General features: G+C 65.9%; 60 protein-coding genes, 2 tRNA genes and 2 pseudogenes. 25 read left to right on the top strand and 39 right to left on the bottom strand.

Going from position 1 to position 54786, the window contains the following annotated elements; genetic code table 11:
- Positions 1 to 87 precede the first annotated feature (87 nt).
- The gene (locus ACIBH4_RS37520) at positions 88 to 861 is read right to left on the bottom strand and encodes a helix-turn-helix transcriptional regulator (protein WP_362770175.1); all 774 of its coding nucleotides are present in this window, start codon (positions 859 to 861) and stop codon (positions 88 to 90) included.
- Positions 862 to 948: 87 nt separating this feature from the next.
- Here ACIBH4_RS37520 and ACIBH4_RS37515 point away from each other — a divergent pair, with 87 nt between their 5' ends.
- Positions 949 to 1347 carry a nuclear transport factor 2 family protein gene (locus tag ACIBH4_RS37515; RefSeq protein WP_362770177.1) on the top strand — a complete coding sequence of 133 codons (399 nt, stop codon included), beginning with the start codon at positions 949 to 951 and terminating at the stop codon, positions 1345 to 1347.
- Between the two features lie 177 nt (positions 1348 to 1524).
- Here the strand turns inward: ACIBH4_RS37515 and ACIBH4_RS37510 are convergent, their stop codons facing one another.
- Positions 1525 to 1773 (bottom strand): cell division protein SepF, encoded by a 249-nt coding sequence (locus tag ACIBH4_RS37510; protein ID WP_362513614.1) that lies wholly within the window; start codon positions 1771 to 1773, stop codon positions 1525 to 1527.
- 86 nt (positions 1774 to 1859) lie between these two features.
- Between ACIBH4_RS37510 and ACIBH4_RS37505 the strand changes: the two genes are divergently transcribed.
- Both ACIBH4_RS37505 and ACIBH4_RS37500 read left to right on the top strand, forming a co-directional pair.
- Entirely contained in the window at positions 1860 to 2402 is a 543-nt protein-coding gene (locus ACIBH4_RS37505; RefSeq protein ID WP_362513617.1) for a flavoprotein, read from the top strand.
- A 451-nt stretch (positions 2403 to 2853) separates the two neighbouring features.
- Positions 2854 to 3627, top strand: coding sequence for a hypothetical protein (locus tag ACIBH4_RS37500; protein ID WP_362770179.1), 774 nt, complete (start codon positions 2854 to 2856; stop codon positions 3625 to 3627).
- On the opposite strand, the gene ACIBH4_RS37495 is transcribed toward ACIBH4_RS37500, so the two are convergent.
- From ACIBH4_RS37495 to ACIBH4_RS37475, 5 genes are all read right to left on the bottom strand, one after another.
- The gene (locus ACIBH4_RS37495; protein WP_362770181.1) at positions 3603 to 4502 is read right to left on the bottom strand and encodes an integrase; all 900 of its coding nucleotides are present in this window, start codon (positions 4500 to 4502) and stop codon (positions 3603 to 3605) included. The genes ACIBH4_RS37500 and ACIBH4_RS37495 overlap by 25 nt on opposite strands.
- A gap of 402 nt (positions 4503 to 4904) precedes the next feature.
- A complete protein-coding gene (locus tag ACIBH4_RS37490; protein ID WP_362770183.1) occupies positions 4905 to 5129 on the bottom strand; it encodes a hypothetical protein in 225 nt (74 codons plus the stop codon).
- Positions 5130 to 5317: 188 nt separating this feature from the next.
- Positions 5318 to 5704, bottom strand: coding sequence for a hypothetical protein (locus ACIBH4_RS37485; RefSeq protein ID WP_350942077.1), 387 nt, complete (start codon positions 5702 to 5704; stop codon positions 5318 to 5320).
- Between the two features lie 3 nt (positions 5705 to 5707).
- Positions 5708 to 6130 carry a hypothetical protein gene (locus ACIBH4_RS37480; RefSeq protein ID WP_362513631.1) on the bottom strand — a complete coding sequence of 141 codons (423 nt, stop codon included), beginning with the start codon at positions 6128 to 6130 and terminating at the stop codon, positions 5708 to 5710.
- A 57-nt stretch (positions 6131 to 6187) separates the two neighbouring features.
- Positions 6188 to 6955 (bottom strand): hypothetical protein, encoded by a 768-nt coding sequence (locus tag ACIBH4_RS37475; RefSeq protein WP_362513634.1) that lies wholly within the window; start codon positions 6953 to 6955, stop codon positions 6188 to 6190.
- 140 nt (positions 6956 to 7095) lie between these two features.
- Between ACIBH4_RS37475 and ACIBH4_RS37470 the strand changes: the two genes are divergently transcribed.
- A complete protein-coding gene (locus tag ACIBH4_RS37470; RefSeq protein WP_362513637.1) occupies positions 7096 to 7908 on the top strand; it encodes a PrsW family glutamic-type intramembrane protease in 813 nt (270 codons plus the stop codon).
- Positions 7909 to 7917: 9 nt separating this feature from the next.
- Here the strand turns inward: ACIBH4_RS37470 and ACIBH4_RS37465 are convergent, their stop codons facing one another.
- Complete coding sequence (locus ACIBH4_RS37465) at positions 7918 to 8781, bottom strand: NUDIX hydrolase (RefSeq protein WP_362770185.1); 864 nt, start codon at positions 8779 to 8781, stop codon at positions 7918 to 7920.
- Positions 8782 to 8940: 159 nt separating this feature from the next.
- Between ACIBH4_RS37465 and ACIBH4_RS37460 the strand changes: the two are divergent.
- A pseudogene (locus ACIBH4_RS37460) lies at positions 8941 to 9552 on the top strand (DUF4328 domain-containing protein); the annotation flags it as partial.
- 84 nt (positions 9553 to 9636) lie between these two features.
- Positions 9637 to 10047, top strand: coding sequence for a VOC family protein (locus tag ACIBH4_RS37455; RefSeq protein WP_362513765.1), 411 nt, complete (start codon positions 9637 to 9639; stop codon positions 10045 to 10047).
- A 211-nt stretch (positions 10048 to 10258) separates the two neighbouring features.
- Here ACIBH4_RS37455 and ACIBH4_RS37450 read toward each other — a convergent pair whose 3' ends face one another.
- Entirely contained in the window at positions 10259 to 11062 is an 804-nt protein-coding gene (locus tag ACIBH4_RS37450) for a M15 family metallopeptidase (RefSeq protein WP_362770187.1), read from the bottom strand.
- Between the two features lie 425 nt (positions 11063 to 11487).
- Between ACIBH4_RS37450 and rplK the strand changes: the two genes are divergently transcribed.
- On the top strand, positions 11488 to 11913 hold the full coding sequence (gene rplK / locus ACIBH4_RS37445; protein WP_362770189.1) for a 50S ribosomal protein L11: 426 nt from the start codon (positions 11488 to 11490) through the stop codon (positions 11911 to 11913).
- A 452-nt stretch (positions 11914 to 12365) separates the two neighbouring features.
- Complete coding sequence (locus tag ACIBH4_RS37440; protein ID WP_329088482.1) at positions 12366 to 13547, top strand: ATP-binding protein; 1182 nt, start codon at positions 12366 to 12368, stop codon at positions 13545 to 13547.
- Between the two features lie 119 nt (positions 13548 to 13666).
- On the opposite strand, the gene ACIBH4_RS37435 is transcribed toward ACIBH4_RS37440, so the two are convergent.
- On the bottom strand, positions 13667 to 14512 hold the full coding sequence (locus tag ACIBH4_RS37435) for a MauE/DoxX family redox-associated membrane protein (RefSeq protein WP_362513651.1): 846 nt from the start codon (positions 14510 to 14512) through the stop codon (positions 13667 to 13669).
- A gap of 5 nt (positions 14513 to 14517) precedes the next feature.
- The gene (locus ACIBH4_RS37430; RefSeq protein WP_362513654.1) at positions 14518 to 15468 is read right to left on the bottom strand and encodes a hypothetical protein; all 951 of its coding nucleotides are present in this window, start codon (positions 15466 to 15468) and stop codon (positions 14518 to 14520) included.
- Between the two features lie 293 nt (positions 15469 to 15761).
- On the opposite strand from ACIBH4_RS37430, the gene ACIBH4_RS37425 reads away from it, so the two are divergent.
- A complete protein-coding gene (locus tag ACIBH4_RS37425) occupies positions 15762 to 16277 on the top strand; it encodes a SigE family RNA polymerase sigma factor (protein WP_399173735.1) in 516 nt (171 codons plus the stop codon).
- Here the strand turns inward: ACIBH4_RS37425 and ACIBH4_RS37420 are convergent.
- Entirely contained in the window at positions 16237 to 16770 is a 534-nt protein-coding gene (locus ACIBH4_RS37420; RefSeq protein WP_362513658.1) for a MarR family transcriptional regulator, read from the bottom strand. The two genes, ACIBH4_RS37425 and ACIBH4_RS37420, sit on opposite strands and share 41 nt — an antisense overlap.
- A gap of 96 nt (positions 16771 to 16866) precedes the next feature.
- Here ACIBH4_RS37420 and ACIBH4_RS37415 point away from each other — a divergent pair, with 96 nt between their 5' ends.
- From ACIBH4_RS37415 to ACIBH4_RS37385, 7 genes are all read left to right on the top strand, one after another.
- Entirely contained in the window at positions 16867 to 17430 is a 564-nt protein-coding gene (locus ACIBH4_RS37415) for a YceI family protein (protein WP_362513662.1), read from the top strand.
- Between the two features lie 262 nt (positions 17431 to 17692).
- A tRNA-Ser gene (locus ACIBH4_RS37410) sits at positions 17693 to 17782 on the top strand.
- Positions 17783 to 18215: 433 nt separating this feature from the next.
- The gene (locus ACIBH4_RS37405) at positions 18216 to 18755 is read left to right on the top strand and encodes a hypothetical protein (RefSeq protein ID WP_362513665.1); all 540 of its coding nucleotides are present in this window, start codon (positions 18216 to 18218) and stop codon (positions 18753 to 18755) included.
- A gap of 314 nt (positions 18756 to 19069) precedes the next feature.
- Positions 19070 to 19819, top strand: coding sequence for an Imm10 family immunity protein (locus ACIBH4_RS37400; RefSeq protein WP_362770191.1), 750 nt, complete (start codon positions 19070 to 19072; stop codon positions 19817 to 19819).
- 231 nt (positions 19820 to 20050) lie between these two features.
- Positions 20051 to 20605, top strand: a complete 555-nt coding sequence (locus ACIBH4_RS37395) for a hypothetical protein (protein WP_362770193.1) — start codon at positions 20051 to 20053, stop codon at positions 20603 to 20605.
- Positions 20606 to 21196: 591 nt separating this feature from the next.
- A complete protein-coding gene (locus ACIBH4_RS37390; RefSeq protein ID WP_362770195.1) occupies positions 21197 to 21601 on the top strand; it encodes a DUF6461 domain-containing protein in 405 nt (134 codons plus the stop codon).
- Positions 21602 to 22279: 678 nt separating this feature from the next.
- Entirely contained in the window at positions 22280 to 23761 is a 1482-nt protein-coding gene (locus ACIBH4_RS37385) for an endo-1,4-beta-xylanase (protein ID WP_362513676.1), read from the top strand.
- A 182-nt stretch (positions 23762 to 23943) separates the two neighbouring features.
- On the opposite strand, the gene ACIBH4_RS37380 is transcribed toward ACIBH4_RS37385, so the two are convergent.
- A complete protein-coding gene (locus tag ACIBH4_RS37380; RefSeq protein ID WP_362769981.1) occupies positions 23944 to 24684 on the bottom strand; it encodes a hypothetical protein in 741 nt (246 codons plus the stop codon).
- The gene (locus ACIBH4_RS37375; RefSeq protein WP_362513682.1) at positions 24671 to 25207 is read right to left on the bottom strand and encodes a SigE family RNA polymerase sigma factor; all 537 of its coding nucleotides are present in this window, start codon (positions 25205 to 25207) and stop codon (positions 24671 to 24673) included. The genes ACIBH4_RS37380 and ACIBH4_RS37375 overlap by 14 nt, the downstream gene beginning before the upstream one ends.
- 121 nt (positions 25208 to 25328) lie before the next feature.
- On the opposite strand from ACIBH4_RS37375, the gene ACIBH4_RS37370 reads away from it, so the two are divergent.
- On the top strand, positions 25329 to 26219 hold the full coding sequence (locus ACIBH4_RS37370) for a hypothetical protein (RefSeq protein WP_362513685.1): 891 nt from the start codon (positions 25329 to 25331) through the stop codon (positions 26217 to 26219).
- A 109-nt stretch (positions 26220 to 26328) separates the two neighbouring features.
- On the opposite strand, the gene ACIBH4_RS37365 is transcribed toward ACIBH4_RS37370, so the two are convergent.
- Positions 26329 to 26739: a helix-turn-helix domain-containing protein gene (locus tag ACIBH4_RS37365; RefSeq protein ID WP_362513688.1), complete on the bottom strand. Its 411-nt coding sequence runs from the start codon at positions 26737 to 26739 to the stop codon at positions 26329 to 26331.
- Between the two features lie 63 nt (positions 26740 to 26802).
- Between ACIBH4_RS37365 and ACIBH4_RS37360 the strand changes: the two genes are divergently transcribed.
- Both ACIBH4_RS37360 and ACIBH4_RS37355 read left to right on the top strand, forming a co-directional pair.
- On the top strand, positions 26803 to 27729 hold the full coding sequence (locus ACIBH4_RS37360) for an SDR family NAD(P)-dependent oxidoreductase (RefSeq protein WP_362769979.1): 927 nt from the start codon (positions 26803 to 26805) through the stop codon (positions 27727 to 27729).
- Positions 27730 to 28512: 783 nt separating this feature from the next.
- Complete coding sequence (locus ACIBH4_RS37355) at positions 28513 to 28806, top strand: hypothetical protein (RefSeq protein ID WP_362769977.1); 294 nt, start codon at positions 28513 to 28515, stop codon at positions 28804 to 28806.
- Between the two features lie 881 nt (positions 28807 to 29687).
- Here ACIBH4_RS37355 and ACIBH4_RS37350 read toward each other — a convergent pair.
- Positions 29688 to 30119, bottom strand: a complete 432-nt coding sequence (locus tag ACIBH4_RS37350; protein ID WP_362513698.1) for a hypothetical protein — start codon at positions 30117 to 30119, stop codon at positions 29688 to 29690.
- Between the two features lie 296 nt (positions 30120 to 30415).
- Complete coding sequence (locus tag ACIBH4_RS37345) at positions 30416 to 31690, bottom strand: esterase-like activity of phytase family protein (RefSeq protein WP_362513701.1); 1275 nt, start codon at positions 31688 to 31690, stop codon at positions 30416 to 30418.
- Between the two features lie 260 nt (positions 31691 to 31950).
- Here ACIBH4_RS37345 and ACIBH4_RS37340 point away from each other — a divergent pair, with 260 nt between their 5' ends.
- Positions 31951 to 32415: a MaoC family dehydratase gene (locus ACIBH4_RS37340; protein ID WP_362513704.1), complete on the top strand. Its 465-nt coding sequence runs from the start codon at positions 31951 to 31953 to the stop codon at positions 32413 to 32415.
- A gap of 111 nt (positions 32416 to 32526) precedes the next feature.
- On the opposite strand, the gene ACIBH4_RS37335 is transcribed toward ACIBH4_RS37340, so the two are convergent.
- Together ACIBH4_RS37335 and ACIBH4_RS37330 are read right to left on the bottom strand one after the other, a co-directional pair.
- Positions 32527 to 33153 (bottom strand): response regulator transcription factor, encoded by a 627-nt coding sequence (locus ACIBH4_RS37335; protein WP_362513707.1) that lies wholly within the window; start codon positions 33151 to 33153, stop codon positions 32527 to 32529.
- Positions 33150 to 34277: a histidine kinase gene (locus tag ACIBH4_RS37330; protein ID WP_362513712.1), complete on the bottom strand. Its 1128-nt coding sequence runs from the start codon at positions 34275 to 34277 to the stop codon at positions 33150 to 33152. The genes ACIBH4_RS37335 and ACIBH4_RS37330 overlap by 4 nt, the downstream gene beginning before the upstream one ends.
- A gap of 131 nt (positions 34278 to 34408) precedes the next feature.
- On the opposite strand from ACIBH4_RS37330, the gene ACIBH4_RS37325 reads away from it, so the two are divergent.
- The 3 genes from ACIBH4_RS37325 (at position 34409) to ACIBH4_RS37315 (ending at position 36676) form a co-directional block, all read left to right on the top strand.
- Complete coding sequence (locus tag ACIBH4_RS37325; RefSeq protein ID WP_362513715.1) at positions 34409 to 34963, top strand: hypothetical protein; 555 nt, start codon at positions 34409 to 34411, stop codon at positions 34961 to 34963.
- A 292-nt stretch (positions 34964 to 35255) separates the two neighbouring features.
- Positions 35256 to 35328 (top strand) — tRNA-Arg (locus ACIBH4_RS37320).
- A gap of 253 nt (positions 35329 to 35581) precedes the next feature.
- Complete coding sequence (locus ACIBH4_RS37315; protein ID WP_362769987.1) at positions 35582 to 36676, top strand: HNH endonuclease; 1095 nt, start codon at positions 35582 to 35584, stop codon at positions 36674 to 36676.
- 58 nt (positions 36677 to 36734) lie between these two features.
- Here ACIBH4_RS37315 and ACIBH4_RS37310 read toward each other — a convergent pair whose 3' ends face one another.
- The 17 genes and pseudogenes from ACIBH4_RS37310 to ACIBH4_RS37230 all read right to left on the bottom strand — a co-directional run bounded on the left by ACIBH4_RS37310 (position 36735) and on the right by ACIBH4_RS37230 (position 48222).
- Positions 36735 to 38108, bottom strand: coding sequence for a tyrosine-type recombinase/integrase (locus tag ACIBH4_RS37310; RefSeq protein WP_362769975.1), 1374 nt, complete (start codon positions 38106 to 38108; stop codon positions 36735 to 36737).
- Positions 38108 to 38293: a helix-turn-helix domain-containing protein gene (locus ACIBH4_RS37305; RefSeq protein WP_362769973.1), complete on the bottom strand. Its 186-nt coding sequence runs from the start codon at positions 38291 to 38293 to the stop codon at positions 38108 to 38110. The genes ACIBH4_RS37310 and ACIBH4_RS37305 overlap by 1 nt, the downstream gene beginning before the upstream one ends.
- A gap of 293 nt (positions 38294 to 38586) precedes the next feature.
- Positions 38587 to 40176, bottom strand: a complete 1590-nt coding sequence (locus tag ACIBH4_RS37300; protein WP_362769971.1) for a hypothetical protein — start codon at positions 40174 to 40176, stop codon at positions 38587 to 38589.
- Entirely contained in the window at positions 40173 to 41075 is a 903-nt protein-coding gene (locus ACIBH4_RS37295; RefSeq protein ID WP_362769969.1) for a bifunctional DNA primase/polymerase, read from the bottom strand. The genes ACIBH4_RS37300 and ACIBH4_RS37295 overlap by 4 nt, the downstream gene beginning before the upstream one ends.
- A complete protein-coding gene (locus ACIBH4_RS37290; RefSeq protein WP_362769990.1) occupies positions 41072 to 41245 on the bottom strand; it encodes a hypothetical protein in 174 nt (57 codons plus the stop codon). The genes ACIBH4_RS37295 and ACIBH4_RS37290 overlap by 4 nt, the downstream gene beginning before the upstream one ends.
- Positions 41242 to 41832: a hypothetical protein gene (locus ACIBH4_RS37285; RefSeq protein ID WP_362769989.1), complete on the bottom strand. Its 591-nt coding sequence runs from the start codon at positions 41830 to 41832 to the stop codon at positions 41242 to 41244. The genes ACIBH4_RS37290 and ACIBH4_RS37285 overlap by 4 nt, the downstream gene beginning before the upstream one ends.
- A pseudogene (locus tag ACIBH4_RS37280) lies at positions 41816 to 42247 on the bottom strand (DNA cytosine methyltransferase); the annotation flags it as partial. The gene ACIBH4_RS37285 and the pseudogene ACIBH4_RS37280, both read right to left, overlap by 17 nt.
- A complete protein-coding gene (locus ACIBH4_RS37275) occupies positions 42244 to 42462 on the bottom strand; it encodes a hypothetical protein (protein WP_362769967.1) in 219 nt (72 codons plus the stop codon). The gene ACIBH4_RS37275 and the pseudogene ACIBH4_RS37280, both read right to left, overlap by 4 nt.
- A 139-nt stretch (positions 42463 to 42601) precedes the next feature.
- A complete protein-coding gene (locus tag ACIBH4_RS37270; RefSeq protein ID WP_362769965.1) occupies positions 42602 to 44851 on the bottom strand; it encodes a cell division protein FtsK in 2250 nt (749 codons plus the stop codon).
- Positions 44848 to 44979: a hypothetical protein gene (locus ACIBH4_RS37265; RefSeq protein ID WP_362769964.1), complete on the bottom strand. Its 132-nt coding sequence runs from the start codon at positions 44977 to 44979 to the stop codon at positions 44848 to 44850. Before ACIBH4_RS37265 ends, ACIBH4_RS37270 begins: the two co-directional genes overlap by 4 nt.
- A complete protein-coding gene (locus ACIBH4_RS37260; protein ID WP_362769962.1) occupies positions 44976 to 45980 on the bottom strand; it encodes a hypothetical protein in 1005 nt (334 codons plus the stop codon). Before ACIBH4_RS37260 ends, ACIBH4_RS37265 begins: the two co-directional genes overlap by 4 nt.
- A gap of 13 nt (positions 45981 to 45993) precedes the next feature.
- Positions 45994 to 46155 (bottom strand): hypothetical protein, encoded by a 162-nt coding sequence (locus ACIBH4_RS37255; protein ID WP_362769960.1) that lies wholly within the window; start codon positions 46153 to 46155, stop codon positions 45994 to 45996.
- 21 nt (positions 46156 to 46176) lie between these two features.
- Positions 46177 to 46617, bottom strand: a complete 441-nt coding sequence (locus tag ACIBH4_RS37250) for a DUF3307 domain-containing protein (RefSeq protein ID WP_362769958.1) — start codon at positions 46615 to 46617, stop codon at positions 46177 to 46179.
- The gene (locus ACIBH4_RS37245; RefSeq protein WP_362769956.1) at positions 46617 to 47348 is read right to left on the bottom strand and encodes an NUDIX domain-containing protein; all 732 of its coding nucleotides are present in this window, start codon (positions 47346 to 47348) and stop codon (positions 46617 to 46619) included. The genes ACIBH4_RS37250 and ACIBH4_RS37245 overlap by 1 nt, the downstream gene beginning before the upstream one ends.
- A gap of 16 nt (positions 47349 to 47364) precedes the next feature.
- Positions 47365 to 47535, bottom strand: coding sequence for a hypothetical protein (locus ACIBH4_RS37240; protein WP_362769954.1), 171 nt, complete (start codon positions 47533 to 47535; stop codon positions 47365 to 47367).
- Position 47536: 1 nt separating this feature from the next.
- On the bottom strand, positions 47537 to 47881 hold the full coding sequence (locus ACIBH4_RS37235) for a WhiB family transcriptional regulator (RefSeq protein ID WP_362769952.1): 345 nt from the start codon (positions 47879 to 47881) through the stop codon (positions 47537 to 47539).
- A gap of 215 nt (positions 47882 to 48096) precedes the next feature.
- On the bottom strand, positions 48097 to 48222 hold the full coding sequence (locus ACIBH4_RS37230; RefSeq protein ID WP_362769950.1) for a hypothetical protein: 126 nt from the start codon (positions 48220 to 48222) through the stop codon (positions 48097 to 48099).
- Positions 48223 to 48460: 238 nt separating this feature from the next.
- Between ACIBH4_RS37230 and ACIBH4_RS37225 the strand changes: the two genes are divergently transcribed.
- The gene (locus ACIBH4_RS37225) at positions 48461 to 49300 is read left to right on the top strand and encodes a GntR family transcriptional regulator (protein WP_362769948.1); all 840 of its coding nucleotides are present in this window, start codon (positions 48461 to 48463) and stop codon (positions 49298 to 49300) included.
- A gap of 35 nt (positions 49301 to 49335) precedes the next feature.
- Positions 49336 to 49995, top strand: coding sequence for an HAD-IA family hydrolase (locus ACIBH4_RS37220; RefSeq protein ID WP_362769985.1), 660 nt, complete (start codon positions 49336 to 49338; stop codon positions 49993 to 49995).
- A 185-nt stretch (positions 49996 to 50180) separates the two neighbouring features.
- On the opposite strand, the gene ACIBH4_RS37215 is transcribed toward ACIBH4_RS37220, so the two are convergent.
- The 3 genes from ACIBH4_RS37215 to ACIBH4_RS37205 form a co-directional block, all read right to left on the bottom strand.
- A complete protein-coding gene (locus ACIBH4_RS37215) occupies positions 50181 to 51098 on the bottom strand; it encodes a hypothetical protein (RefSeq protein WP_362769946.1) in 918 nt (305 codons plus the stop codon).
- Between the two features lie 926 nt (positions 51099 to 52024).
- A complete protein-coding gene (locus ACIBH4_RS37210; protein ID WP_362769944.1) occupies positions 52025 to 53068 on the bottom strand; it encodes an HNH endonuclease in 1044 nt (347 codons plus the stop codon).
- A gap of 124 nt (positions 53069 to 53192) precedes the next feature.
- Positions 53193 to 54578: a Fic family protein gene (locus ACIBH4_RS37205; protein WP_362769942.1), complete on the bottom strand. Its 1386-nt coding sequence runs from the start codon at positions 54576 to 54578 to the stop codon at positions 53193 to 53195.
- Positions 54579 to 54786 lie beyond the last annotated feature (208 nt).

Below are 54786 nucleotides of genomic sequence, written 5' to 3'. Positions count from 1 at the left end.
TGAGTCGTGTAGCCCAGGATCGAGCTGGACTGACATGACCGGCTGGCTCGTTCATGATCTGCGTGACGAACCGAGGAGGCGCCGAGACTACATGCCGATGTCGGGTGAGGTGAAGTAGGCGGCGCTCTCAGCGTCCGTCGGGTAGTACGACTCGATCGCGACCTCGTCCAGGGTGATGTCCATCGGAGTGCCGAACGTGGTGGTCGTCGAGAACAGTCGCAGCTCCCGCCCACCGAAGTTGAAGATCATTGGGATGGCGACCTCGGACTCGACCGGTTTGCTCGTTTCCTCAGAGTGGGGGGCGAGGAGGTCCTCGTAGAGTGCGGTGAGCTCGGGGTCGGGAGCCGTGGCGAGCTGTCGTGTGATCCGGATACGCAGTAGCGCACGCACCTGCGCCAGGTTGACGATGTGTGGAGCGAGCCCACGCGGATCCAATCCCAGCCGCACCATGTTGATCGGCGGGGCCAGCAGGTCGGGGGCGACGCCGGCGAGGAACGGGTCGATGGCGCGATTGCTCATCACGATGTTCCACCGACGATCGACGGCCAGCGCCGGATACGGCTCATGCGCGCGCAGTACCCGTTCGATCGCGCCCCAGGCCGCCGACAGCGCCTCCTGATCGAGCGGTCGCTCGGTATAGCGGGGCGCGAAGCCGGCAGTCAGCAGCAGCCGGTTGCGCTCACGCAACGGCACGTCGAGCTGCTCGGCCAGCCGCAGGATCATCTCGGCGCTCGGGTGGGACCTGCCGGTCTCCACCAGGCTGACGTGACGAGCCGACACGTCGGCGGCGATCGCGAGATCCAGCTGGCTGAGTCGCCGGCGATGTCGCCACTGCCGTAGCAGTTCACCCACCGTGTACATGAACGTCGATGCTACTCATCGAACAGCCGAACGCCATGAAATGGGATTTCATCGACAACCACCCCGGAGGTGGAAACACTGCTGCCCATGACTACGCAGAACATGGCTTACGACAACAAGAGCATCGTCCAGCAGGCGCTGACGGCACTGGTCGCGACCGGCGACGTCGACGCGCTCGCGCCGTTGCTGAGTGACGACTTCCTCCACCACCGGCCGGACGCGACCTTCCATACGAAGCCGGAATGGCTGGCCGCCGTGGGTGCCGCGCTCGTCCCGCTCGCCGGTATGCAGGTCGAGATCCAGCACGTGCTGGCGGACGGTGAACACGTCGTGATGCATTCGCGGCGTCGGCTGCCCGGTGCAGGGCCGGAGATCACGGTCGTCGACATCTGGCGGCTCAACGACGGTCTGATCGCCGAGGCGTGGGAGATCATCGAGCCGACCTCCCACGCGGCCGCCAACCTGAAGTGGTGGGAGATTCGCTGATCGCTGACCGTACGGCATACCGGTCGACTGCCCGCGCCGTGACGATCTCGCGTTCGCGCTGAGCGGGGTGGGGCGCACATCTCCGCGTCACGCCAGGGGCGATAGGGGACGACAGCGACCGCCCGGCGCTCCCGGGTGGGCGGGCCGGGGCGAGGCGCCTCCGTGAGACTGTCCGGCCTACGGTGTCCTTTCGACGGCCGGCACTCGATTGCCCGCCTCGCGAGGCATCAGCAGGAAGACCTTGGGGGACAGCCGGTCCATGTCCCCGCCTCTGCCGAACACCAGGCCGGCGGCGAAGTCGACGAACTGTTTCGCCTCGTCGTCCGTGAGCCCGTTGAGATCCATCACCACGGGCATGCCCGTACGGAAGAAGTGTCCGACGTAGATCGCCTCGTTGTAGTTCTGGGGACGTAGTGTTTTGACCACCGGACAAGTCTCCACCGTCCGTCACACCCGTCAAGGTGTCTTCTGCTTGGAACCCGCGAATATGTCGCGTACCCGGGAGTGATCGCGTGACTGAGTCCGGCAGGCTTCTCCACGTCATCGTGTGCGCGGCGGGCGCCGCCCGGGACGTCGGCCGTCTCGTCGCCCTCGCCCTGGACGAGGGCTGGGTCGTCCAGGTCGTCGCGACCCCGTCCGCGCTGGACTTCATCGACGTCCCCGTCCTAGAACGGCAGACCGGGCGTCCCGTCCGCAGCCGATATCGAAGGCCGGACGAGCCCAAGCCGCCCAGGGCCGACGCGATCATCGTCGCCCCCGCCACCTACAACACCGTCAACAAGTTCGCCCATGGCATCGCCGACACCTACGCCCTCGGCCTCCTCGCCGAGGCCCCCGGTCTCGGCATCCCCGTAGTCGTCCTCCCCTTCGTCAACGACGCTCTCGCCACGCGCGCGCCGTTCCGCCGGAGCGTCGAGAGCCTCAGGGCCGAAGGCGTCCGCGTCCTGCCCAGCCCTTCCGGACCCGACCCGACCGACACCGGAGACGAATGGGCCCTCGCTCTCCAGGAGATCTCGGGGAAACGGCCTCGCCCGATACGCGGCGGCCGCCCATAGCGCGGGGCGAAGAGTCGATGCCATGGGTCGCGTCGATCCCGGGGATTATCGGTCTGCCTTGGAAAGGCATTACGTGTCCGCGATTATCGGGTGATGCGGGATCACCCCTGGTTTTCGCGGCGCATGCCTTCTTCTGAAGTTATCCGATTTCGATCGGTCGGCTCACGTCTACTCCGACTTTCGGACCCTACAATGACCCATGGAACAGGGGGGTGAGTATCTGAAAGGACCAGGAAGACAGCGATCATTTGTGGTGGTCGATCCCAGCCTGCCCTCGGAGATCGCGGATTTGTTGCGCGCGAATCCCTCCCTGCTCGGGCGCATACGGGCCGGTTGGAGGCCACCGGAGATTCCGCGAAGGAAGTCCGTAGATCTCCCGGCTGCCGGTGGCATGTTCGCGGGGGTCGGCTTTCTGATGGTGCTTTTCCTCGGAGGAGGAGCCTGGCTCGCAGTGCTGCTGCTCATCATGCTCGCGTACTGCCTTCACCTCGCGATCAGAGCCGCCGGGGATTCCGAGGAGAGCGCCACTCCGGAGCGGGAACTGTACGCTCTCGCGGACCGCTACCGGGATTCCTATCTTCTGTCCGATGACTTCGACACCGATGCGAGCCGCCTGCTCGGCCGGGCGCGGACGGCGGTCGACTCCATCCTGCGATCGCGTGTCAACGCCGAAGGGCTGCTTGACGACGTACGGAACGCCGTCATGCTGCCGTCGCAGGAGTGGGAGGTCGCGCGCCTGTTGGCCAAGCTGTCCTCCCTGCGTGGAGAACACCGCGATCTCGTGCGTGGTGGGGTCACCCGGGAGGTGGCGGCGGCGATGGAGCCGCTGGAGCGAGTACTCGCCGGCAGTGAGAGCGCTGTCATCGCGAAGGTCGAGGCGTTGGAGCGCTACGCGGCTCATGTCGCCGACGCCGAACGCGCCTACCGGGCCCGTGGTCAGATCGAGGCGCTGGTGGAACGGTTGCCGCGCTATGAGGAGTTGTTCGTCGAGTCGGGCGCCGACGCCCTGGGCATGCCTGAGATCGGATATCTCGCGGGTGAGGCCGATGAGCTGGAGCGGGCGTTGCGCGCCAGCATCGGTTCGGCGCACGAACTCTTCCTTCACCTGGACGGTCCTTCGCCGCTCAGGGGGAGATCATCAGATGATCGCCCGTCGCGCGGGGACAGTCAGACCGCACCGGGAGGCGTTCAGCCGCATCCTCACCCTCGGCCGAACAGGCAGTAGGCGGCCGTCGCGTCGTCGTGGGTTTTCGTTCGGGGCCGGCGGGAGCCGTCGGAGTCGGCGTTCTCCGCCTCGCGGACCCTGCGGATCAGCTCGCCGGGTCCTGAATGTTCGAGGACGTCGAGGGCCTCGCGCCAGGTGGCCAGCTCGAACAGGTCGACGAGCCGGGAGGCTCCGTCGCTGAGCAGGGCGGCTGCCCGGACCCGGTCGGCGGGGAGCGTGCCGGTGAGCGACCGCTCGGCGGTGAGCGGGTCGACGGCGGCGATCCAGAAACCGCCCTCGCGGTTGCGGTGGTCCCGCATGGTCTCCACGTACTCCCGGCGCGCGGTCACGTGCTCGGCGCTTCCGTGGGCGAGGGTGTCCATGGCAGATCGATGCGCCCTGCCGATCCGGTTCACCCGGTCGTCACAGACGACTGTCGGCTCCTCCTCGCCGACCACGTCCAGGAGGAGGACGGAGTCCGACAGAACGAGGAAGTCCAGGTTGCCCGCCATACGACGGACCATGATCACTGTGGCGGACGGCGATCCGGGATGGGTGAGGTCGCAGAGGAAGTGGTGGAGGGAGGCGACGGCTTTTATGCCGTTCGCGAGTATCTCCGTGAGCGTTCCCGAGTCCTGCGTCATGCCCGCGAGGAGGGTCGAGCCCAGGGAGCGTACGTACCAGCCGACGCCGTGAATGCATCCGGTCTCCGCTCCTGCGGGGGTGCCGGCGCCGTCGAGGAGGACGAAGGTGTCCGGGGTCGCCCCGAAGAAGTCCTCGTTGTCTTCGCTGTCCGTGCTGTCCAGGGTGTCCGTGATATCTGCGGTGTCCGTAGTTTTGTCGGCGTCCGCGTTCTGCCTGCCGGGTGCCGCTTCGGTGGCGAAGGTGATGCGCATCGGGTCGGAGCTCCTCGTGCTGGACGGGCGTGCGCGTTTCCCTCACGAGTTCCCCGGTTGGAAGGGCGTACTCTCGCCCACTCCGCGCGGGATGTCTGCGGCGTACTCTTGCACGCACTCCGCGCGGGACGTCTTTCGCGGCTTACCGCCGTGGCACATCTTCAGGCCTTCGGGGCGTCCCGTACGGCGAGTCATGGATCCGGGGCGGGGCGTCACCGGTCCTTCGAGGCAGGCGCACCGGTGCGGGGACGAGCGAGGCAGATGAGCCGGGCACGGAAAAACCAGGGCACGGAGCCGCCGGGGATGGGACACCGGAACGCGGCGACCGGGATCCGGGGCGCGGGACGGACCATCGAAGAGGGGGGATCCTCGGTGGAGATGGACCCTCAAAGGGGGCGGATGTCAGTACGAGGGTTCGGAAATGGACTCGGCCCGGTAGACGTCCAGCGGTCCCTCCTCGTCCTCGTCCTCGCCCACCTTCCTCAGCAGCAGGGTCCTGCTGCCGATTTTCAGGGAACGTTCGCCGTTGATCTCCGTGGACGCGAACACCGTGACCGCGTGACCGTGCATATCGCGCACCTGGTCGTATTCCGGCCCGTCAGGAATCTCCAATTTGATGCGCCTCATCTGGAATGTCACTCTTCCAGTGTGAAAGCCGCGGCCTAGAAAATCGATCGTGCGTATGACGATATTTGGCATCATTTTTGACTGAAAAGGTATGAATGTAAGGCCCCTCCCGGGGGTCGGGTCGCACGGTCGGCGGTGGCCGCCGTACCGGCGCGCCGCTCGGCCGCTTCACCCGGCAGGGGAGCGGGTCAGGGCAGGGGATCGATCTCGATGTTCTGGTCGTACTGGACGAGCTCCGCCCCGCGATCGGTGAGGATGGGCCACTTGGTGGCGCGGGCACACCAGACGACGTGTCCGGCCGTGATGTCGCGCGATCCGTCGAGGATCTCCGCGATGTCCCCGACCTTCCCGTGGGTGAAGTCGTCGATCTTCACGCCGGGTGTCGTGACGAGCTCGAACAGCTCCACCTGGGTCGAGATCGGGGAGATGGACAGGACAGCCGCGAGACTGGTCGCCGGGACGCATATCCCGCCGCCACGGAAGAGACACATGGCCGCGACGCTGCGGGAGTATTCGGTCTTCGCTACCGCGATGTCGACCAGTGCGCTCACGTCGAGCACTCGACCGGGAAGCATGGCTCAGCGCCTCCGGAAACGACGAATGCCGATCTGGCCCCACTCCGCCTCGGAGAGCTGGTCGACCCCGAGGGAGTCGGCCGCCGTGTCGAGGTCTTCGCGATGCAGGTTCCAGCGGCGCATCAGGGTGATCACGTGGGGTTTGTTGCCGATCTCTCTCTGGAGGGCCGCGTGGATCACGTCGGCGACGCGGTTTCCGGTCAGTCGTGCCTTCCGGGAAAGCGCCTCATAATCTGCTTTATCCAGCTCTATGGTGATAGCTGTATCAGAAACCGGTGCGCTGATTTCCTTTTGCCCTTCTCTGAGCTGAAGGTGCGCCAGCCACAGCGGAACCGAGTCCGATTCTTGTCTGGCGCCATCGTGATCATTTGATGATGGTTTTTCCGATCCTGTGCCGTCTCGCCATGTCGGCATGGAGTGGGCCATGAGTTCGACAGTAGCTGCGAATTGCGGATTATGGCAGCACTTCTGCATCAAAGGTCATCACTGCTGGAACCCTGGCGGCTGAATGTCGGGATTCGTAGGAGCGGAAGGATCACCAGGGTTCGTGGGGCCGGAGGGAACGGAAGGATCGCCAGGGTTCGTGGGGACCGAGGGATCGGCGGGATTCGTAGGAACGGAAGGATCACCGGGGTTCGTAGGAGTGGTGGGAGCAGTGGGGGTGGTCGCGCCGGGGGTGGGGGTGGTCGCGCCGCAGAGTCCCAGGGCCCGCCGCTGCGCGGCTATCTGGTCGACCGGCGCCTGGTAGGTGAGACGCTCCTCGGGCGACGGCTCGTACCGCCACGCACTGCTCTCGAAGGTGAAGCCGAACTCCGTCGTCTCGCTGGGTCTGGTCGCCTCGACCCTGGCGCTGTCGCCGGTGATCGTGACGGTGGAGATGGTGAGCGGGGAGTTCGTCAGAAGCGGCGGGCAGATCTCGAACAGCCTCACATACTCCTCCCGCGCGATCAGCCCCTGCGCCTCGACGGTCCACAGGTCCCAGAAGTCGCCGTACAACCCGCTGCTGTAGGCGTCGAGTGCCGGCTGGACGGCCTGGCGGACCGAGACCTCCGAGTGCTCGCCGCTGCTCGTCGGGGATGTGCTCGGCGGTGACGAGGGCGGGTTGAGCACCGTGAGAACGGTGATGAGGGCCCCGATGGCCACCCCGATGGCCATGATGACTATCGCGGCCAGTCCTCGTCCTGTCTCGCCACGGGGCGGCTGGCCGTACTGCGGCGGGTAGCCCACGTGCGGTCTCCGGGGGACTGGCAAGAGCGGATAAAAGTGATCATAACGCTCGCAGCTCTCGGCTGACCACGTCATCGGTCCGGTGATCGCGCTGGAGTCGACATTTAGGTAAACATCGACAAATCGCCCGAATCTAGGGCAAACCTACTGGGAAATTACCTACCATGCGAGACCATTTGCGCTTCTACCGGCATCGATGGTTCAAGGCGTGGATCGCCCTGATCGTTCTGTCCTTCTCGCTCATCACCATGATGCAGGTGGCCGGTAACCAGGCCGTCCTGCCCGCGGCCTTCTTCTACGGGGCCGCGGCGGGGCCCATCGCGCTCCTGCTCGCCGTCCACGACCGTATCCACATCGCCACCAGCGTGCCGGCCATGACGCTGGCGAGCATGTTCATGTTCGGCGGGGGCGTCGCGCTCCTGCTCGGCGGCTACTTCGACGCGCTTCTCATCTCCGAGAAGAACAGCACCTCGATCCTGCGGGTCGGCTGGATCGAGGAACCCGCGAAACTCGTCCCGCCCCTCGCGGTCGCGCTCACCGGCCGTCACCTCACCAAGGCCGCGGGGGTCGCGCTCGGCCTGGCCTGCGCGACCGGATTCGCGATCATGGAGTCGATGGCCTATGCATGGAAGAGCGTCGCCAACCACGACGGTGCCATGGGCGCGGGCACGGTCCTTCTCCTGCGCGGCCTCAGCACCCCCTTCAGCCACCTCGTCTGGACGGGCCTGGTCTGCGCGGTGGCCTTCGGCGTCTGGGAGGTCCGGGGGCGCGCCGTCGTCGCCCTGCCCATCGTCGTCGCCTTCGTCACGGCGGCCATGCTCCACTCGCTCGGCGACGGCCTGCTCATCCTGGACATCCCCCGGCCGGCGAGGCTGTTCTTCATCGCCACCGCCGTGACGAGCTACTGGCTGTTCCACCGGGCCACCCGAGATCTGAAACCGGTGCCGACCCTGGAACCGGAGCCGTCCCGCGCCTGATCCACGGGGTCAGAGCTGTGCCAGTAGCCACCGAGGTCCTGTGACCTCGGCGCCCAGCTCCGTGACCCGCTCGCGCAGTTCTCGGTCGGCGGTGACGACCAGGACGTGCTCCCACGGCCGCGCATCCCGTACGGCCTGGACGACGGCGTCGTCCCCGCTCCCCGGCGCGGCGATCACACGGACGCCGGGTACGGAGGCGACGCCGCGGGCGGCTCCCTCAACGATCGCGGTCAGCCTGGGAAACCAGCGTGCCAGCGTCGGCGTACGGCCGGGTACGGTCAACCGGCCGTCGCCGGCGCTCGCGCCGACCTCGGTGAGCAGTCTGGCCGCCGCCCCCGCGCGATCCCTCCACCAGCCGTGCTCCGCGCGGGCGCCCACGATGTTGGCGACGTCGAGGACGACGAGAGAGGGGGTGAGCACGAGGCCGACGACCGGCCAGGTCGCGGCGAAGCCGGGGTGGAGCTCCCTCGCGGTGATCTCCTCGGTGAGGACCCAGCGCAGATCGTCGCTCTCGGCGCTGGCGGGGACCACGCGCAGCAGCTCGGAAGCCTCGGCGATCACGGTTTCGAAGGACCAGCCGCCGTGGTCGTCGAGGTAGACGCCCTGGACCCGCAGATCGGTACCGTCCAGCGCGGCCTCCTCGAAGGCCTCGCGCAGCGCGGTCTCGATCGTGTCCTCGTGGCTGTCGCGGGCACCGCCCGGCAGTCCCCAGGTGCCGCCGTGGTGGCTCCACGCGGAGCGCTTCTGCATCAGGACGCGGGGCCCGTCCATGGGGTCGTGGTGGACGGCGAGCAGACCGGCCGCGCCGTACACCCCCCAGTGCCGGTGCCCGAGATCGCACCGGGCCCAACCGTCCCCGTCCCTCGCCGTCATGACTTCATGATGTCCCAGGACACGGTTGAGAACTCTCCGCCCCCTGGCCGATCAGGGAGACGCCGGGGATGGAGGGGACAACCAGCAGGTAAAAATCGTTCATGCTGCTATGTCGTGATCCGGCATACTTGCCGTCTTGATCCTCGTTGAAGGACCCACATGTATCCGAGCGCGCGTTTCGCACCTGTTCGCGTCCTGCAGCCGGTCCGCGCGTTCGCGACCGTGGCCCTCACCCTGATCGCGCTGAGCTCCGTCTTCTCCGCGGGGACCTCGGTGATTCGGCTCCTCTACCGGGAGGGCTGGTCGTGGCGGACGGCCGACGAGTGGAACGCCGTGTACGTGTTGCTCCTCTCCCCGGTTCTCCTTCTTTTCCTGGCCCTCCATCTGGCGGCGGGCATCGCCTTCGTGTGCTGGTCGTTCCGTGCTCGGGCCAACGCGTACGCGATCTCTCCCGGTGTCCTCCACAGGTACGCCACGCCGTTCCTGGTGTTCGGATGGGTCGCCCCCCTCGTCAACCTGTTCGTCCCCAAAGGGCTCGTCGACGACATCCTGACCACCTCAAGGCCCGGCGGGCTGCGGCCGGGAACCGACCTCTACCGGGGACGCCGCTCGGGTCTGGTCTGGGCGTGGTGGCTGACATGGCTGGCGTGGACGGTGATGGAGGCGGCGTCCGTGCCCCTGGGGTACGTGGGCATGACCGTTGTGGAGACCGTCGTCCTCGTCGCCTGCGTCCCGCTGCCGCTCGTCGCGGGCCTGCTCGCCGCCCGGATCATCCTGACGATCACCAACCTTCAGGAGAGCGCCCGTGCCGGCCCGCCCGCGGGGGGAGGACCCCTGAAGAGGCACGGGCCACCGGTGGGGTCCTATCTCGGTCTCACCACCGTCGTCGTACGCGACTACGACGAGGCCATCGGCTTCTACCTCGACGTCCTCGGCTTCGAACTCCTGGAGGACACGCCGCTGGGCGACGGCAAACGCTGGGTGACCGTCCGCCCGCGCGGCGCCAGGGAGACGGCGCTGCTGCTCGCACGCGCCAACGGGCCGGAGCAGGAGGCCAGGGTCGGCGACCAGACCGGTGGCAGGGTCGGCCTGTTCCTCCACACCGACGACTTCACCCGCGACTACGAGCGCCTGCTGGCGGCGGGCGTCGTCTTCGAGGAGGCCCCGCGCAGCGAGCCGTACGGCCAGGTCGTCGTCTTCCGGGACCTGTACGGCAACCGCTGGGACCTGTTCCAGCCCGCCGACGTCTCACCGGCGTACGGCTAGCCCGGACCGGGCTCTTGCCGACGTGCCAGGACCGGCTCTCGTCGACGTCTCACCGGCGTACGACTGAGCCCGGCTCTCGTCGACGTCTCACCGGCGTACGGCTGAACTCGTATCGGCACCGCCGCCGGACAAGTGCTTCTCCCGGTCCCCCGACAGTGCCGGATGGGCAGGTCGCCCTGCTCCAGCCGCGGGGCGAGCACCTCCCCGTGCCTCAGCTCCCGCCCTTCGCGAAGTGCTGGTAGTCCTTGGCACCGGACCAGGAGCCGCCCCACTCCCAGCCCTTCTGCTCGAAGGCCCTGACCACGCGGTCGCCCGGGTTGATCACTCCGGGAGCCCGCAGCGGGCGCTTGGCGAACTCGCGGGCGTTCTTGTGCGCCACCGAGCCGTTGGCGTACACGTACGGGTTCTCGCGCGGGTTGATGTCGATCGCCCGGCCGTAGGCGTGCTTGGACCAGTTGTTCGTCCCCTCCACGGGGCGGCAGTTGAAGGCCGAGGTGTTATTGGCCTCGATGGAGGCGAAGTCGCTGGCCTTGTAGACGTCGACGAGCTCCATCCTGCGGATCGGCCAGCGCCAGTCGTACAGGCGACGGAAGACGGAGACGATGTCGTCGGTGACGTCCTTGTTCACGACCAGCTCGCCGGTGTGTGGTTTGTCGTCGAAGCCCCAGTAGGTCATCGTGATCAGCCGCAGGTCGCCCACCGGAACCGGGCATCCGGGGCGCCACGAGTGTTCGAGCCGCTCACGGGCGATCCGGGAGACCTTCGCGGCGAACTCCGGCGGGCCCGACGGAGTCGGCGACACCGTGGTGGACGGGCCGGCCGTCGGCGTCGTGACGGACGGCTCGGGGGTGGCCACCCCGGAGGAGGGCGAGGACGCCGAGATCGGCGCGGAGGTGGCCGGGGGCGCGGCCGGGGCGGCCTGGGAGGTGGCCGGACCACACGAGGCCGCCGCCAGGCAGCCGACGGTCGCCGCGAGCACGGCCCGCGTACGGATCATGAATCGGGAACCTGACACGTGCCGCCTCCTCAGAAAAACAGACAAAAGCGACAAAGGACCATTGTAGATGATCGGCCTGTCCGGGCTGGGAGGCGGCCGCGACCGACCGTGGGCTCCGGCGGCCCGGGGCGTGCTGCTGATCGCGGGCGGCCACCGGCTCCCGGTATCGCCCGGCGCGCTCTTCGTGATCAGGGTGTTCGCCTCGCGCCAGGCCGTCGGACCGACCTCGGCGCCGTTCTCACAGAAGCCGCCGCTCCTCTCGCGCGGGGAAGCGCGGAAATCATCGAGGATCTCGGTCGGCCCCAGTCGGGCGTCGAGCCGCTCGACGGGCGGCTCGTCCTCACCGGCGGTCCGGCGAGTCCGGCGAGCTGTCCGATCGCGTGGCTCACGGTGGTGATTATTCCGTTGAATCTCCAGTAACGGGAGATTTTAGCTTGGCGGGCATGTCGAAGAAGAAGGTCAGCCGGATCGCGAAACTCCAGCTCCCCGCCGGTGAGGCCGGTCCCGCCGCCGTGGGCAAGGACCTGGGTCCGCTGGGCCTGAACCTCATGGAGTTCTGCCGCCAGTACAACGCGGCCACCCAGGACCGCCGGGGGTTCGTCGTCCCCGTCGTCGTCACCGTGTTCGAGGACCGCTCGTTCGAGCTGACGATCAAGATGCCCACCACGGCCTCGCTGATCCGCCGGGTGATCGGCCTTGCTCAGGGCAGCCCCCGTCCCGGACACCAGGCGGCGGGTACGATCACCCGCGCGCAGCTGCGAGAGGTCGCCAGGACCAAGCTGCCCGACCTCAACACCGCCGACCTCGACCAGGCCGAGAAGATCGTCGCCGGCACCGCCCGCTCGATGGGCCTGACCGTCCGGGACTGAGCCCCGGTGTGCCGCCGCGGCGCTGTCACGATGGCCTGTGTCTCAGGACGCGTAGTCGGATGACGGCCCCGGAGAGCGGACCGGCCCCGCTGCGACGGCCGTACGTCCCGTGAGACCCGTATGTCCTGCGCGGCTCAGGCCGGCGGGGACCTGCGCGGCTTCGCCCGGATTCGTGGTCGCTTGGCGTGGGGGCCCACATTCCTTGGGGAGGCTTTTCATCGAAACGTATCGCGCCTGTGTTCGAACCCGCGCTACAGTCATGGGCACGGGATCGAACACGGGTTCGGTCTGACGTTCTCCCAGGTGAGGGGTGTGCCATGGCGATGCTCGCGGTGCCGTCGACGGCGTGCCCCCCGCTCCCTCGCCCGCCGGCGGAGGGCGGCGCGACACGCCGTAGCGCTTTCTACGGAATTCTAAGCAGGCCGCTATATCCCGTCATAAAGTCCGAGAGCGTGGACCCCGTGCGCAATCCCTACGCTCCCGGTGCCGGACAACGCCCCCCGGAGCTCGCCGGCCGCGACCGCGAGCTACAGCAGTTCGAGATCGTCCTGGAACGGGTGGCCAGAGGGCGCCCCGAGCGCAGCATGGTGGTCACCGGGCTGCGCGGCGTGGGCAAGACCGTTCTGCTCAACACCTTCAAGTCGATGGCCATGCAGCGGTTGTGGGGCACCGGCAAGATCGAGGCGAGACCCGACCAGTCGATCCGCCGCCCGGTGGCCGCCGCCCTGCACATGGCGATCAGGGAGCTCGCCCCGAGGCATCGGGCGCCCGAGCGCATCGAGGAGTTCCTCGGGGTGCTCAAGGCGTTCGCGATGCGCGACCCGTCCGCGGCCAAGGGCACCTCACACTGGTCGCCCGCGATCGACGTGCCCGCGGGGCGAGGGCGCGCCGACTCCGGAGACCTGGAGATCGACCTCACCGAGCTGTTCGTCGACGCCGCCGCGGTCGCCACCGACCTGGGGGTCGGCATCGCCCTGTTCATCGACGAGATGCAGGACGTGCAGGCCCCTGACGTCTCGGCGCTCTGCGCGGCCTGTCACGAGCTCTCCCAGAGCGGTGGCCCGCTGATCGTGGTCGGCGCCGGCCTGCCGCACCTGCCCAGCGTGCTCTCGGCGAGCAAGAGTTACTCCGAGCGCCTCTTCCGCTACGCGAGGATCGATCGCCTCGACCGGGAGGCGGCCGACCTCGCGCTCATCGCCCCGGCCGAGAGCGAGGGCGTGGAGTTCACCCAGGACGCCCTCGACGCCCTCTACGTGGCCGCCGACGGTTACCCCTACTTCGTCCAGGCGTACGGCAAGGTCGCCTGGGACCTGGCGCTGCGCAGCCCGATCACCGCCGACGACATCAGGGTCTCCGCGCCGGAGGCCGAGGAGGAGCTCGCGGTCGGGTTCTTCGGCAGCCGCTACGAGCGAGCCACCCCCGCCGAGCGCGACTACATGCACGCCATGGCCGCCATCGGCGACGAGCCCGTCGCCACCGCCGAGGTGGCCGAAGGGCTCGGCCGCAAGCCGTCGAGTCTCTCCCCGGCCCGTGACAGCCTCATCAAGAAGGGCCTCATCTACAGCGCGGAACGCGGGCTGATCGCGTTCACCGTTCCGCACTTCGGAAAATTCCTGCGGTCACAACCGGTCTGATCGAACGCTTGTTCGATATAATGTACGGGAACCCCTAGCCCTCTATATGGCTCTCTAGTGGGGAAGCTAGAGAGCCATATAGAGCTCAATCGTGCTGCCCTAGGAAAATCTAGGGCTCTCTAGCGTCCAGCCGATATCGGCAGAGATTCCGGCAGAGACTCCGTCGCCACCGGCCGCCCGTCCAGGCCGACCATGGCGACCCGCACCGCCGGGTGCCGTCCGCTCAGATAGATCGCGAAGACCACGTCGACGGGGGCGCCCGCGTGGCTGTTGCCCGGATAGACGAAGAACCGCCAGCACAGCTCCCGCCAGCTGTCGACCGGATCCTTGCTCGACAGCAGTCCCACGTGCGAACGCCAGACGGCGCTCGACCGCAGCCGTCCGAGCGCGGTGGCCGGGTCGAGGCGGCGCTGCTCACAGGGCGCCCGGTGGCGGAGTCTCGCGACCGTCTCCTCGATCTCCGGCGAGAGCGCGGCGAGCAGCAGCAGCCCCGCGAGCGCGGCCCACGCGTGGGTCCACGTCAGATCCGCCATCGACTCCCAGCCGGAAATCCCCGGGGTGAGGAGCAGTCCGAGGGACATCGCCGTCAGCACCATGGTGCGGCCCAGCGACCGCCGTCCCACCGGAAGCGCGCTGACCTCGCCGAAGCAGCCGCAGCCCGCGTCCGGACGGCGACGCCGCAGCTCCCACAGGACGTAGGTGGAGACGGCGAAGAACCCGGCGGTTGCCCACCGGAAGAACGGATGACCGGTCAGCAGCAGCCCGCTCGCCAGGAACAACTCCACGAACGCGCAGCACAGCATCGCGGGCGCGCGCCAGCGCTCGGGCACCAGCACGGCCGGTCCCAGCCTGCTCAGCATGCCCGGCTCGGTCTCGCGTACGACCGTTTCGACCTTCGCGGCCGTGCCCGCGACCAGCAGCACGAACACGACCGGCAGCTGTGCGGCGGCGATCGTCGTCAACATCCGTGTCACCCCATTCCAAGCCGGACGTTGAAGCACCCGGTGGTCAGGTCTCCGCCGAGTTCCACGAAGGAACTCGGTGACAGTTCCAGAATCCGGCCGCGCGGGGAGGTGCCGCACTCCAGGCACCGGTCACAGAATCGGCCGGCCAGGCAGCCGCAGGCCACGATCGGCAGGAGCGAGGTGCGCCCGGCGCACACGTTGCGCACGTTGAGCATCGACCCCAGCGCCAGGTACGGCAACGCCGCGCAGGACACCCCGGTGTCGTCGCACGCTGTGTCGGCCCGCTCCAGCATGGGGTAGGCCACCCCCTGCTCCCCGTCGTCGAAGGTGTCCGACCAGGTCGCCGTGCCCGAGATCCGCGACTGCACGCCGATGTAGCCGGAGGGCGGTGGCGGTACGGCCGTCCACCGGTAAGGCGGCTGCGAGGTCGCGGGCAACCGCGCCCGCGCCGTACCGTCCTCGCGGACCCCGATGGCGTCGAACAGATAGCCGGGCTCGAACCGCGGATGCCTCACCCGTAGCCGGCCGGAGGAGCGGTAGGGGATGACGATCGTGCGCCGCCCGCGGTGCGGCCCGCAGTACAGCTCCACGGTGTGGTCCTTGCCCTCGGTACCGATCGACTGGATCACCCCGGTGATCCTGGTGATGTCCGCCCAGATCCGGTCCACGACCCGGCCGGACCGCAGCGCCTTGATGATCACGTTGGCCCCCCGGGGGAGGTCGGCGGGGCTGACGGCCTCGCCGCGCCAGGCGGTCGCCCACGGGGCGATGACGAGCCGCTCCTCCTCGCCCTCCGGGGTGTCGACGACGATCAGATGCGGGCTGACGTCGAGGATGGTGCCGCTGACCGCGTGAAAGGATTCACCTTCGAAGGGGAGAGGGCCCGGCTCCTGGACGGTCCGGCCAAGCGCGGCGGCAGCCAGCGTACGGCGGCGATCGGCGCTGCGATAGGGCATCGTCGCTCCCCAATTCTGCGAGGTGTCGCAGCCAGCGTCACACGCTTCGCGGAATCCCGCTGTCCGCTCCACGAATAATCACGGCAGGTGTCCAACCAGGTACTAAAGTTCCCCTCCCTGGTGGAACGCATTGGTGCCCACCCCACAACAAACCGCTATCTAATGGTTCTTGCGTGTTCCATCGCCCATCGAAGCCGATCTTTACCTTTGATGGATGAAATATAGATTTCGGTTCAGCCGCAGTATGGGTTCGGACTGCGATTCTGGCACCTAAGCACCTGGAGCACAGGCTGGTGATCGCGGTGACCGGCGGGACCGACGACGAGTTCCGCGAGTATGTCCTTGCTCGCGGCCCTGCGCTGCTGCGTGCCGCCTACCGGCTCACCGGGCATCCGAGCGACGCCGAGGACCTGTTGCAGGCGGCGCTGGTCAAGACCTACCTCGCCTGGGACCGCATCCAGGACCGCGGAGCCCTGGACGGTTACGTACGCCGGGCGATGGTCAACATCAACATCTCCTGGTGGCGGCGGCGCAAGCTGGAGGAGTACCCGTCGGGCGAGCTCCCCGAGCCGGTCGCCGCGGGCGGCCAACACCTGCCGGAACGTGTCGAGCAGGCCCTCGACCGGCTGCCCACCCGGATGCGGACCGCCGTCGTCCTGCGCTACTACGAGGACATGACCGAGCCGGAGATCGCCAAGGCCCTGGGGATCAGCGTCGGGACGGTCAAGAGCACGGTCTCCCGGGGGATGGCCAAACTTCGCGGGGACCTCACGCCCTCCGAGCCGCGGCACCTGGATCGGACGGGATGAGCGCGCCCTCCTCCTGCCGGAAGTTCTCGGCCCCCGCGGTGGCGCACGGTCGTACGGCGTCGCGGATGGTCCTGAGGGTGGCGAGGAAGGAGTCGAGCTCCGCGGGGGGGAGAAGCCCGGTGAACCAGGTCTCGATGTCGATCAGGTGTTGCGGGAGGACGCCGCCGAGCCGGTCGGCACCGGTCTCGGTGATGGCCGCGTAGGAGGCTCGCCGGTCGGTGGAACACGCCTGTCTCATGACCAGGCCCTCGCGCTCCAGCCGGTCGACGACCCGGGTCGTCCCGCTCGTGGACAGGCTCGTCTGCGCCGCCAGATCACTCATGCGCAGCCGCCCCTGTGGCGAGCGCGCCAGCCTGATCAACGTCTCGAAGTCGATCTCCGAAAGTCCCGCTGCCGCGAAGGACTCATGCGACTTCGCCGCGATGCCGGTGTAGACCTCGGCGAGGAGGCCCATCGCCGTCAGTCGGGGGTCGTCAAAGTGGTTCACGGTCATACCCTACCCGACAGTAGTTGACGAGAGGAATATTCCTCGTGTAGAAATCTGTTGACGCAAACATCCAACCGGCAAGCATCTCTTCGGGAGCAGAAAATGACCACTCGGACCTGGGAGAACCTTCAGATCCCCGCCCCGGGCACCTACGCTCTGGACGTCGCCCACACCCAGATCGGCTTCGTCGTCAAGCACATGATGGTGAGCAAGGTTCGCGGTCACTTCAACGAGTTCGCCGGCACCGTCACCATCGCCGAGAACCCCCTCGACTCCTCCGCGCAGCTTTCGATCAAGACCGCGAGCATCACCACCGGTGCCCCCGACCGTGACGGCCACCTGCGCAGCGACGACTTCCTCTCCGCGGAGAAGTTCCCCGAGCTGACCTTCCGCAGCACCCGCGTTCTGGGTCACTCCGGCGACGAGTTCACCCTCGCCGGTGAGCTCACCATCCGCGACGTCACCAAGCCGGTCGAGCTCACCGTCGAGTACGGCGGCGCCGGCACCAACCCGTGGGGCCAGGACGTCTGGGGCTTCTCGATCACGACCGAGATCGACCGCGAGGAGTTCGGCCTGACCTGGAACCAGGCGCTGGAGACCGGCGGCGTCCTGGTCGGCAAGAAGATCAAGATCGAGATCGAGGGCGAGGCCAACCCGGCCGCCTGATCTCCGTGACCACCCGAGGCCTCACCGGACGGTCGGGGCCTCGGAAGTGTTCACATCGTGAGATGTAGCGTCTCGCAAACTGGGAATCCACAGGATTTCCGCCACACCCAGCTGTGGATTCCCCGGTTTGTCCACAGGGGCGAGGAGAGTTATCCACTGCTTGTGGATAACTCTCCCCCAACTCTTGCCCGGGACGTGATCGTCAACCACTTTGCCGCCTCGCCTGATGGCCGGTACTCTGTGCTGAGCCGAACGGCCACCAGGAGGCTTCGCCTAGTCAGGTCTATGGCGCCGCACTGCTAATGCGGTTTGGGTTTACCGCCCATCCGGGGTTCAAATCCCCGAGCCTCCGCAGTTCAGAGGCCCTCTCCCGAGACATGGGGAGAGGGCCTTTCTGATCTCCGAACACCACCGTGGTTGCAGTTCGAGTTGCAGTTGGGCGCTGACTCGTGATGCGGCGACACGGAAGATCAAGATCGACTATGCTGCCGCATCCGCCTATCGGGCCTCCCCGGAGAGCAACGCCCTCCATATATCGCTGGCCTGCCGGATCGGCCATCGATAGGTCCCGTGAACTTCCGGATTGCCTTCCAACTGGAGGGTGCGCCGGATGAAGCCCTGTCCTCCGGCCTGGCACAACTCGTACAGCGTGGCCCTGAGCTTGGCTGGTCACCGTACATGGTCGGGGGCGATCGGTGAGCCAGGGGTCGTTCTCCACCCTGGCTCACCGGTAACGTGGCTGATCACCGTTGGGAAAGGCGTCCGATGCAGCGTACGGTCGGGGCGTGCGCAACTGGATGTGCGCAGTACTTATGGGAACACTCCTGGCCTGTCTCACTGGCTGCACAGTCGCCGCCAACGGCTATGTCGGTATCAGTGTGGACGAGTCAGGTCACCTCATCGCCGTACTGGCCTGGTGTGGGCCTGCACCGGACGGAGTGAAGCTCTACCACGAGCGTGTCACTCCCCGAAGGAGCCCGACCAGCAACCCCGACGATGCGTACATCGACGACGCGGTATACCAAGCACCCACCTTGAACGGACAGAGCGCCTCTTTTCGACTCGACGCCCCCGCCGGTGACTGGGTGATCACGCCCAAGCCTCCCTCTCTGGATCCAGCGATCACCTACAACGCGTACGGCTTCACCAACGACAACACCAGTTCGTTAAGACACGTGAAGTTCGAGCTCGACGATGCCGCCAAGATCGCCCCGGGCCGGGTGCTGATACAGGAATGGGATGAGAAGAGGCAACAAGACATCGACGTCGTGCTCTCTCTGGACGCTTTCGAGCGAATGGGCCAGGATCCCCGGAACTGTCCTTGAGATCATGCTCCCGTGTAATATGCAGGAAATGATCATGGCGGCGGGAACGACTGAAAAGACGCCCGATGAACTCCTGTTCTCGTTCGCTCAACGGAAAAGGCGCGGTGAGTATGTCGTCCGACCTCACGCACGAACTCTGCCTCGAAATCGGGCGAACTGTGCGGGATTGCGCCCCGGACGGATGGCAGGAGGTCGACGTCCTTCGCTGCCAGCTCGGCACCTTCGGCATAACCGCGATCACTTATCGGATGGCGGACGGTTCCCGGCAAACTCGAGATGGCGAGGACCGCGGTGACCTTTTCCACCGGCTGAAAGTGGCCGAGTACAAGCCGGGTGAGGGGACGTGGTTCGTCTGTCGGCTTGGCTACAGCCTGCGCGGGAAGTCGTACGACTCCATGATGGAGACCTTCAGCATGGAGTCGCCTTTCTCCCAGGACTACACCGACATGATGCCGCCCGCCTTCGGGATGGAGCTGCCTTTTGCCCAAGCCGTCGATGTGCCCGCCTGGGCCTATGTGGAGGAACTGACCATGTTCCCGCGCAGGCCGGATCTCACCCCGTCGTGGATGCGCGCCGCCTGGCCCGAAGGTGTGCCCCTGCCTGAGGGCGACTCCACTCTCACCTCACCGGCCGACAGCGAACCCGGCTCGGCCTGGCCTCCGCTGGGAACCATGGTCGCGCGAACCGTCGGCCGCGACGAGGACCCGGAGACGATCGTTTTCGGGATGGCCGAACACGAGGACGGCACCGGGAACGCCTTGATCTTCATGATGTCCGCCGAGGAACCTGACGAGCAGGAGACCGGGCTCGGCATGGACACGTACTGCATCGTCCGCGAGGACCAGGCAGGAACCACCTATGGCGGCGTGACTCACTGCGGAATCGACTCCGGCCGCCTGACCTTCCACTTCACCGCAGAGGCCGCGAAGGAACTGAACGTGGAGCCCGTCGTCCGGATCGACCTCCAGATCGACGAGGGCGGCGTCGAACTGCTCAGAAGCAGCCTGCGAGAGATCCTGCTGTCCGGCCGTCACGACCAGCACCCCCAGGGCATGCATCTCTGACCGCCGGGCCATCGGCGGGCTGTCAACCAGGGTGACGAGGCGTCAACCGCGGTCACTCACGACTGGCCCGAAGCTCAAGCCGGCAGCCCTACCGGCCGTACTCGACGCACTTCCCAAGCTGACGGCGCGGGTTCGATTCCCGTCACCCGCTCCACTTCAGAAAAACGGCGTCTTCTGATCGGCCGGATAACTCACATGCTCGGGCTCATGCCCTGATGTCACACTGTCGCGGTGTCCCGAACCGACCTCAGCGATATCGAGTATCTGCGTCACATCGAGCACCTGGCACGCGAGATCGTCAACGCGGCAGACGACGCGGGATGGCTCACTCTCACCACCACTTCCGATGAGGCCACGCCACTTCGGCGAGCGGTGATCGAGACAGCCCGCCAACTCCGTCATTATCACTTCGATGGGGACGGATGTCTCGACGAGGACCTTCCGCTGATGAAACTCGCCGGGGTGGTCATCCTCCGGCCGCATGCCCTTCCCGTCGGTATGGAAGAGAGTTACACCGAGATCTGCGCTCGCCTGGACATCGAAGCCCGGCCCGGAGGGTGGGCGATCTGGAACACCTGGGCCAAAGACGGCCAGCCCATCTCGATCGTCCTGGTCGACTCCAGCGGCACCGAAGGACTGCTCACGAACTGGGCACAGGGCGTCGAGGTCCACCCGATCACCCCTCTCCCGGCCCAAGTAGTCCTGACACGGCAGGGATGGGTCACCCCCATGACCCTGTCCCCTGCCAGTACCCGGAAGCTGGGTGCGACTCGCCCTACCTGCTAAACGCCTTCCGTACACCCCGAGGTCTTCGGCGGAGGAACTCCAATTACGGGATGAGCAGGTATACGTAGGTGGATGATTTCGTCCATTAGATGGACTATGGGATTCTCTTCGGCATGACTGAGCCTACAGAGACCCCGCCTCCCTATATTCCTGGCCCCAGGCCCGACGACGATATCGTATCCGTTCGCATGCTGGGATCTATTGCGTTGGTTGGCGGCGCCGTTCTGTCCTTCGGCATTCTGCTCTTCAGCGTTAGGTTCCCGTCATGGCCATGGCTCGTGGGCTTATGGTTCACAGCGCTGATCGGTCTTGGATTACGCCTGGAGGCGGCGATTCGCGAGCAGAAGCGACGCTGCTGAGATCCCCGCTGTCGCTCTTGATCTCCGTGCTGATACCTGACGTCGGGCGGATCGTCGGTTTCGTAGGACACGGAGTCGCTCTGAGCGGCAGAGCGACGAGGCCCGTTTCTGTTTCACCTTCATCGCCGACCTCGCGCCTGAAGAGGTGCTACGCCGACTGGGACTCACCGAGGATCCCGGACAGGAAGGTTTCGCCACCGTCGAAGTCGGCCGCGCTCCTGGGGGATCGATCATGGTGGAGGAGGGCAATGCCGGGATCTTGCGCGACGTGGTGCACGCCCTCTCGCAAGGTACGTCGATCGCCAGCGTTGAGCGCAATGTCAACTACCACTCCCACTTCGTTCATGCCGTAGACGGTCACATCGTCGCGCGCCCGGTTCCGATGTTCGCCCACTGGGGTGACAGTACCGACCCTGAACGACTGAAGCAGGACCTCGAAGAACTGGGCATGCTCTGGGATTTCGACCCGGACCCCGAAGTCTTCCCGCCTTACATCGAGGGTGCTTTGGCGCTCGCTGAACGACGTACCGGCGTCCGGCTGGAATCTCGCCATCTCCAGCCCGGTGCCTTATCTCACCGAGCCTCCATCGCCCGCTACTACGAAAGCCCTGAAGGCGCATTTCCAGAGCCGGCTTGAGGTCGGTGTCCGTCCTGCGGGGAAAGCTCAGCATGAGCCCGTCTCGATGACGGGATTGGTCGGTAACCCTGCCCCATGCGAAGGCGGAGCGGGCGCGGAGTGACCTGGGAGTGTGGTGTCACCCAGGTCTGACCACATCGCGCATCTTGGGGAGGTGCGCCGTGTTAACGCTGCCAAATCGCGGTGCGGCCTCCCTTCGGCATCCCGGCATCGCGGGTGGTGATGACGGAGAGTCAACACAGCGGGCTCGGATGTTGTCAAGGGACGGGGGTTCCCAGGAGTCCTCTGCATCAGGCGTCGCCGAGAAGGGCGTCGCTGCCTGCGGATCTCGATCCTCGGTTCCGGAAGTTGCGGTTCTAGTGTGAAAATTTCATGGCGCGACCGCCGATAGATTTCTCCTATATGCCCTGAAGGGATGCCTTGCCCGGGCTGTGTCGAACCCACGATGAGGGGCATCGGTGCTGGAAGAGCGCGACCGAAAATTTCGCTCAAGTATTGACATGTTTCGGATAGATTTCCAAACTGAGTCTCCAAGCGGCCGGCCCTGCCTGATGTGGTGATCGAGTAAGGGTCGCCGGTCATGACGCCATCGTGGTGTGCGTCCCCGTTCGGGGTGCGGCGTCGTTCGCGGGGGTTCCCGCGTATCCCTCTTTCCGTGATTTCAGTATGGAGTCAGGCATGGGCATGAAGGTTTCACCCCCATCCGCGCGCCGAAGTTTCGGTGCCCTCACCAAGATCATCAGTGCCGGCGTCGTGGGTGTCGTCGGTGCGGCGCTGATGGTGACGGCTCCCGCGGAGGCGGCGGAGAGCACGCTGGCCGCCGCCGCCAAGCAGAGCGGTCGCTACTTCGGCACGGCGATCGCCGCGGGCAAGCTCGGTGACTCGCAGTACACCACGATCGCGAACCGTGAGTTCGACATGATCACGGCCGAGAACGAGATGAAGATCAACGCCACGGAGCCGAACCAGAACCAGTTCAACTTCAGTAATGGCGATCGCATCTACAACTGGGCGGTGCAGAACGGCAAGCGGGTGCGCGGGCACACGCTGGCCTGGCACTCCCAGCAGCCGGGCTGGATGGAGGCCATGTCGGGCAACAACCTGCGTCAGGCGATGATCAATCACATCAACGGTGTGATGAACCACTACAAGGGCAAGATCTACGCCTGGGACGTGGTGAACGAGGCCTTCGCCGACGGTAACTCCGGCGGGCGGCGTGACTCCAACCTGCAGCGCACCGGCAACGACTGGATCGAGGTCGCCTTCCGCACCGCGCGGGCCGCCGACCCGGCCGCCAAGCTCTGCTACAACGACTACAACATCGACAACTGGAGCTGGGCCAAGACGCAGGCCGTCTACAACATGGTCCGTGACTTCAAGGCGCGCGGCGTCCCCATCGACTGCGTGGGCCTGCAGTCGCACTTCAACAGCCAAAGCGCCTACAACAGCAACTACCGCACCACCATCTCCAGCTTCGCCGCGCTGGGTGTGGACGTGCAGATCACCGAGCTGGACATCCAGGGCGGCTCGGCCCAGACCTACGCCGCGGTGGTCAACGACTGCCTGGCCGTGGCGCGCTGCACCGGCATCACCGTGTGGGGTGTGCGAGACAGCGACTCCTGGCTGGGCGCCAACACCAGCCCGCTGCTCTTCGACGGCAACGGCAACAAGAAGGCCGCCTACACCTCCGTGCTGAACGCACTCAACGCCGCGAACCCGAACCCGAACCCGGACCCGACGGTGACCCCGACCACGACCCCGCCGCCCTCGGGTAGCGGGGGACAGATCCGGAGCGTGGCAGCCGGCCGATGTGTGGACGTACCGAACGCCTCGACCACCGACGGTACCCAGCTCCAGTTGTGGGACTGCCACACCAACTCCAACCAGCAATGGACCTACACCTCCGACCAGGAGCTCCGCGTTTACGGCAACAAGTGCCTGGACGCCGCGGGCACCGGTAACGGTTCCAAGGTGCAGATCTACTCCTGCTGGGGCGGCAGCAACCAGAAGTGGCGCATCAACTCGGACAACTCCATCGTGAACGTCCAGTCGGGTCAGTGCCTCGACGCCGCCAACTCCGGTACCGGCAACGGGACCCTGCTCCAGACCTACTCCTGCTGGGGCGGCAACAACCAGAAGTGGACCCGAAGCGGGTCATAAGACGGCACCTGCCAGTGCCGACAGGGACCGGGGCGGCAACGCCTGAGAACGGCGCCCAGCGGCCTCCCGCCGGCACGGCATATCCGCAGGAAGCCGGCTGAAGGAAGAAGGACGAGCCTCCCCTGGTCCGGGGTGACACCCCGGACCAGGGGAGGCTGACTCGTCCATGGTCCGGCACCGGATCACATGGTGGAGGTGAGCCCTTCCCCGATCTTCTTCAGCTCGGCGTTGACGGCCTCGGTGTCGGAGAACTCCTTGGCGTACACCGGGCTGAACATGATCTCGGCCCTCTGCCTGTCGCCCGTTCTGAGGAAGAGGGTCGGGGTGCCCTTCATGCCGTCCTCGCCGACGTGCTGCACGACCAGGTAGCCGCTCCGGCCGCCGACGGTCACCTCCTCACCGTCCTCCTCCGCGCGATACGCCTGGATCCGGTCGTCGGGCTCTCGGACGGCATCCTCCTCGTACACGAAGATCTGGACCTGATAGAGCCCCTTGGGGTCACCCTTGTAGTTGTACGAGGTCGAATAACTGTCGCCGAAGTCCACCGACCATCGGGACCATTGCAGCCCCTTCGGCACGTATCCCACCTTGACGTGCCCGAACTCCTTCCCGTCGCCCAGGTCCCCGAGGTCCGGCGGGGTGGTCCGCATGGGCGGGGTGTCGTCGATGGCGGGCGGTTCCGGTATCGCGGAGAATGTGCTCCGATCACCGGTCGTGGGCCCCTGGGCGGCGGTCAGGTAGGCGAAGGACGGGGCGACGACGGCCATGGACGCGGCCACGGACGCGACGACCGCCGCGGTCCTCGCCTTCCTCCTCCTGTCCCTGTGGGAGCGCATCACCCGCCCCAGCAGGTCGGGTGCGGCATGCAGCCTCGCCGTCTCGTCCGCCATGAGCCGACGGATCTCGTCCTCAAGCATGGGCATCCTTGATCGCTCCTTCCAGTGTTTCCCGGCCGAGCGCCGAACGGAGCTTGGCCGTGGCCTTCGACGCCTGGCTCTTGACCGTGCCGACCGAGCATCCGAGCACCTCGGCGGTCTGCGTCTCGCTGAGGTCCTCCCAGTACCGCAGGACGACCACCGCCCGCTGCCGGGGGGGCAGGGCGCGCAGCGCGTCCATGAGCACATGGCGCAGGTCGGGGTCGCCCGTACGGGCCGATGTCTCCGGCGGGCTGTGCATGGGGATGATGCTGAGGATCGCCCGGCGGCGGGCGCGACTGATGGCGGCGTTGACGATGACGCGCCGTACATAGGGCTCGGGGTTGTCGTGGCGGACCACCCGGTTCCAGTTTCTGTAGGTGCGTTCGAGCGCCGTCTGCAGCAGGTCCTCGGCCTCCGCCTGGTCGCCACAGGCGAGATAGGCGACCCGCAGCAGGCTCGTGGCACGTGTGGCCACGAAAGCGCCGAAGTCATGTTCCACGCCGCTCTCCGGCTGTCCGTCCGATTTCACACCTCCTAATACGCCTCGGCCCTCGCGACCGTTGCCCGCTCGCGAAGGATGTTTCGCGGGCAACCCTTCGAGCGGGCCAGGCGTATGAATTGGCGTGACCTCGAATTCATGGAGCAATCTGATGACGTTCGCGACCGCGCGGGGCCGGCGGCTGATCAACCTCGGTGTCGCCCTGGCCATGGGTGCCACCGTCCTGGGAGCGCCGCCGGCCGCCGCGGCCGCTCCACCGGAGGGGGCCTACTGGCACACCAGGGGACTGTCGACGTCCACCCACCCCTGGCGGTTCGGCACCAAGGCGGACCCGTACTCGCTGACCCAGCGGGAGATCTCGGAAACGTGGAGCGCCCCCGACGGCAGGGAGTGGTTCGGATACCGGGAGCTGGGGGCGCTGCCGAAGAGCGCGGCGGACAAGAAGGCGTGGCAGCGCGACGGCTCCCCCTCCACGTGGAGCGAATCGATCGACGGCAAGACGGTGAAGCTGTCCGTCGAACCTTCCAAAGGCCACGTGGGCCCTGCGAGGAAGGAACGGAACCAGCTCTTCTTCGCGGGGCAGTGGCTGACGTACGACGAGGTTCAGCGGCTGCCCGCCGACGTGAGCCGTCTGAAGGACTGGATCACGAGGGCGGGCGTGGTCAGCCGGGAGACCAGCACGGCCGGCTGGCTCAGGGGAAACCTGATCGAGCTCCTGCATGCTCTTCCCGCTCCGAAGGAGGTCCGCGTGGCGGCCTACCAGGCTCTGCTGACGCTGCCGGGCGTGCGCGCCGACGGCAACGCGAAGGACGACCTGGGCAGGCCCGGCACCGCCGTTGTGATCGTCAGTTCGTCCGGAACGGGGAAGAAGGCGTACTCGTCCACGGAGAGGTTGATCGTCGACACCGGCAGGATGGTGTTGCTGTCAGAGGACCAGACAGGAACGATCGGCGGCAAGGTGGACGCGGGGCTCTCCCACAGGAAGACGATGATCGAGGTCGGCTGGACAAACTCCCCCCCTGTGGTTCCTGCCCTGCCCTGACGCGCCGCGACCGGCGTTGAGCTTTCCCAGGACGGGACACCTCACCTGAGTCGATCGCGTGCCGACCGGGGAAGGGGAGGTCCGTGCCCGCAGCATGGGCGGCATGGGCTTACCCGGCACCGGTGTGATGGGAGCGGGCCTCGTTGATGTCGGCCTCGTGGCGTACCGCCCAGTCGGCGAGGGCCGAGAGGGGCTCCAGCAAGGTCCGGCCGAGCGGGGTGAGGCTGTACTCGACGCTGGGGGGCACGGTGGGATACACCTCGCGCCGCACCAGACCGTCGGTTTCCAGAGTGCGCAGCGTGCGGGTCAGCATGCGCTGGCTGATGCCTTCGATCGCGCGGTGCAACTCGTTGTACCGGTGAGGGCGACCGCCGAGCAGGATCAGCAGCAGCATGCTCCACTTGTCGCCCAGACGTCGGAACACATCCCCGACCGGGCACGCTTCGAGCTCGTCGATCGGCACCGGACGAGGCAACGTGTGGGCCAGCACCGAGGGAACACCCGTGTGCGTACCGGACATGAAACTGCCTTCTTCCGTCTCCGACGTGGCAGCCCGACGATTGGACCGGCCGATCACCAGCCTATGGAGGACACGATGCCGGGCCAACGGGGAAAAACCGTGATCATCAGTGGGGGGACCGATGGCATGGGGCGCGCGACCGCCCTGGAACGGCTCGCGAGGGGCGACCGCGTCACCGTGATCGGCAGCAGCGAGGCCAAAGGGCGCACGCTGGTCGACCACGCCGCGAATCCGAACCTGCGGTTCCTGCGAGCGGACCTGTCCTCGATCGCCGAGGTCGAACGGGTCGTCGCCGACATCGCCGAGCGCCACGACGCCGTCGACGCGCTCGCCCTGTTCGCCAACCGGATAAGCCCGAAGCGCAGGGAGACCGTGGACGGCCTGGAGTTCACGTTCGCCCTGTACTACCTGAGCCGCTATCTGCTCGGTTCTCGTCTGCGGCCACTCCTGAACGCCGCACCCGCTCCGGTCGTCATCAACGTCGCCGGGGTCGGCAACACCGCAGGCCGGATCTTCTGGGAGGACCCTCAGCTGACCCGCGGGTACGGCCAGGTACGTGCCCAGCTTCAGGCCGGGAGGGCGAACGACCTGCTCGGCGTCGCTTTCGCCAATCAATCCGGGAGCGGCGGGAGATCCGGGAGCGGCGGGAGCGGCGGGAGCGGCGGGAACACAGTCCGGTATGTCCTCTACCACCCCGGCTTCACCCGCAGCGGGGTCGACGGCCATCCGAATCCGCTGGTCCGGGGGACGATCAAGCTGCTCGCCACCCTTTTCGCGCGCCCGGTGGCCGACGCGGTCCGGCCGATCGTCGAGTGGATCGACAACCCGCCGACCGAACCGCTCTCCGCGATCGACCGGGGCAAGGCGGTCGACAAGTCACTGAAGACGCTCGACCCTGGCGATGCCGCGCGCCTGGTCGCCTACACCGAGGACCGCCTTCGCCGTCTCCGCGACCTCGGAAGGCCGGAAGCTCCTCAAACCGGACGGTAGACGTCCTCATCCCTTCCGAGGGCGTCACTGTTTCCGCGGTGCTGCCGCGCGTGGTGGCGGACGACCAAGCCTGCGGTGGCGAGGATGAGGAAGACGAGCACGATGTCCAAGGGGTTCACCATGTGCGCCCTCTGCCCTGTTTCAGGGCCGATAGTCACTATTCATCCGTGGAAGGGCTGTCACCTACGTCGCCCAGACGGAGAGCACGAGCGGCCACCCCGGGTAGAGCGCGCACCGGCCCCGTCCGCGCCGTCACCGGGTTCTGTGACGGCGCGATCCGGGGCCGTACGGATTTCGCGAGGTCATGCTCGCGTACCGAAGTGGCCTGCCTCCTGTCCCGTGCGGTTCTCACCGCGGCACGCCGCTTCGGTACGGCCTAGCATCCGACGGGTTCGGTCGTGCTGAGAATGCTGACGGTGCTGTATTGACCGGGCAGGCAGAGAGACCCGGCGTATGCGGTCGAGGCGACGGGAATGACGGGAATGACGGGAACGCTGACAGAGGTGACGGCGCACACCGGTGGAAGAGCGATCACGGGGCTGGCCGTGACGCATCCCGTGGGCTTGGTCGGCTTCGCGAGCGTTGTCGCGCCCGCCGGGCCTGTCGGTCCCGTAGGGCCCGCCGGTCCTGCCGGGCCCGTCGGACCGGTGGGCCCTGCTGGTCCCGCCGGCCCTGTCGGACCGTTCGCTCCCGGAGGTCCGGCCAGTCCGTCCGCTCCGTCCGCTCCGTCCGCTCCGGCTGGTCCGGCTGGTCCAACCTGTCCTTTCGGTCCTGCGAGTCCGGGTGGTCCGGCCACTCCTTTCGGTCCTGCGGGTCCTGCGGGTCCTGCAGGACCGGCCAGTCCTTTCGGTCCCGCCGGTCCCGCCGGTCCTGCCGGTCCGGCTGGTCCTGCCGGTCCGGCTGGTCCTGCCGGTCCGGCTGGTCCTGCCGGTCCGGCTGGTCCTGCCGGTCCGGCTGGTCCCGCCGGTCCCGCAGGACCTGGAATCCCAGGCAGGCCCGGCAGCCCACGGACCCCCGGCCGCCCAGGCGCGGCGGCATTGGTGGAGCTGGTCGCGGTGGGAGCCGCGGGCCTCCTGACGGGGACGACGATCACTCTGCCGTCGTCATCATCGTCGTCGTCCAGGTGTCGTGGCCGGTCTCGGTCGTCGTTCCAGCGGCACCCCTTCCCCCGACCGCCGGGTCCCGGCCCGCGACCGCCGGGTGTGCAGTCGCAGTTACGTGCACCCTTGGTGGGTCGGCACGGGCGAAGAATGGACTTCTCGCCACGGTGTACGGAATTTTGAAGCCGGGCTTTCCCGCCGGCACCGCCGGCACCCCCGGTGTCCCCGTTGCCACTGGGGGGTGCGAAATTGAGAAGATTCGTCTCCCCTGTGGCATTCGCCGGCGCCTGATTCGACGACATCACGAGGATGCCGGCCATCGCTGCGACGGCCAGAGCGCCGACGCGCTTGCCGGAAAGGGCCGGCACCAATTTGCTGTTACGAGGAAGCACGTTATTTCCCCATGTCGTTGCTAATTCCGAAATTGTTCGGACCTGTCAGGTGATCACGAAAGTGATGACGCACAGGAGATACCCGGGGCTTATGTGGATAACGCGCCGCCATAGTTCGGGAAGAGCAAATAAACAGTGTTGTGAAGGAAAACCTACACCTCATCTACGATTTAGCTACATTTATAATGATTATTCGTTCATAGTGTTCAACGGCTGATTTCAGGATGGCCGGTGGAGAGGGGGCGGCCGGGTTCATGCGGGGCGCCTCGCCTTCGCCCGGATCCGCTGTGGCCCGCTCGCTCCGGTGTGCGGAATCCCGGCGAGAGTGAGCGAGAACGGTGGTGTACGGCCGATTCCTCGCCGTCGTGCCGGTCATCCGGTGGACTGTGGTGGCCTGTCCCCGTCGCGGTGGTACGCGGCTTTTCGCGTTCCATCGCGACGGGGGACGGGAAATGGCCCGCCGGACTTATTTCTCGCGGACGATGATCTCTGGGAATGACGGGTCGTCCTGAAGCTCCCTCATCATCCGCTCCTCCCGGGAGAGGCGCTCACGCCCCGCGGGTGCCGCGTTCTCGCCCCTGCGCCCGCGATAGCGGTCACGGTCGCGATCGCGGCCGTGGGGTCGGTCCTGATAGCGCTGCGGCCTTCCCCGCCACCTGTCGGAAGGCCTCATCTCACGTCCGCGATGCTGGTCGCGGGAGGGGTCAGGGCGGCGAGAGGAGTGGCCGTCGGGGTGCGGCTGTGAGATCGAGCCGGGCGTCTGGGCCTGCCCGATGGTGGCGTTGGCCGGTACCTGGTTCGACGTCATGAGGATGCCGGCGACTGCCGCGATGGCGAGAACGCCCACCTGCCTGCCGGAGTTCGGCCCCGGTGTCCGTCCGCTCTTTCGAGGAAGCACGATATTTCCCCATCTCGTTTCTGGTTCCGAAAACATCTGATATCCCTCACTGTCCCATAAGTGACAGCAGCTAGGAGATACCCCTCGGACCGTGAGATAGCGTATTGAAACGGTTGAGGCAGAGCAAATAAATGACACTGTGAATGCTGATGGGCGTTTATCTATTGCTATTTACTGCTTTGTCGTAGTTGTTCGTACGGCAGGGGAAACGGGATTGCTAGAAAGAAAACAGGGGAAAGGCAGAGCCCTTCCCCCTCCCGGCAAGATCTGGAAGAGGAAGAAGGGCTCGCGGATCCTTACAGGTAGACGCGGCTGTCGGCCTGGAGCGGACGCGACAGGCGCACGGTGATGAACTCGTTGTCGTCGGGCCTGCCCGGCGTACGGCCGGCGGAGAACGGGAAATTGTTGTCGTTCAGCACGCCCAGGGTCCGGTCGTCGAGGATCACGACGTCCTCGATGGTCTGGAACGGGAAGCGGAAGGTCTCCCCGAACCCGCCCAGCCCGCGCGGGTTGGCCAGGTCGAGCAGGTCGGCGACGAGGGTCTTGCGCAGGTCCGCGTGGCGGGTGTCCACCAGGTAGACGCGCTTGGTCCTGGCCTCGTCCCCCTGGAGGTTGTCGCGTTCAATGACGAGGAACCGGTGCCGGTCAACAGCGATCATGTCGCCGATCGCGTTGTCGGGGCTCTCCAGCCTGTAAGTCCAGCGCTTGCCGGTGTAGGACCGTTTGCGCAGGTCGAACTCGTTCATCCGCAGCGTGCCCGCGGCGTCGCCGTTCACGGTGCCTTCGAGCAGCGGATACAGCGTACGGCCGTCGACCGAGCGCGCCATGCCCTCGAACCCCTTGCTCCGCCCCAGGTTCGGCTGCTCGCCGTTGAGGGAGGGGTTCTCCGGGGCCTTCACGCCGGGCAGCGGGATCGGAGCCTCGAGCAGCCTGCCCGAGGAGGAGAAGTGCAGCAGGAACGGGCCGAACTCGTCCCCGATCCAGTAGGTGCCGTCGACGGTCCTCACGATCGACTCCACGTCGAAGTCGGCGCCGGTCAGCTTCCGGTCCGCCCTGGTCAGCGGCCAGGTCACCCGCCTGTCGGGGTCGCTCAGGTCGAATCCGCCCAGCACCGTCACCTTCTCGCGACGGAAGTCGGGCCTCACCCGGTGCACCCGCAGCAGGAAGTCCGCGCTGTTGGCCTGGGAGCCGAAACCGTTGTCGGACAGTGCCTCGAAGGTGCCGTCGTGCCGCCGCACGACGCCGCTGAAGCCCTGCACCGGCTGCCCGGCGAACGGCGGGGTCACCCCGTTGACGGGAGTCGTACCGAGTTGAGACCCCGACGGCTCGCTGCCGGGGACGAAGGTGAGCGCGGGCAGGGATGCGAACCCGGTCAGCGTGGCGCGTCCGAATCCGGCGCCACCGGACCCCGGGTGATCGGAGCCGGGGTGGCCCGGTCCCGTCCGCCGCGGGTCCGCCTCCTGCTTCCCGGCGCTGTCGGTAGAAGGGAGGCCGGGGTCGGCCATCGCCGGTGCGGACACCGCGAGTGCCAGCACGGCCGCGCCGATGCTGATCGTCATGCGTCGTCTCATGGCGGGCACGCTAGGGAAACGGCGTGAACGGCCGGTGTTGCGGCGCGGGCCGTACAGCGAAAACACGATGTGACCGTAAGAAAGGCTGACGGAAACCGGCGAGCCTCCCCTCCTCGCTCTTCGACGGGACCGTCCCCACGTCATCGAGGAGCGCGGGGCGACCGATGCCCGCGGTCCTCCCGCTCGTCCGGGGCCGGGAGGCGAGGGGAGTTCGAGGGTGAACCTTCTCGCCGTGCCCTCAGCGAAATAAGGTCCCAGGCATGAGGACTTTCGCGAACATCATCGAGTTCAAGGCCGCCGTCGGGGAACACCTCGGCCATACCGAGTGGCGCGAGATCACCCAGGAGCAGGTCAACCTCTTCGCCGACGCGACCGGCGACCACCAGTGGATCCACGTGGACGTGGAGCGGGCCAAGCAGGGGCCGTTCGGTGCCACCATCGCCCACGGATACCTGAGCCTGTCACTCCTGCCCTCCCTGATGTCGGAACTGTTCGAGGTGGGTGACCTGGCGATGGGCATCAACTACGGGCTCAACAAGGTCCGCTTCCCCGCGCCGGTCCCGGTCGGCGCGCGGGTCCGCGCCGAGGGCGAGCTCGTCGACCTCAAGGGCACCCCCTCGGGCTATCTGGCGAACATACGCATGACCGTGGAGGTGGAGGGCGGGAAGAAGCCCGCCTGCGTCGCGGAAACCCTCGCCCTGTACGTCCCGGCGGAGAAATCCTGAGTCCCCTTCACCCGCCGAGTCCGCTTCGCATCCCGGCGAAGCTCCTTTTCACGTCCGGGTGGAGGGCTTCTGAGCCGGACTCCTTTCACGTCCGGGTGGAGGGTTCCTGAGTCACGAGAGCTCCTGAGCCAGGATCGCGGCCTGTACGCGACTGCGGAGACCCAGCTTGTTCAGCAACCGGCTGACGTGGGTCTTCGTCGTCGCCTCCGCCATGTCCAACTCCACGGAGATCTCCGTGTTCGACAGGCCCCGGCCGATGCAGGCCAGCACCTCGCGTTCGCGCGGGGTGAGAGCGCCGATCTCGTACGACCTGCGCTGGGGGACCGACGCGCCGAAAGCCGAGATCAGCCGCCGGGTGACCGAGGGTGCGATGAGCCCGTCGCCCCTGGCCACCACCCTCACCGCGTCCACCAGGGCGTCTGCGTCGGTGTTCTTCAACAGGAACCCGGCGGCTCCGGCCCGCAGCGCCCCGAAGACGTACTCGTCGATGTCGAAGGTGGTCAGGATCAGCACGTCGGCGATCCCGCTCAGCTCGCGCGTCGCGGAGATCCCGTCGAGCTTCGGCATCCGGATGTCCATCAGCACCACGTCCGGACGGAGTTCGGAGGCCATCTCGACGGCCTGCTCGCCGTTGGCGGCCTGGCCGACGACCTCGATGTCGTGGTGACCGTCGAGGATGAGGACGATCCCGGCGCGGACCGCCGCGTGATCGTCGGCGACGAGGACTCGGATGGTCACGTGCTCTCCAGGGTGGGCAACTCGGCGCGGACGCGCCAGCCGTCATTGTGCGGGCCTGCCTCGAAGAGGCCGCCGACGAGGTTCGTACGCTCGCGCATGCCGATGATCCCCGCCCCCGCGCCGGGCAACTCCCGCTCCGCCTCGCCCACCGGGTTGTCCACGGTGAGCGTGACCAGTCCCGGCAGGTAGCCGATCACCACGTCGGCGGCCTTGCCACCGTGCTTGAGCGCGTTGGTCAGCGACTCCTGGACGATCCGGTAACCGGCCAGATCGACCGAGGCGGGCAGCTCCCTGGCATCGCCCTCCACCCGCATCCGCACGTCAAGCCCCGACTCCCGGGCCCGTTCCACCAGCTCTCCGGCCTCGGCCACCCGGCGCCGGGTCGCCTCGGGCTCCTCTCCGTCCTGCCGGAGCAGCCCGATCATGACGCGCATCTCGTTCATGCCCTCGACGCTGTTCTCCCTGATGGACTCCAGCACCTGCCGTACGGCCCGCGCGTCCAGGTCCGGGCGGGAGAGGACGGCGGTGGACTGGATCGCGATCGCACTGAAGTGGTTGGCGATCATGTCATGCAGCTCCCGCGCCATCCGGGTTCGCTCGGCCTGCACCGCCGCCGCCCGGTCCAGCTCCGCGAGCCGCGCCACCTGCTCGGCCCGCGCGCGCTCGGAGGACGCCAGGTCCTGCAGCTGTCTCATGAACATGGCGGTGAGGACGGGGGTCCCCCCGACCAGCCCCGCCTGGACGAAGACGATGGCGACGGCCGACCAGTGCCTGAAGACGACCCCCGCGACCACACCCGCCGCGACGGCGATCACCGAGGTGATGCCGAGCATCCACCGGCCCAGCGCCCGGGGGCCGTACCTCACCCCCGCGTAGAGGTTGTCCGTGACGATCAGGACCGTGCCCAGCGAAGGACCCATCGCGAGGTCGCCGAGGAGGGCCACCACTCCCAGCCCGAGCGCGAGCAGCGGCCTGCTCCGCCGTACCGCGACCCCCGCGCACGCGATCGCCAGCGGCCCGGCGAGGAGTGGGGCGGCGGCCCATCGCTGCTGGTAGGCGTTCGCGGCGAGCAGCAGCAGGCCGACGACGAAACACGCCACCGCCCACAGCGCGTCTCGTCTCATGCCTGTCATCTCACCATTTCGATACGGCCCGCAGGAGCGGCACAGGGAGGATCGTCGGTACATAAAAGGGTGTACGCCGGTTCATCAGCACCGACGATGTCCCAGGCCGATCGGCCCGTGAGCATGGACTCATGATTCTGGCCATCATCATCGGCTGCGAGATCGGCTTCTGGATCCTGCTGGGCCTGGGACTCGCCTCACGTTACCTGTGGGGGATGCGTCGGCTCAGCACCGCGCTGCTGCTGGCGGTCCCGTTGCTCGACGTGATCCTGCTCATCGCCTCCGTCGTCGACATGCGCGGCGGCGCCCAGGCCGACTGGCGCCACGGCCTCGCCGCCGCCTACCTCGCCTACTCGATCGTCTTCGGCCACCGTACGATCACCTGGGCCGACGCGAAGTTCGCCCACCGCTTCGCCGATGGCCCCGAACCGTGGCAGCCCCCACCCGGCGGCATGGCGAGGGCCTGGTACGAGTGGGGCATCTGGTTCCGGATCGTTCTCACGTACGGCATCGCCTGCGCCCTGCTGTTCGGCTTGATCCTCATCGTCGGTGACCCGTCACGGACCATGGCACTGAACGAATTCATGATCGGTGCGCTCAAGATCCCCCTGATCGCCGTGCTCTGGCCGCTGAGCTACACCCTGTTCCCCAAGAAGGCCGGCGTCACCGGCGATCCCGGCCGCTGACCCGGCACGTCCGACCACGGCACCGCCGGCGCTTCCCTCGCTTCCCCTGCACAAAGGCCACAGTGTCACCGGCGCTTTCAGCCCGAGCCCCGCTTCCCCGGTGCCCTCACCATGATCCTCCAGGCCACCTGATCGCGCCCATCGCGACACGCTCCCCTTCGGCCCTCCACCGGGACCGCGTCGGATTCCTCGGCGGAGACGGGGAATCCGGCGCGGACGGACGGATCGGAGGGCGATGGCTTAACCGGTTCGAGGCATCGCCCAAAACCCGCTATGCTTGCTTACGCAGCGAGCGGCCGTAGCTCAATGGATAGAGCATCTGACTACGGATCAGAAGGTTGGGGTTTCGAGTACCTCCGGCCGCACAGCGCGAAGGCCCAGGTCATCACCACGATGACCTGGGCTTCTTCGTGTTTGCGATCAGTTCTGATGTCCGGCTGTGTCCGGTTGTCACCGAGCGGCGGCGGTTGATCCTTCCCAATGCGTTCCCAGGCTTAAGGCGTGGGACAGAGAGGGATCTTGAGGAACCATCGAACAAACTGCCGACAGTCACGTTATGGTGACCAGATGCCACCACGCCGTGCACTCAGCGACGCGGATGCTCTCTGGGCCTTGAAGATGGTCAAGTTCGGCGAGATGACACAGACGGATATCGCCGCTGCTCTGAACGTGTCCTTACCAACGATCAACGCGTTGGTAACTGGGCGAACATACAGGCACCTCCATGGCCGTAAGCGCGGAGATCGACAACCGCAGGCAGAGGAAAGATACGGATTCCCTGTAACTCCTGAACGTCGCTATGAACGAGAAGCCAGCTTCTGGGCTCGGGTCGATCGGTCGGGCGGTGTTCAAGGATGTTGGCCCTTTGAAGGCGCCGAGCCAGGAAAATATGGATTGCTCGGGATGGGGATCTCTCTTGTTGGGACCACGGCAACGTTTTTAATCGCATACATTCTGGCTCGCGGTTTGAAAAAGGCCCCCAGTTCAAATCGCGTAGTCCGCCACCTATGCAACAATAAACCCTGTTGCAACCCATCCCATCTGCTCCTTGGTACTCACCGTGAAAATCAGCTCGACAGGATCGCTGCTGAACGAGAAAAAATTCAAGTCCCTCGCTTTGTTGAGAACCCTGTGCCCAGCCCAGAAGGCGGATGGATCATCGCGGTGGGTGATCCAGACGAATTGGAGCGAGCAGCTCGCGCCTCTGAATTTTGGCAAAGGGTAGATAAATCTGGTGGCGAAAGTATGTGCTGGCCATGGATTGGGAGCACGAGGAACAAGTTCGGTTATGGGCAGATGAATTGGGAAGGTACGACTGCGACTGCCCATCGAATTGCATATTTGTTGGAGAATAATCTTAGTCTGCAAGACCTCTCTCGCTCAATTCACATTCGCCATAGGTGCCCCCCGGGCGGTAAGCCGAATGACTGTAACAACCCCCGCCATCTACTTGCTGGAACAGCGGCGGACAATAGAGCGGATTGCATAGAAGATGGCACTATGCCCATGGGCGAGAATCATCACATGGGACGCAAATCGCCTGACTTAATGATCCGCACGATTCGCGAACAATATTGGACAGTTCCTAAAGAAAAAAGGTCAAGTTTAACTGAAATTGCAGCAAAGAGTGGAGTGTCAATCAATACAGTTTCCAACTGGCTTACAGGTAAAACCAGATTGGCGGCGGGCGGACCGATTGGTGCCGTTGAGTGATGGTGGGCCTACTAGTATCGCCAGTAGGCCCAGTTGAGTTCCATTAATGTCTTTAATGCTACTTTTTAAGAACCTCACTGATACGGTTCATAGCGATTTCGTCGTGTCCCACGAGGCACTTTTCGTAGGTGCGGTGCAGGACCTCTACGCTGTTGCCTGCCCACTCGGCCACCTGCTTCGGCGAGACCCCCGCGTTCAGCCAGGTGGACAGGCAGGCGTGCCGAAGGTCGTAGGGCCGTTTGGCCAACGGTGAGGCGTACTCCTCCTTGCTCAGCGCGTCCCGCCGGGCTCTGTCCCACACTCGCTGAATGGTGCTCGTGGCCAGCACGCGCCCCTGTACGCCGTGAAAGACCAGACCGCCGGGACCGGTGCCGTGCTCTTCGAGGTGGGCGCGCAGGATGGTCACCAGCTCCGGCGCGCAGGGAACGGGGCGGCTCTCGCCCTCGGGGCGATGCTTCAGGCTGCGATCGTCTCGCTGTTCTCCAGAGTCGGTCCATTCCCTTCCCGCATCTGGCGTAGCGGTCGTCAGGTAGATCTCGCCCCACGTGTCCGGAGCATCGGGCAAGGTCATGTCCTTCTCACGCAGGTTGACGGCCTCCTCAGGGCGCAGGCCAGCGAAGTAGAGGGCCGCGAAGAACGGCATGAGCAGGGGGCCGCTCGGTCGGCGCTTCTCGATGGCGTCGAGCAGGGCGCGGGCCTGGTCGGGGTTGACGACGGAACGGCGATCTACCTGAAACGACGTCTTGGAGATTTTCCACTTCAGGTCCGTGAGGGGGTTCCTGTCGAGCAGTTTGAGCTCTACTCCGTACGCCATGGCGTTGGACAGGATGACGCGGTGCCGGCGGTTCGAGCTGGCCGCTACCCGTCTTCCGTCGAGCCGGGAGGTGGCGGCATTCAGGAGTGCCCGCGCGGTCGCCGGAACGGCGAGAGCAGATACGGGAAGGCTGTTCCGCTCGACCCACGCGAGAATGTCACGAGCCCGCTCCGGAGAACGCTCACGCTCCTTGGTGTTAAATCCCCAACGGCGGAGCGCGGTCCGGACTTCCTTGGCGTCGTAAGGGCATGCTGTGCCGTCGAGCATGGCGGGGGTGGCCAGCGTCAGCGCGTAGGCGATACCTGCACGGTGCTTGGCGGATGCGTCAGTCCACTTCATATCCACGAACTTGCAGGCGAAGCTATACCAGCTCATTTCAGGCTTGTCTGTGCGAGCCCATGAGACCGGTTCGCCAGTGACCAGGCTGAACGGCTCTCCCTTGCGTGCAGCGGTCACGAGAGCGCTCCGGAAGGCGTCCGCTTGCGCTTCCTTCTGAAACGGCTTCTTCCAGGGCTTTCCATCGGTCTGCCACAGCACCCGGTAGGAGGTGACCACGCCCTTGCCGTTCTTGCGCTTCTCGGTCTTGTAAATGCGGACATTGAACGTGGTGTCGTTCATCAGGAGACGTCCTCCAGGCTGGCCAGCCAGCGGTCATATTCGGCACGGCGGACGCGAAGGTCTCCGTTGGGGAGCCTCATGCACTTGGGAGCGCGGCCCTTCTGGCGCCAGTCGTAGAAGGTGGATCGGCTGATGTCGAGGTCTTCGCAGATGTCGGCGATGGTGAGCTTTTCGGCCCGGGGCATATGGGTTCTCTCCCTGTGAGGTGGCGGGGTGAGCGTGAGGTGTCGGAGGGCGGTTGTCGTGCGGCTCTTGTCGGGAGGGCTGAAACATCTCCGCATCTCCGCATCTCCGCAAAAGTGCCTCGGAGCTGGGGTGATGCATGCGGCGATAGAGATTTCCCGATGAGGCCATCTCCGCAAATGGCCTCCATCTCCGCAGAAGTTGCGGAGATGCGGAGATGTGCGGAGATAACGAACTGGTATCTCCGCAAGCATCTGTGCTGGTCAACGGCTGGTTGCGGAGATGCGGAGATGTTTCAGCGGTTTTGAGGGTCGGGTGAGCCGTGGCACTCGACCCAGAAGACGTTTCGGTCGCCTCGCTCGTTTTTGGCCGAGCGGATCACGTAGTCACCGCGCCATCGGCCGATCTGTCCGGTCAGTAGCCGCCCTAGGGCCAGGGCGTTAGGCATGCGGCCGGTGGCGGTGGTGATGAACTGGCCATCCCATCGGTCCTGCTCCTCAAAGCCGATCCGGTCGGGTTCGCCGGAGCGGCGCAGGTCGGCGGCGGTCATGGGCTGCGAGCCGTGCTGGTCGTGCCAGCAGGACAGGAACGCCCGCCAGCGGGACTCGTCTTCGTCGATGTCGCGGATGTCGGCGGCATTGGCCAGGAACCCGTCAACGTGGTGATGGGCAAGGAATCCGCCGAGAGATTGCGCCCAGGGGGTGAACTGGCGCATCGACACCGTGGCAGCCCGGGGCGCTCCGTGGCCGGTCCAGTCCAAGACCAGGATCAGCAGGTGCCATAAGACGGTGAGCTGGTTGGCCGGGACGGTGATCCACTGGTCCAGGTGCGGGATCCCGAACCGGGACTGATCGCGTTGTTCGGGCCGGGGCATGTTCGGGTCGAGGTGGACGCGCACGGTGCGGGACGCCATGTCTCCGCCGACTTGGAGGTTGTTGCCGGTGGCCATCCACAGCCGGTCGTTGACGGTGGCGATGTTGCGCGAGGCGCCGAGCTGGCGATCCGACCACACCCCGGCCGTAACCAGCAGGGCGAGGGTGGGTGAGTCGATGACGGTGCCTTCGGCGAGGTTGTCCCACACCACCACCCCGACCTGCTCGGCGAACACGGCGGTAATGCTCTTGCGGAGCTCTTCCTCTGCGTAGGCCCAGGGCATGACCCGCTGCCCGTACAGCATGCCGGGGCCACCGGTGAGAATGCTCTTACCTGAGGCGGGCATGGTCGCGTCGATCAGGGCGAATGGCGTGAGGCTGCGCGTGAAGTGCCGCAGGATCGGAGTGGCCAGCAACGCGAGGTAGTTGGCCCGATCCGCAGGACTAGCCCAGGGAAAGTCACGCAAGAACCGGTTGAGGAGAAAGTCGCGGGCGGTGTGCACCTGCTCGGCGCTCGGGGTGTCGGGCACCGGCGGCAGGGCGACCTTCGCGGCGAGGTAGAGGCCGGTGGCCGGGTCGTAACCGGGGCGTTGGAGCAGGGTGCCGTCTCGGCGTAGCACGGGGGCGCCGATCACGCCGCGCAGCGTCGGCACGCCGGGCCAGGTCTTACCGGCCAGGACGGAGGAGAGGATTTCTCGGGGCGGGGTGACTTCTTCTTCCACCAGTTCCATCCCGCTGCCGCCGTCGCTCTTGCGTGAGCGCATCCGGTAGACGTAGGCGTGCTCGGCCAGCAGCCCGGCCAAGGTGGCGGGGTTGAGCGGGCTGGCGGTGACCGGCAGGGGCGAGTCTTCATCGGCGGCGGGGCTGGTCTGTCCGCCGGAAATGGTTTCCATGTGGACCAAGGCGCCTCCGGAGACGTAGGTGTCGGGCAGCAGCTCATCCACCAGCGCGGCTTTGAGAACACGGATGGTTTCCGGGCCGGAGCCGACCTGTACGCGGGTCGTGGCGGTCATGCGGGCACGCTCCGGGGGCGATTGGCGCCGGCGCGCAGGCCGGAGGCGATGGTGCGGGAGGCTTCGCCGGGGCGCTGGCCGACCTGGGCGGCGGCGTCGGCCAGCCAGCCGGTCACCTCGGGTTCGGCCAGCGTGCCGCCGGCGATGAGCTGGCCAAGCGCGATTGAGGCCCGATACAGCGCGGTGTTGTGCCCGTCTGGCGGGGAGGCGGTCACCCGTGCCAGCTCGGCGGTGATGGCCGCGCGCAGGTAGGAGCCGCGCCGGTCGACGGCCAGAGGTACGGCCACCGGCCGTTGCGGTGGCAGCGGCGCGGGCCGCAGCCGCTCGGCCAGCCACCCGGGCAACGGCGCGGGGGCGGTGGCGTGGAGCACGTCGTAGCTGCCGGTGCCGTCGGGTAGGGCGACGTAACTGCCGGGGCCGACGACGTAGCCCCCGCCGCCGCGGGTGTCGATCAGCCAGCCCAGCCCGTTGCCGTCCTCACCCTGGGTATTGCCCAGCGGGATGCCGTCGGGGGCGGTGTAGTACAGGTGGGTTCCGCCGCGCCGGGTGCGTACCTGGAAGGTCTCCAACGTCGGTAAGGGTTGTCCGGCCTGCTCGCAGATCAGGGCAAGCACGTCGGCACCGTCGTTGATGCCCGGCAGGTCCCAGGAAGGCGGCGGGCTCTGCCCGTCCTTCGGGGTGTCCAGGTCGATCACGACCAGGGCGGACGGGCCGCAGGCGATGCCGACGTTGTAGGGCGCCCGCGCCCACCACCGGCGGATCAAGTCAGGGTTGGTGGTGGCACTCTCCTTCCACTTCCAGTCCTTGAGCGGCACCTTGTTGCGCGGGACGAGGGGGAAGACGTGCCAGCCGCGGGCGGCGGCGGCCAGCGCGTAGCGAAGCTGCGGGGTGGGGTTCATGACGCGATGACCTCCATCACGGATGCGGTGGCCCAGGGGTAGGCGGGCAGCAGGGTGTGCAGAGCGGCGATGGCCTGGGCGAGAACTACGCCGTTGCCCAGGGCGTGGAGCTGCTGGTTGCGGGTCAGGTCGGGGACGGCGGTGACCCATCCGGCAGGCAGGCCCATCACCCACTCGACGAAGGCGGGGGCAAGGCGTCGTCGATCGTCAGTTGGCCCAGGGGCAGGTCGTCCGAGGATGTGCTCCCAGCGTCGGATGGCAGGCTCGTATGCACCCCATGCCACGAGCCCGGCGCCTCCTCCAGGCTGACCAGTTCCCTCGGCAAGATGCCCGAAGCCAGCTCGATCGCCTGGTCCAAGCTGGGCGAGGACCGGCTGTCCGGGCGAATGATCGCCGACCGGCTCGTCCTGGTGGCTGCGACTCTCGGCGTCGGGAGCAGTGAGGCCACCTCGGCGGCCAGGCAGAGCCCGTGCGTGCCCGCCTCCTGCGACGGAGAGCGCTTGGTCTGCCGGTTCTCCCGCTCCGAGGCCCTCGGGGTGGGCAGCAGCGAGACCGTGTGGCGCAGGTTCATCCCGCCCTGGGCGGCGTGGTCTGCCCCGGTGCCCTCGCTGGTCATGGGCGTCGGCAGGCCGTCGGGGAAGCCGCGGCCCTTGGAGTCGCGGGCTCGCGGTGTGTGCAGGCCAGGCCAGGCAGAACCACCGCTCGCGCCGGTGCGGGGCGCCGACGTCGGACGCGCGTAGATTCGTCCATTCCGCATCGAAGCCGAGCGCGGCAAGGTCGGCGGCGACGACGTCGAGTCCAGGTCGTCGAGCAACGATCGCTGCCACGTTCTCAAGGACGAGGAGGCGGGGTCGTAGTACGCCCACGGCGTGGGCGACGGTCTTCCACAGTCCACTTCGGGTGCCCTCCTTGATCCCGGCACCACGGCCGGCGTAGCTGAGGTCCTGGCAGGGGAAACCCGCAGTGAGAACGTCCACGCGCGGGACGGTGGCCCAGTCGACGGCGGTGATGTCGCCGAGATTGGGCAGGTGCGGGTAGCGGTGGGCCAAGATGCGGGACGCGCCGGGGTCGGGGTCGGCGACCCAGGCCGGACGGGCGCCGAGCACTGCGGAGACAGCCAGGTCGAGTCCGCCGTAGCCGGTGCACACCGAACCGGCGCTGAGGGCGGTCATCGGATGCCGTCGCGGTGCAGGCGGCGGAAGTGGACGAACAGCTGCCAGCCGAGGCGGGGCCGCATGCCGGTGCCATTGCAGGCGCGGCAGGTGCGGTTCCTGCCGCGCGGCGCGCATCGTCGGCAGGTTCCCCACGGGGAGATCAGGCACCGAACGATGTAGCAGAGAGTGACGACGAGTAGGCAGAGTCCTAGCAGGACGATGACGGGGCTCATGATGGCCTCCGGGGCCGTTTCCGGGTTTTTCGCAGGTGGCGCTCTAGGCGCTAGGTCGCTGTTAGGTCAGCGAATGGGGCTCTAGGCGGGCCTCTAGGTCTAGAGGGGTGAGCCTCTAGGCCTAGAGGCGAATCCGGGCTCAGGAACCGGCGCCGGGACCCTTCTTTCCGTCACGCTCGGTGATGGCGTTCAGGATGTCGTCGCGGACGATGCCGATCCGGTTGGCGCCCTTGCCGCCCTCCTTCGGGGTGCCCCACACCTGGCCGGTCTTGATGCCGTAAGGCTTCAGGGCGCCGGTGAGTTGCGCGGTCTTGGCGCTGCCCTCCTGCTCGGCCCACGGCCCGTACACCTCAGGCCGCAGCTCGGCGAGGCGGTCCACCACCACCTCATTCCAGATCTTGGCCTCGCCCGCTGCCAGGACGGCGGCTATGTCGGCCAGCAGGTCGTAGGCCGGCGCGCTGGCCTCGGGCTGCTGGCCGGTGGCGTGACCGGACAGCACACCCGCCGCGGCCCGCAGCGCGTGCGCGCGGTCGGCGATGCGCTGGGTGGCCGGGGTGTCGAGGTAGGCGGCCTTGACGACCTTGGCCATCGGGGTGGCACCGACCAGGTAACCGGTCCCGGCATCGGCTTTGGGCTGGAAGACGGTGGCGCGGATGCCGTTCTTGTACGCGGATGTGCCCAGGATCATGTCGTTTTCGAGCTGACCGGCCACCCGCAGGCAAAACCGGATGGACACGTTCGCGCTGATACCGGTGGGCAGGCTGTCCTTGTCGGGACGCTGAGTGGCCAAGATCAGCACCACGCCCAGGGCACGGCCCAGTTTGATGATGAACTCGGCGTCCTCACCGGCCTTGGCGCCGTACTCGGGGTGGGCGAACAGGTTCTGGCACTCGTCGAAGATGGCCACCAGCGGGTGCAACCCCAGGGAGCGCTTGTCGGCGATCTGCCGGGTCACCTTCCGGTCCGGGCACAGGTCGGCGGGCAGGGCCTTGAGAGCGGCGGCGCGGCGCATGACCTCCTTGCGCAGCAGCGCCAGCGAGTCGGCGGCGTAGGCGATGGCGGCATCGTCGATGCCGGAGACGTAACGGTGACAGACCTGCTCATACGGGTCGAGGTCGCCGGTGCCCTTCAGCTCGTGAAACCACGGTTCGGTGCTGATGTCGAGCACGAGACCGGCGGCCAGCTCCCGCACCGAGGCGGTTTTGCCCTGGCCGGGCTGAGAGCCGATCAGGATGTTGTGCTCGATGATCGGCACCGTGACCAGGCGGCCTCGGGGGTCGTTGCCGAACGGGACGCCCTTGAACACATCGTGGCTGGATGCCTTCTCCAGCGGAGACTTCACCAGGGTCTTGGACAGGTCCTTGTCACCAACCCACAGGATCAGCCGCCCCTCGTGGATGCTGGAATCGCCCTCGGGCCAGATGCAGCCCAGCGGGCGGCGCAGCGCGGAGGCCAGGCGTTCGCGCTTGTCCATCACGTCGGTCACGGTCACCCCGTAGGGCAGGTCCACATCCGCCCGCCAGCCCGGACCCTCGCGGGTGATCGGCGCCACGAAATTGACGTCAGCCTTGGCGTTCAGGCCGGACACGCCCAGCGCGGTCAGCGCGCGCACCACGATGTCACTGGTGAGCTTCTCCACCCGGGTTGGCAGCACCGCGCGATCGATCAGCGGCCGGTCGGCGGGGCGACCGATGACGCCCAGCACGGCCAGGGCCACGGCCAGCGCCGCCCACTGGGCGACGGTGGGCGCCGTGGCTACCAGGATGGCCGCGATCAGCAGCGTGACCAGCGCGGAACCGGTCACCCACACCCGCAGCCGCACGCGGGAATCGCGCTGCCTGCTCAGCTTCAGGTACGCCTCGGGGTCGGCTTTCTGTACCGCGGTCAGCCGGACCGGCTCGCCTTCCAGGTCGAAGGTCCAGCGGACCATGCCGTAGATGAGGCGGGCCAGGCCGCGCGGGGAGCGGGCGGCCAGCCGTCCGGCGTACAGCGGGGTGCGGGTGAGCTGGTAGCCGGCCACGTAGGCGCCGTACTGGCCCGCCCACGTCAGGGTCTCGATCGCCTCGGTGCGCGAGCGCAGCCACAGCGGGACGACCGGGCGGCGGGTGCGGTTCTTCTCCTCCAGCTCGGCCCGCCAGTCATGGTCGACTCCGCTGGGCAGGTCCACCCGGATGACCTCGCCCTGCAACACCCGGGGGTCCTGCTCCGGAGCCGTGGGCGGGTAGGGGTGGCGGCGCTCGCGGGCGGTGTCGAGGGACACCACCTCGGCCCCGTCGGCCCCATCGCCGCGCGGGTCGTTGTCGACCGGTCCGCCCTGCTCGGGGATGGCGGCGAGGTCGAAGGGCCATTCCGGGCGGTGGCCGTTGGTCTCGGTCGGGATGTCGGTCATGATGAGGTCACCTCGTGCTGATTGATGGTGGCGGGGTTGCGGGGCGCGGCCACGTTCTTGGCGGAGTGGGGCCGCGTCCCGTACAGGCAGTTGGTGGAGACGTCGGTGATGCGGGGGGTAGTGGTCACGTCGCCTCCTTGACGAGGGCGTCGCGGACGGCGCGGGCGGTGTCCATCGCGCATCGGGCCGCCCGGCGGATCGCCGCGGCGCTGGGGTAGGGCGGAAGGTGCCCGGCGGCGATCAGGGCGCGCACGTGCGCGGTCACGACGTCGATGCCGGGGCCGTCGGAGTGCTCGCCCGGGTCGGGATCGGAGTCGAGATCTGTGGTGGTGTTCGCCCTGTACTCCAGGGGAGTAAGGGGGTTACCGGATCTTGCGGTCGTGCCGTGGTCGAGGCGGGTGAAGGCGGCCAGGATGATCGGCAGCGCGGTGACGATGGCGACCGCGATAACTGGGCCGAGGATGTGCAGCACCAGACGCGAGATGCTGAACTCGGCGGCGACGCCGGGCAGGTAGGGCCAGGCGTTCATGCCGAGCGTCAGCGCGAGGAACAGCCACTCGATCCGGACCAGGGTGGGCGAGTTGATCGGCTGTCCGCGGGTGCCCAGATAGGCGCGGGCGCCGACGACGACCAGCAGGGCCAGGGACATGAACGGCTCGACCAGCCAGGCGAACACCCATGAGGGTGACCAGGCCGGGGCGCCGTCGGCGGCGAAGGTCTGCACACCGGCCGTCGACCACGCCAGCGCCAACGTGAGCGACACCATGGCGGCGACCACCAGCAGTCGGCGCATCCGGGCAGCCTGCCAAGCGCGCATCGCCGGGTCCTGGCCCAGCTCGTGCAGCCGGGCCGCTTCCCGGGCCTGCTTGCGGCGCTTGCGCACCTTGGCCGTGTCCACCAGCAGCGGCGCGTCATCGCCCTGCAACAGGGCGAGCTGGTGGGCCTCGGCCACCTCGGCGCGCAACCGCAGCACGCGCTTGGTCTGGCCGTCGGTCTCGACCGGGTGAAGGGGAGAGGGCGGGGTGGCCGGGAGCAGCGGGGCCTGCCGGTCGAGGTGGCGTTCCAGCTCGGCCAGGCCGCGCGCGACGTCCTCGGGCGTCGGCTCCGGGGTCGGGGTTGTCGTCGTCATGTCGTCCCTCCTCCTACTTGGTGGGCTTGGTGATGAGGGCGCCGCCGGGCAGCCGCACGGCCATGGTGTTGGTGCTGGACTCGCGGTGGACGATGTGGCGCCCGTCGCGGTCGCAGGTGATGGACTCGCTGCCGTCGTCGGCGACGAACATTGCCTGGCACTTCTTGGCGGTCATGAATGTCTCCTTGATGGCTGGTCAGGCGGCGATGATGAGGGCGGCGATGAACAGAAATCCGATGTGCCAGGACTGATCGAGGGCGTAGGCGCCAGTGCCCAGGTGCGGGGCGTCGGTGGTACCAGGGCGGGGGGCGCCGAGGCGGTAGAAGTCGCTCTTACCGATTTGCTCGGCCAGGCGGGCCAGCGTCACGCGCCGATCGGCCCAGTAGTGCGACAGGGCATCCACCGCCAGGCCGGTCAGCAGCGCGATCGGGTGCAGGGTCAGGCCGGTCACCAGAGCGAGCGCGACCAGGGCGGCGGCCTTGGTGGCGGTGAGGGTGGCCACGTGCCGGATGCAGGCCAGCCGTCCGGCGGCGGTGGGCGCTCCCTTGGTGCACGCCTGGTGGTGGGTCTGCACCCAGTGATCCCCCACCGAGTGGGCGGCGAACAGGGCGACGAAGACGGCGGCGAACACGGCCATCACGCACCCGCCCCGGTGGTGGAGGACAGGACGAGCGTGCCGATGTCGCGGTGGTGGACCCGTACGGACCAGGGGTCGAACAGGTCGAGCAGGTCTCGCAGCATGGCCTCATGGGCGGCGAACACCCGCCCGGCGTAAGCCGTGCGCAGGTGCGCCTCCAGCACGGGGTAGGTGTGGGCCGCTACCCACGCGGCGCGGCGGGCGTCATCGGCCCCGGTGACGGTGGGGAGTTCGTCGACGAGGCCCAGTTCGACCACGGCGGGCGTGGTCACCATCCACGCCTCGTCGGTCGCCCTCGGGTCCGGCACCACCTGCACCGGGTACACCGTCCAGGACGCGCCGGGAAGGCGCAGGCCGGTCTCCTCTTCCAGTTCGCGGATCGCGGCGGTCAGCGCGTCCTCGCCGGGGTCCAGGCAGCCGCCCGGGATCGCCCAGCCGTGGCCGTCGTCACGCTCGACCATCAATAACCACCGGCCACCGCCACAGGTGCGGGCGAAGACCAGGGCGTCGGCGGCCTGCTTCTCGCCCCAGTGGCCCAGCTCACCGCGGCCGTAGCGGATACCGGTCGGCGCCCCGGGACTGACCGGGCGCTCGTCGACCACGCGGAACGGGATCGCGGCGCTGGCCTGGCGGGCGGCCCAGTCGATGCGGGTGGGGTCGGTTTCGGCCTCGGCCCATCCCTCGGCGACGCCTCGGGTGAGCACATCGGGGTGGGTGTACGTCGTGCACATGTCGATCTCCTACAGATCAGATGGACTGAGAACGGGCCAGGGTGCGGCACTGCCGGCAGGCGGCCCGGCAGCGGGCGCCGTGGACGGGGCAGCGCTGCACCTGCCGACCGGTGGCGGTGCCGCAGCGGCGGCAGCCGATGGCGCTGGCCGAGCGGGAGCGGCAGTCCAGGCAGAAGAAGCGCGCCATGTCAGGCCACCTCCTGTCCGTTGTCGGCCGGGGAGCGGCGGTACAGGGACAGGGCGCGGATCTCCTCGGCGGTCAGTCCCGCCCACACGCCCTCGGCGGGGCGGGTGAACAGGGCGTAGGCCAGGCACTGCGTGCGGGCCGGGCAGGTGGCGCAGATCTGCTTGGCCGCGGCCTCTCGCTTCTCGCGCACCGTGTCCGGCTCGGGCTCGAAGACGTCGGGGGCGGTGAACAGGTCGGCGGTGGTGTCGTCGCAGGCCGGTCCGGCGGCGAACATCGCCACCCGCAGGGCCTTCCGGTGCGCCTTCTGGGCGAGGTAGGCGCGGCGCAGTGTGGACAGGGAGGTCATCGCCGGCACCTCTGGCACGTCGTCGAGGTGCGCGGGTTGATGCCGCCGCACCGGCATACCCAGGTGCTCGCGGTGCCCGGCGGCAACCAGGGAGAACCGCTGGCGCTCCTCTTCCTGATGGACTGGTGGGTCATGATGGTGGTGCTCCTTTTCGGGGAGTTCGGGGGCGGCCCATGTCCTGGCAGATGGGGGCCGCTCCCTCTCGTCTGGGCCGGTTAGCCGAGAGCGCTGGCGAAAGTCACCAGCGAGTCGGTCACCGTCAGCAGGCCAGTGAAGGCACCCGTCGCGAACTCCGCAGCGTGAACGGGCTCCCGAACGACGAAGAACAGGAACGCGATCATGAGCAGGACGGGAAGAAGACGACGGGGCTTCGGGGTTGAAAGCATGCTGATAACGCCTCTCTTGAGGTGTCGGGTGAGCTGGTTCGGCAGCTTGAGTCGCCTCTGACCTGCCGCTTTCACCTGTCCAACTTTGCTAGGCAGGTTGGATAAGTGCAATGCTGTCTGGCTTGGCTAGTCATGTCAAGGGGCATGGCTAACTTGCTTAGAAATGTTGGGCAAGTGGCAGTAGTCTTGCTGTGTGGAACTAGATCCAGATGACCCGCGCCCGCCGTACTTGCAGGTTGCTCACCAGCTGAGAGCCGCCATCCTGACCAGGAAGTTCACGCCGGGCGAGAAGCTTCCTTCTGGTCCCGAACTGGCCAAGCGCTTCGGCGTTGCCCGCATGACTGTGCAGCAGGCCATTCGTGAACTTCGGGACGAGGGGCTCGTGATCTCTCGCCAGGGGAGCGGCGTGTTCGTACGGGAGCGCACCGCGCGGCCGGTCGGGCTCCGTCCGCACATCGAGCAGGCGTTCAAGAAGCCTGATGTTTCGATCGAGTTTGCCGGGTTCTCCGGAGAGACCTTGCATGGCGCGATTCAGGAACCGCTCGACAGCATTCGTGCCGGCCGATTGGTTCCGGAGAGCATCACGATCCGAATGCTCGTGCCGGACACGAGTCGCCCCTGGTCTCTGCCTGTCAGAGCGGACAACCTTGAAGATGATCCGCTCATCCGGAAGCGCATGGAGCGGATCTCATCACGGCACGCTCAAGCCATCGTTGATTCCGTACAGGAGCTGCGAGACCTCGGTCTGGTTAAGGCCGCTTCAGCAGAGGTCCGGATCAACGGAGAGCCCCCGCGGTTCAAGCTCTACGTCCTCAATGGCGAAGAGGCATTCTTCGGCTTCTATCCGGTCTTTGAGCACACCATCACTCTGGGCGGAGAGCCACAAGCCATCTACGACATGGGCGGCAAGGACGCGGAGCTCTTTCACTTCGCCGTGAGCGACGGAGGAGATTCCACCTCGGGGCAGTTTGTCAATCAGTCCCGCATGTGGTTCGACAACATGTGGGCCACCGTGGCGAAAGAGATCCCGTGACAACCCGGACAGGGCCGCAGGCTGTACAGGACGTGATGCAGAGCGCCCGGTACGTTCTTCTCGATTTCGACGGGCCGATCTGCGATGTCTTCGCCGGATTCCCCGCGCCGGAAGTAGCTGACAGGCTACGTGTGATGCTTAAGGCTGCCGGTGCAGAGCTGCCCCAGAGCGTGCAGGAGCAGGACGACCCGATGGAAGTCTTCCGCTTCAGCGCGGATCTCGGTAGGGACCTCAACCATGCGACGCTCAACGCGCTGACTGATCTGGAAGTCGAAGCAGCAGCGACCGCACGGCTGACGCTGGGGGCTGCCGATCTCATTCGGCGATCAGGGGAGGCAAACAAGTCAGTTGCGGTGGTCAGCAACAACTCGGTAGCCGCGGTTACCGCATTCTTGGAGACACACGGCCTTCTAGCGGCCGTTGATCTCATCTCGGCCCGGGTGGACCCTGACCCGGGGCTCATGAAGCCGAATCCTTATCTCGTCCGGCAAGCACTCGACCAACTTGGTGCGGATGCAGCGCTCTCACTCCTGGTCGGTGACTCGGTAACCGACATGCAGGCGTCCAAGAGCGCAGGCATCACCGCCGTGGGCTACGCCAACAAGGCAGGTAAAGCGGATCGGCTTGCAGCGGCCGGTGCTGATTTGGTCGTGACGAGTATGGAAGAACTGGCCACTGCCCTCTCTATAGGATGAGGACTTTCTCTACGGGTTCAAGGTGGCCTGAAGCTGGGCCGTAGGCGCCATGTAGAAGTTCAAGAATATCGGACTTATGGGCAGATGTATCCGTGGTGGTCGCAATGGTGATGTTTCATGTGTCTTGTGCGACCAGTCTATAGCCGGAATTCTTAATCTTAGGGTCGGTTAGGTAATTTTTGAAATCAGTCATTTCCGTAATCGCCTTCGTCGTAGGCGTCAGAGGGGTCGCCTTCTACAGTGAATGAAGGGTCGACTTTTGCCTGGTCGAGCAGTTCGTAGCCGTTGAGCACTAGGTGACATGTTGGGCAACTAAAGTAATCTGCGTCGATGGTATGTGTTACAAGGACGTCGAAATCCTCTTCTGAAATTTGCTCATACCCTACCTCCGTGTCCGATATATTGTCTCCTTCTAAAACTCCAATAGAGTCGCATGCGGGACAAGATGACGTTCCGCTGTAACTCAACCCTGCCGTAAGATCGAGTCCGGCCTTCCATTCAGCGGCAACTCGGGCCGGGAGCGTACCTTCACGGCGTTGTTGTAAACGTTGCTTCGCCCTCTCGATAAGCGCTTCGGTCCTGTGTTCGACATTCTTGCTGTTCTGGGCTAGATGGTTCGCCACTATATCTGCGCGATCTGTCCCAACAAACTCCTCTACTTCCTTATCTAGGGCGGTTATGAGAACTGCCGCTAGAGACCAAAACTTTGGCCACCAGGCATGGGGAGGAATGGCCATAAAGCCAGCGCCACTACCGTGAAGGTACTCGTTGCGGGCCTGACTGAAATGGACCGCCTCGTTGAGATTGAATGGCTTAAACACCTTGTGGCATCTAGTGAACAAAGTTTTGGCTCGTACGGAGGTGAAACGAGCATCCCCTTCTATAAGGCCACTCGCCATAAGAAGATTCGTGCCATCTTCGGTCGGTTCGGCTATTAGTAGCGGGGATACTCTTGCTAGCGCAGCTTTAGCTAGAAGCTCCAGTGAAAGCGATGCCCAGAGAGCTTGCTCATCAAACGAGCGTGCATCATCTTCATCCATGGCGCGATTGATGAACAGCTTGGCTTTTATCCATAGAGCCTCGTGGTCGTAAGGCGGGATCATGAGGATTCCTGGGGCAAGTAGTAACTGATCCGATGGATCTCTCGAAGAGCGTCATCGGTGGCGGACGCTCTGGCGTGCAGAGCCCTTCTATTCGCTATTACAAGGATTTTCCCGGGCTCGTCCCATGAATGTTCGGAAGAATTTTCAAACTCTTCTTCGAAAAAAAGCGCCGCTTTTCTGGCGCGAGCATCACAGGGCACCATGCATCCGGGGTCGTAACGATATCCCGAACTCGTGAATGCAGTAGAAAAGAAGCTGTCTCTGCCGTTGGAGATCAGGAACACGCCGTGTGCCACATAATCTGGCGGCCAGAAGCTAAATGAGTCCTTAATGTTCGTCTTCCAGAGCCGTGTAGGTGTATCGCTAGTCCCCGTGCAGGTCAGTATTACTACATCAGGTGGTTTCGCCAGATGAGCCCCGTCGGTGTGAAGCGGTTGTGCTCCCCTCCCGTAGTGGGCGCTGAGCGATCTGGGATTCGCATCTTCTTGGTTCGTAGGCCGGAGTGTGGTGACGGGGGGACTGCCTCGACGCCCTGGAACTTCAGTCCAGCCGAGGCGGGCGGCCGTCGTTTGGATAAGCATCATTGGGGCGCGGCCGGTTGCCCAACCATCTCTCTTGGCCGTGTCCACGAGGGAATCCAACCATGTCTGCATCCCTCAGTTTATCGCAATTTCGGTCAGACTTTCCCCTCGTACGCCATACCCTGCCTGTTCATCCCGTTTGTCGGTTATCTGTCGCGGAGCAGCAGCCGGGCATCTTCAATCACAGAAGATCTTCCCTACGCCTACAAGGGTGAGCTGAGGACGCTGTCGGCAGCCTTGATCATGCCAAATGCTTGCTGAAACTACCACCAGAAGGGTATTCCTGCTGGTCAGAACGTTTTCGCGGCGGGTCTGTAAAACCATCGGTATCTACAGTTACTGCTCTTACGTGCTAGCGGCCAGCTCGGCTTTTGGCAGCGAAGACCATCCCGCTGTTGCCTGCCGTTGAATGATCACTCGGAGTTCGGACGGTGTGGGCCAGGGCGCGCTGCGGTGGATCATACGGTGGCAATTTGAGCAGATGAGTGCGAGGTCCGAGAGTTTGGTTGTGCCTTCGCCAGCCTCGTGCAGAGGAACCACATGGTGGCACTCGATGTAACCTTCGCCACGCTCGCCGTAGACCGCGGCGAAGTCGAAGCCGCACGCCTCACACGCTAGAGTTCCGCCGGCTCTCAGTACCGCTACGATCTTCTTCTTCCGTAGCCCCTTGTTGCGTTCCCGAGTGCGGTGGCGCCGGTAGAGCACGCGACCCTCCGGCGCACTGGCTTCGTCTTCGGCGTCGTCGTCATCTTTCTCCGGCCCAACCGGCTCAAGAGTCCCGTGTTTCAGGCCCTCGCGCAGCAAATAGGCGGCTTGGGCCATCTCCGCTGGACGGCTGAGGAAGTCCTGCAGAACCTCGCGATCCAACCGGCCGCCGTTGGTGCGCTTTTTCGTGTACTCCGGATGATGCGTGGCAATGTCGAAAGTCTTGCGCGCAGCCCCGTTACAGTTGCGGTAGGTGGCGGCGCGCTCTTCTACGGGGTACGCAGCCAGCAATTGCAGCAGGTCAGACAGCTCTGCGATCCGCGGGTCCTCCGGATACAGCCCCTTCCAGTCGTTTCGCACGACGACATCACAGGCAAGGATCAGCTCGTCTCGCGTCCACTTCGGGTTCTGTGACGCGACGACGGTGAAGCCCTCACGTTGGAGCCAGTCCACCGCGTGTCTCAAGCCGCCACTGAGCTCCTCCCATGTCAGGGGCGCTCCTTGCTGATGCTTGTGGGCCACTCCGGCGATGGCCTTGGAGTCGTACTCCATGCCGTCGTGCACGAGCAGGTATTTAGTCGCCTTCCCGTAGCCGTACAGGTCAAGGAACGCATCGCGTCCCAAGTCGTCGTACTCCTCAAGCGTCTTGAGGATGTCGTCCCGTGAGATCGCTCCCTTAGCCATGGACTGGAGTATAAAGGGCAGGCGTGACAATCGATGGATAACATCAGCGCTGACCGGGTTAGGCCGCCTCTAAGTCGTTAGTCGACTTTGAATACCGGCGAATGGGAGTAGTGTTATGTATACATTATTCCTTTCTGAGCTTTGAGATCATGTCAGCCTCCGGCAGCCAAGTGTATTCCCTTCCCATTTTTCTACGTATAAGCAGGCCTCGCTCCTGGAGTTGTAGAAGGTCTTTTCGTGCCGTCTCTCGAACTACGTTATGGCTTGTTCCATGCGACATGACAGTAAAATGAGACCTGGGATCTTTTATTGCTTTTTCAAGGATTGCCAGTTGGCGGTGATTGAACTCCCCTGGCATGTTCGCCAGAGATTGCTGCAGACTGTGAAGTTCTTGCATTTCCTGCTTAAGATATTTATGCAGCTCGCTAATTGCCCGCTGCGTGACGTTTAGCTGGTATGTTAGGAAATATGTCAGATCATTATCGTCTTGTTCGCTATACAGGAAGCTTCTTCCATATTTTGCAGGGGCATTTTTGAGGATTTTGGAGATTGAGATAAATTCTACAAGCCAGTATTTCTGATTTAGCATTGCCCAGTAAAAAAGCGCTCTAGCTGTTCTGCCATTGCCGTCTTCGAAGGGATGCTCGTACGCAAGCATGAAGTGCACGATAAGGGCCCGCAATACGGGAGGGACATAGGCGTCGTCGAGCGTACCGTTAGCGAAGTCACATAGCCGCTGGACTCTTTCTGGCAATTGGTCGGCCGGTGGTGGTGCATGTAGCAGTTCATCTGTTTGTTGATCGTATACGCCAATTCGCTCCTCGTCGGGACGTTGGAATCGCCCAGAAGCATCCGGGTTGTCCATGGCATCCTCGGTCAGGATCTGATGGATCTCTAGGATAAGATCTATGGTGAGAGGAGCCGACTTAACTTCGCGTATCCGCTTCATGGCAAGATAGTTGTTAAGAATCATTTGCTCGTCGCGAGTCCTAGGCTTACGCCCAGTCCTGATCATTTCTTTGGCGTCTTTTCGTGTTGTTGTTGCTCCTTCGAGCTGGCTTGATGTAATTGCTTCTTCCATGAGACTGTTGACAAGATAGCGGTCTCGAGTCGCAGGGTTCGTCACCTGCTCGCTGATAGTAATTTGACCACTGGCGTCCCGGTTGACCTCCTCAATGCCTTTGAGGATTTCGTCTGTTACTGCGTAGGTGAACGGCTTTCCCTCTTTGTCGACGAGCGGAAGCCTGCGTTGCATTCCGGCCCGCGATATCTTTATCGCAGCCCACCACTCATGATGCGTCAAGTCGGCTGGGGTCTTCAGATTGCGCAGCTTGTCCCATGGGTGGTATGGCTGAGCCGCTATGTTTGAGGCATATGTGGTCAATATTTTTAGTAATCTTTTTGGATCTTTTATGTCGGCAAGGATTTCGTGTACTGGAGGTGGATTTGCGGGGATCTTCACAACAAGCCTCCTATCTGCCAATGCTAGCTCTGCTGGTAGTTGGAGCACTGAGGTAGATGCTATGGGTTAGGGCATAGCGATCTGCCAGTGTGGCGCCAGACGGCAGTGACTAGCAGCGGCGGTGGCGGCGATGGTGGCAGCGGCGGTGGTAGCGATGGTGGCGGCAGCGGCAGCGGCGGTGGCGGTGGCGGTGGCGGTGGCAGTGATGGTGGCTGGGGCTTAGCGATCTGCCAGTGTGGCGCTAAATGGCTGTAGC

It is taken from the genome of Streptosporangium sp. NPDC050284 (assembly GCF_044459525.1).
Lineage (GTDB): Bacteria > Actinomycetota > Actinomycetes > Streptosporangiales > Streptosporangiaceae > Streptosporangium.
This window is presented reverse-complemented; position numbering and strand designations above follow the sequence as displayed.

Coding starts and splice junctions, on each gene's coding strand:
- ACIBH4_RS37380 (WP_362769981.1), bottom strand. CDS start 24,684: ATGCCCATGCTTGAGGACGAGATCCGTCGGCTCATGGCGGACGAGACG.
- ACIBH4_RS37420 (WP_362513658.1), bottom strand. CDS start 16,770: ATGACCGTGAACCACTTTGACGACCCCCGACTGACGGCGATGGGCCTC.
- ACIBH4_RS37270 (WP_362769965.1), bottom strand. CDS start 44,851: ATGACCGACATCCCGACCGAGACCAACGGCCACCGCCCGGAATGGCCC.
- ACIBH4_RS37415 (WP_362513662.1), top strand. CDS start 16,867: ATGACCACTCGGACCTGGGAGAACCTTCAGATCCCCGCCCCGGGCACC.
- ACIBH4_RS37240 (WP_362769954.1), bottom strand. CDS start 47,535: ATGGCGCGCTTCTTCTGCCTGGACTGCCGCTCCCGCTCGGCCAGCGCC.
- ACIBH4_RS37485 (WP_350942077.1), bottom strand. CDS start 5,704: ATGCTTCCCGGTCGAGTGCTCGACGTGAGCGCACTGGTCGACATCGCG.
- ACIBH4_RS37330 (WP_362513712.1), bottom strand. CDS start 34,277: ATGAGACGAGACGCGCTGTGGGCGGTGGCGTGTTTCGTCGTCGGCCTG.
- ACIBH4_RS37480 (WP_362513631.1), bottom strand. CDS start 6,130: ATGGCCCACTCCATGCCGACATGGCGAGACGGCACAGGATCGGAAAAA.
- ACIBH4_RS37235 (WP_362769952.1), bottom strand. CDS start 47,881: ATGACCTCCCTGTCCACACTGCGCCGCGCCTACCTCGCCCAGAAGGCG.
- ACIBH4_RS37325 (WP_362513715.1), top strand. CDS start 34,409: ATGATTCTGGCCATCATCATCGGCTGCGAGATCGGCTTCTGGATCCTG.
- ACIBH4_RS37465 (WP_362770185.1), bottom strand. CDS start 8,781: ATGACGGCGAGGGACGGGGACGGTTGGGCCCGGTGCGATCTCGGGCAC.
- ACIBH4_RS37360 (WP_362769979.1), top strand. CDS start 26,803: ATGGAGGACACGATGCCGGGCCAACGGGGAAAAACCGTGATCATCAGT.
- ACIBH4_RS37520 (WP_362770175.1), bottom strand. CDS start 861: ATGTACACGGTGGGTGAACTGCTACGGCAGTGGCGACATCGCCGGCGA.
- ACIBH4_RS37385 (WP_362513676.1), top strand. CDS start 22,280: ATGGGCATGAAGGTTTCACCCCCATCCGCGCGCCGAAGTTTCGGTGCC.
- ACIBH4_RS37370 (WP_362513685.1), top strand. CDS start 25,329: ATGACGTTCGCGACCGCGCGGGGCCGGCGGCTGATCAACCTCGGTGTC.
- ACIBH4_RS37345 (WP_362513701.1), bottom strand. CDS start 31,690: ATGAGACGACGCATGACGATCAGCATCGGCGCGGCCGTGCTGGCACTC.
- ACIBH4_RS37230 (WP_362769950.1), bottom strand. CDS start 48,222: ATGATCGCGTTCCTGTTCTTCGTCGTTCGGGAGCCCGTTCACGCTGCG.
- ACIBH4_RS37260 (WP_362769962.1), bottom strand. CDS start 45,980: ATGACGACGACAACCCCGACCCCGGAGCCGACGCCCGAGGACGTCGCG.
- ACIBH4_RS37210 (WP_362769944.1), bottom strand. CDS start 53,068: ATGGCTAAGGGAGCGATCTCACGGGACGACATCCTCAAGACGCTTGAG.
- ACIBH4_RS37515 (WP_362770177.1), top strand. CDS start 949: ATGACTACGCAGAACATGGCTTACGACAACAAGAGCATCGTCCAGCAG.
- ACIBH4_RS37430 (WP_362513654.1), bottom strand. CDS start 15,468: ATGCCCTATCGCAGCGCCGATCGCCGCCGTACGCTGGCTGCCGCCGCG.
- ACIBH4_RS37220 (WP_362769985.1), top strand. CDS start 49,336: ATGCAGAGCGCCCGGTACGTTCTTCTCGATTTCGACGGGCCGATCTGC.
- ACIBH4_RS37295 (WP_362769969.1), bottom strand. CDS start 41,075: ATGAACCCCACCCCGCAGCTTCGCTACGCGCTGGCCGCCGCCGCCCGC.
- ACIBH4_RS37310 (WP_362769975.1), bottom strand. CDS start 38,108: ATGAACGACACCACGTTCAATGTCCGCATTTACAAGACCGAGAAGCGC.
- ACIBH4_RS37285 (WP_362769989.1), bottom strand. CDS start 41,832: ATGCGGAATGGACGAATCTACGCGCGTCCGACGTCGGCGCCCCGCACC.
- ACIBH4_RS37245 (WP_362769956.1), bottom strand. CDS start 47,348: ATGTGCACGACGTACACCCACCCCGATGTGCTCACCCGAGGCGTCGCC.
- ACIBH4_RS37495 (WP_362770181.1), bottom strand. CDS start 4,502: ATGCGCATCACCTTCGCCACCGAAGCGGCACCCGGCAGGCAGAACGCG.
- rplK (WP_362770189.1), top strand. CDS start 11,488: ATGTCGAAGAAGAAGGTCAGCCGGATCGCGAAACTCCAGCTCCCCGCC.
- ACIBH4_RS37490 (WP_362770183.1), bottom strand. CDS start 5,129: ATGAGGCGCATCAAATTGGAGATTCCTGACGGGCCGGAATACGACCAG.
- ACIBH4_RS37470 (WP_362513637.1), top strand. CDS start 7,096: ATGCGAGACCATTTGCGCTTCTACCGGCATCGATGGTTCAAGGCGTGG.
- ACIBH4_RS37365 (WP_362513688.1), bottom strand. CDS start 26,739: ATGTCCGGTACGCACACGGGTGTTCCCTCGGTGCTGGCCCACACGTTG.
- ACIBH4_RS37255 (WP_362769960.1), bottom strand. CDS start 46,155: ATGACCGCCAAGAAGTGCCAGGCAATGTTCGTCGCCGACGACGGCAGC.
- ACIBH4_RS37305 (WP_362769973.1), bottom strand. CDS start 38,293: ATGCCCCGGGCCGAAAAGCTCACCATCGCCGACATCTGCGAAGACCTC.
- ACIBH4_RS37215 (WP_362769946.1), bottom strand. CDS start 51,098: ATGATCCCGCCTTACGACCACGAGGCTCTATGGATAAAAGCCAAGCTG.
- ACIBH4_RS37275 (WP_362769967.1), bottom strand. CDS start 42,462: ATGAGCCCCGTCATCGTCCTGCTAGGACTCTGCCTACTCGTCGTCACT.
- ACIBH4_RS37300 (WP_362769971.1), bottom strand. CDS start 40,176: ATGACCGCCACGACCCGCGTACAGGTCGGCTCCGGCCCGGAAACCATC.
- ACIBH4_RS37435 (WP_362513651.1), bottom strand. CDS start 14,512: ATGTTGACGACGATCGCCGCCGCACAGCTGCCGGTCGTGTTCGTGCTG.
- ACIBH4_RS37250 (WP_362769958.1), bottom strand. CDS start 46,617: ATGGCCGTGTTCGCCGCCGTCTTCGTCGCCCTGTTCGCCGCCCACTCG.
- ACIBH4_RS37390 (WP_362770195.1), top strand. CDS start 21,197: ATGGTGGAGGAGGGCAATGCCGGGATCTTGCGCGACGTGGTGCACGCC.
- ACIBH4_RS37315 (WP_362769987.1), top strand. CDS start 35,582: ATGGTCAAGTTCGGCGAGATGACACAGACGGATATCGCCGCTGCTCTG.
- ACIBH4_RS37340 (WP_362513704.1), top strand. CDS start 31,951: ATGAGGACTTTCGCGAACATCATCGAGTTCAAGGCCGCCGTCGGGGAA.